This is a genomic window from Stieleria sedimenti, from assembly GCF_025060895.1.
In the GTDB taxonomy this organism is placed as follows: domain Bacteria; phylum Planctomycetota; class Planctomycetia; order Pirellulales; family Pirellulaceae; genus Stieleria; species Stieleria sedimenti.
Genome location: NZ_JANZKV010000131.1, coordinates 1 through 57,671 on the forward strand (window position 1 = coordinate 1; position 57,671 = coordinate 57,671).

Consider the following 57,671-nt stretch of genomic DNA (forward strand, 5'->3'; position numbering starts at 1 on the left):
GGTATTGGGCTTTAGCCGTCCACGGTCGCTGCTTCGCAGCGACCGGGAATCGCCTGAAGGCTATACACCAACGGTGCCTGACATCTCTCCCGCTCGCTACCGAGGGACCGCGTGCTCTCGCACCACTTCCCGCAGTAGCCGTTCGTAGCGATCGACCATGGTGTCCCAATCGAACTGATCAACGATTCCCATTCCCGCCCTTCCGAGTGCTTCACGCCGGCGGATGTCAGTGATGAGCGTCTCGATCCCGCCGCGCAGTCCTTCGACGGACGATTCCACCAACCAGCCGTCACGGTCGTGGTCGATGATGACTCGCGGACCGCTTTCGCAATCGACACTCAACGAAGGAACGCCCAGCGACATCGCTTCGAGCAGAGCCGACGGGAATCCTTCGTACCGGCTGGGCAAACAAAACAGCGTTGCCTGGGAGAGCGGTTCGGCGAGCGGACGCACCCAGCCGGGCAATTCGAAGCGATCGTTGATTCCCAGTGAACTGGCCTGGGCCAGTAACGCGTCACGTTGTGTTCCTTCGCCGTAGATCATCAACCGCCATTGGGGATCATCAGACGTGGCCTGGGCAAACGCGACCAACAGGCGGTCAAATCCCTTTTCCGGTTCCAGTCTGCCGACCCCGGCAATCCGTTTTCGCGCACAGGCCTGCTCGCGGTTAGAGGTCACCGAAGGCCGGTCGACCGCGGAAGGAATCACGGCAACCGATCGAGAAAACGGACGCAGGTAGCTTGCCGAGGTCTCAGTCAACGCAACGACGGTTGCCGCTTGACGGTATTGGTGTCGACGAACCGCATTCCAAAACGGTCCGAGTGATTGACGTGCCGGATCGCTGCGTTCGCAAACCACCACCGGTGGTCCCGACGGATCGGTTGCCATCAAGACGTCGAGATTGGTGCGGTCACAAAACGACAACACGACGTCGGGGCGAAGTCGTTCCATGGCGTCGGCGATGGCGCGATGCCGCGTGCGAACCTGACGGAACTTTGCAAACAATCCCTTGGCGTCGGCAGACAGAGCGATCGGCACGCGTTGCACGCTCGGTGCGATCACGTGACGATCAGATCTTCCATCGTCAAACGTGATCAAGCTGACCCGATGCCCGCGTTCGGTCAAACGCGACGCCAGGCCTGCCATCACCCGTTCGGCACCACCGCCATTGAGCGAGTGGATACAACAGGCGATCGACAGGCCTACCCGGTTCGCGTCATCGGCCGCCCTCTCTTCGGCCAACATGTCTAAAGATCGACTTGTCCGCGTGGTGCCGGCAAGATCTCTTGAGCGGTTTCCGGTTGTGGGTCCGGCGGCGGCGTAGTCTCTGCCGCCCCGGTCGGTTCGACCACCTCGTCTGCGACCGGCGTGTCTCCTTCCAGTTCGATCCACATTCCCAGCAGTTGCAAGGTGCGTTGGAATCCGTTGATTCGAGTCATCACTACCAGGTCGGGATTCTTCGTCACGCCCTGAAAGCGAGAATACAATTCGTTCATCGAAGCGGAGAGCTGACCGGATTCGGTCGCGGCGATGATGCGTTCGGGTTGCAGATACTCCAACCACACGTCGCCGTCATCGGGACGCGCCGCCAGGGTGCGGTAAAGCGTTTCGGCAGCCTGACGCAATGCGGGTAGCGAAAATTCGATCGGTGACGTCAGATCAGGGATGCCACCTCCGCTGCCCGGTCGATAACTGCCAGACGAACCGTATTCGGGCACGGGCGAACGGTAGTCTGGCACGGACGAGCGGGGCTCGCTGTCACCGCGTCGATACGGTGATCGATAGCCAGAGTCATAGCGAGAATCGTATCGTGAATCATAGCGGGGGCGATACGATTCGTAACGACCGTCATAACCGGCAGAGGGCGGCGGAACGATCGAGCCGGGGCCGATGTTGAGCGAGAAGAACGGGGTCTGCACGCGGACACGACTCGGCGGCCCGACGAGAACCGGGGCCGGCGGCCAAGCACCCCAAGCGTCTCCGTAGTAGGGCGTGGGCAAAATCGGCGGACCGACCAACACCGGTCCGCGAGCGCGAAAGCCACGAAAGAACTGTGCGTTTACCTCGTCGCTGGCCACCAGAACGGACAACAGCCCAGCGACCGCGACTCCGGTCGGAAGCATGCGGCGGAGGGTAGGGCGAATCGCAGTCGAAGTTCGTTGAACGATACCAGTCATCTCGGTGATCCCAGTCGAGGAAACGGTCTCATCGACGTTGATTCATTCGTTGCACTCGCAACCCATCATCGCCGATCTACTCAGTCTACCTCCGAAATTGTGCCCCAAAACCCTCATTTGGCCTGTCGAAAGCTGTTAATATGTCGTTCGGACGTCTATCGGCGTCCGTCCTCCCCCTGCCAATCATTCCCTCCCGAGACCGACAAGGCTTGTTTGCCATGAGCAATCCGAATCCCCACCCGAAGACAACTCACGCCGGTACACGCCGCAGCTTTTTGAAAAAAACGGGGTCGGCCGTCGCCGGCGGCAGTTTTTTGGCGGGCAGCAGTTTTCTGATCACCGGCACCAAAGCCAGCGGCGCAATCGAAGGGGCCAACGACCGCGTCCGGATTGCCGTCGCAGGCCTCAATGGCCGCGGCCAAGCTCACATCGGTGGTTGGTTGGGCGCGCCCAACGTCGAACTGGCCTACGTCGCCGATCCGTGGGAAAAGGCGCTCGCCAAAGGGATCAGCGGTGTCCAGAAACGCGTCAAGGGCAAGATGACGACCCAGGGAATCGACGACATTCGGCGGGCATTGGATGACCCGACCGTCGATGCGATTTCGATTGCCACCCCCAACCATTGGCACTCGCTGATGACGATCTGGGGTGCCCAAGCCGGCAAACACGTGTACGTCGAAAAACCGATGAGCCACGATATCGCCGAAGGTCGGGTCGCCGTCGAAGCCCAGAAAAAATATGGCGTCGTGATCCAGCACGGCACCCAACGACGAAGCAACGCCGGCGTCGCGGGGCTGCACGAAGCGTTGAAGTCCGGCAAGCTGCCGCGGTTGAAAATCGCCTACGGCTACTGCTGCAAACCGCGCAGCGGCATCGGTCACGAGCCGATCAGCACTCCGCCGGCGGAACTGAATTGGGAACACTGGAAAGGCCCCGCGGTGATCGACCACTATCACGCCAACTATGTCCCCTACGACTGGCACTGGTTCTGGGAAACCGGCAACGGAGACTTGAACAACCAGGGCACGCACCAACTGGACGTCGCGCGTTGGGCGATCGATGACGACCAGACCCACCCCACGCGAACAATGGCGATCGGAAGCCGTTTTCAGTGGGATGATCAGGGTCAAACCCCGAACACGATGTTCGCTATGGCCGAGTACCCGAACGGTCAAATGGTGTTCTTCAATGTCCGAAACGTCAACTACAAAGGCTACAAGCATCAGGTCTTCAATGAGTACTATCTGGAAGACGGCAGCGTGATCACCGGCGAAGGAAATTACCAGATCCTGCGTCCGGGCGCCTCCAAGGCCGAACCGTTGAAGCTCGAACCTGGCGACGTCACTCCGGGTGGAAATTGGAATGCCTTCATCGCCGCCGTCCGCGCCGGCAACCCGTCGATGGCGAACGGCAACGTGATGGATGCCCACTACGGATGCGTGCTCGGACACATCATGAACAACTCCTACCGCTTGGGAACGGAGGTCCCGTTCAGCGAAACGGCCAGTGATTTTGGCGGCAATCAAGACGCGATCGAACACTTCGGCCGCTTGCACACGGTGATGTCCGACGGCGTTGGGATTTCCGGCAGCGACGCGAACTACCAGCTCGGACCGATGCTGAGCTTTAACGCCCAGACCGAACGCTTCGAAGGCGACCGGGCCGACGAAGCCAACGCGTTGGTCAAGGACGCCAACAACCCGGGCTACGAAATCCCCTCCGTCGACGCGGTGTAATCCTGCGTTCGGTTGGCGACGGCGTAGGGCATGCTGTGCATGCCATCTGTCACGCACAGCGTGACCTACAGGTGTCACGCACAGCGTGACCTACAGGTGTCACGCACAGCGTGACCTACCGCACTGTCACGCACAGCGTGACCTACCGCGCCTCACGTCCCGCGGCGGTTTCCGAACCAGCGGATTTGCATGCGATCGCAATATCGGTAGCCGGCCGATTCAGCCAGCGGGCGGAGCCAACGCTCGGCGGCGTCCATCTGGGCGTTCGTCACGCCTTGCGGCATGATGAAGACGTCATCGTTGTCGACATCCAACGCACGGGAAACGTCTTGAACCTCGTCGAATTGCGCCTCGTCGCCGACGACGAATTTCAGTTGAAAGCCGATCGCGGCGTCGATCAAGTTCCGCATCGTGTCCAGTGGCATGCGGCGCTGCTCGTGCAGCTGACTCCAGCGCGGATGTTGCTGCGGGTCGGGCGTGCTGTCGGCCAGTTTGGGGCTGAGCGAAAGCAGGTCACAGGGGATCGGTTTGTCGATCGTCCCGGCGGTTTCGATCGTCAAGTGAAACCCGGCCTCCATCAGCGAGTGGGACAATTCCGTCGCCGCGGCGGGCAACAGGGGCTCGCCGCCGGTCAGCACGACGTGCTCGGCACCGCTTTGCCGAGCGGCATCGACCAGCGATTCGATCGTCTGGCGGTCGCCCGACGGGTCCCAGGACGCGTAGGGGGTGTCACAAAACCAGCATCGCAGATTGCAGCCGCTGGTGCGGATGAAAAAGCTCTCCGTCCCGGTCAGTCGGCCTTCGCCTTGCCGGCTGAAGAAGGTTTCACTGACCAGCAATTGGACGTGACCCGGTCCCCTGGTGGATTCGGCCGGTGCGTGCGAAAATTGAAATTTACCCAAGGGAGAAAACAGCGTTGAGTGATTCAGAGAACTTTAGCGACATCCTGGAAGTGTTCGACAATCCCAACACGTCGCGCAACTTTACCATCGTGCATCATTGCCCCGAGTTCACTTCGGTGTGCCCCAAGACCGGTCAGCCGGACTACGGGAAGATCATTTTCACCTACGTTCCAGACAAATGGTGTGTGGAACTGAAGAGCTTGAAAATGTATCTACAGCGATTTCGGAACGAAGGCATGTTCTACGAGGCCGTGACGAACCGCATCATGGATGACTTCCTCGCCGTTGTACAGCCAAAAAGTGCGACGGTGGAGAGCCAGTGGACGCCCCGCGGGGGCCTCCACAGCAACATCATTGTCCAGTATCCCATGCCCCAGGCCTAGGATCGTGCCGACGCATGAGCATGATCCGACGCCGGCCCTCGGCCAATGCCACTTAGTTTGACGCCAAACGCGGTGTTTTGTTAGCGGTAGGGCGCGAGTCCTCCGGTCTTTCACGCCGAAACCGGACCGCTCGCACCGTTCCGTTAACACCTTCAGACCCAAAGTAAGTGGCATTGGGCGCTGGCCCCTCGACTATTTCCTTCCAACCCCAGCTTGCAATTCGATGACTGACAGAATCCCCGTCCTTTTGAGTGGTTTTGCGGACGAAGCCGCCAACGAAAAACTTGCCGTCCAGCAATATTCGGCGTTCGCCGCGTTGGGGTTGCGATACTACTCCATTCGGTTCGTCGACGCCGGCGAAGGCATCAAGAACGTGATGTTGTTGGGCGATGCCGAGATCAATCATCTGGTCAAGATGCAGTCCGATTACGGACTGAAGGTCAGCAGCATTGGCTCTCCGATCGGCAAGGTCAAACTGTTGGACGTTGACGACGGGACCGCCAACAAATTCATCCCGTTCGAAAAATACCTGGCCGAAGACGTCCAAACGGCCTGCGATCGCGCTGAAGCCTTCGGTGCCAAACTGATCCGCGGGTTTGCGTTCTATCACCCCAAAGGCACTGCGCCAGAGGATCATCTCGATCAAGTTGCCGATCAATTGGGGCAAATCGCCGAAGCCTGCGACAAACGCGGGCTGACGTTCGGATTGGAAGTCGAAGCCAACTTGGTCGGGCAAACCGGGACGCTGCTGCAAGCCATCGCGGCGAAAGTCAACCATCCCGCGATGCTGACAATCTTTGACGGTGCCAACATCGTCACGCAGGGTTTCACCGCCGATGAGACCTTCGCCCAGTACGTGGCGATGAAGGACAGCATGGGGTGGATGCACATCAAAGACTATCACGATCCTTCGCCCACCGGCCGCATCGACCACGTGGACGAGGCCAGCTTGGACAACTTCGTGCCCGCCGACCGTGGCGATTGTGGTCACGAAGCGATCTTACGCGACTTCAAAGAATTTTTGCCCGAGCTGCACCAGCGGGCGACCCGGCGCGGCGCCGACGGCGTGTTCCTGGATCTGGAACCGCACGTTAAAGGCGGCGGTCAGTTCGGCGGATTCAGCGGCCCTGACGGGTTCGGCGTCGCTTTGCGTGGCCTCTGCCGGGTGCTCGATTACGTCGAGATCCCGTACGAGCTGCGCGGGTTTGCTGACATCAAGGGGTGATCGCGGACGACAGCAGCTCAATCGGGTTGGTGAATCGGATTCCAGTCGCGGGCGGGTGCGGCATGCGGCAACGTCGCCACCCGCGGTACGGCGCTGCGCGATTTTGACGGGGGCGATCGCATGCCGGTTCCGAGGTACGGGTTGGAGCGGATCGGCGGTGCCAGGACCTCCGGCGCCTCCATCGCCTCCGGCGTCGGTGCCTCGACCTCCGGCGTGTCCGCCGGACGCGGCGATCCCAGCTGGACCGAAGGCAGTTGCACTGGCAACTCCGCCTCCGGCCGTTCCGTTTCTGGCGCCACCAGATCGCGTGTGTTGGAATCGTCCAATCCCAGGTCGTCGCTGCCCCGAAAATAGGCCGACGGAGGTAGCTGTTGTTCGATCGCTTGATCGTTCAACAGATCGGGTTCACCGCCGAGAGGATCAGCGCCAAACAAATCATCGGCGTCCGCGGGATCGGAGTCGGCCGAGGCGAACGGACGCTGGTTCGGACTCGAATAGTGGTCCGGACCGGAAAAATCAAGCAGTGGTTCTTGCACCTTCGGCGCGTTGACGGTGGCCGGCAGCGATTGATCACTCGCCGAGGCGGCCTCGCGCGGCTCGACGACATGCGGCTCAGACGTTTTTAACTGTTCGTCATCGCTCGGCACGTCCTGTTCAACGATCCAGTCCTGGGGCAGCTTCATCGCCCCATCGGACTCCGCCGACGGCGCGCTTGGGCCAGCCGGGACGGTACCGGCGGCCGCGTTTTCGGTGCCGGTCCATTCGTGTGAGTCCAGGGCGGTATCGCAGCCTGCTTCGTCGCACGATGTCGAGGAATGGCTGTCCATCCGTTGGTGAGTTGGGTGTGGCGTTGGGCCGGGATTGCCGAACGGCAAAACAGACGCGTCGCAGCCCTCGTTGTCGCAGGGCGCGACGCCGCTTGGGTAGACGACGGGACCCGAAACGGCCGGCAGACTCGGCAGACCGGTCAGCAGATGGGGTAGCCCGCTGTGAACTTGGGACAGCCCGGTGCCCGGCGGATAGATCTGGCCGCAGCCGTCGCGACAAATGGCAGGACCGAATTGATCCGGATAGCCATGCGGCGGCAGATCGGCTCCGGGCCGAAATCCGCTGTCGCGACAGACGTGGTATCCATCGCCCCAGCCGACGCCCAGTAGTCGTCCTAACCGCTGCATCGTTGCGGGATGATCGGCGTGGGCGTCGGGCAGCGCGTGGTTGGCCGCGGTCACACTTAGCGCGGCCAGCGTCAGAGCAGCGACGGTTGCCAGGCGCTTTCGCCTCGTCGCTCGACGCGGACGGGGCGGATCGAGAGGCGTGGGTCGCTGTTGATTTGTTTTGCCTGGCATGAGCCGACTCGTCATCCGTGACAGGGTCGCGAAGTGAAAATCGGGCGACGAAGCTACGCCGATCCCGTTTTCGGAAATGCAGTTCACAGGATGATTAATCGGCAAATTCCTCCCGATTCCTGGTCGTCGAGCGAGCGGGAGCGGCCAAATTGCGGTGGACCGGATCCGTCTGACTCGGTTGTCGGGACTGCGTTGAGTTTTCCGGCGACAAAGTTTCCGATGGCCCTTATCCCTCACGCGGAATTGTGCCCGTTTCGGCGCGGTGCAGCCCAACGCGAGCTAGCGTTGGAAAGCTCGTCCCCCAAACCAAACCTCCGTACGCTTGTCGCACCTTCCGCGAACCGGAAACTCACCTATGTCACAACGCAGCCGATTTCTGATCGATCCCCCGGTCCAATGGTCCATTATCCGCCGCATGTCGATGCATTGGTCGCTGACCATTTTGGCGTTGCTGGCGATTGGGATTGGCGTGCAAATGATCTACGCGCCGGGCAACCAGACGTTCTGGCAAGCGATCGCGCGGTCTTTCGGCGCCCAAGCACCGTTGTTGTGCGTCATGCTGATGTTGTATCCGGTGTACGTTTGGGACATCATCAAACTCAGCCATCGGTTCGCCGGCCCGATGTTGCGTCTGCGTGGCATTTTGAATGAATTGGCCGACGGCGGACGGGCGATGAAGCTGCGATTCCGGCCCGGCGACTTTTGGCAAGAAACGGCGACGGATTTCAACCGATTCTACGACGAACACATTCGCTTGAAAAATCGTTGCGAAGAACTCGAAAACGAATTGAAGTTGCTGACAGAGGCTGCGGAAAAGCGGGAGTCGGCCGAATTGTCGGCTTGATCGAGCGATTCTTGCTCAGCTCATCTACGCATCGATTCGCCGGCACGGCATAATGAAGGGGTCTAACCTCAACCCCGCACGAGCCTACGCCGATGATACGATCGTCTTCCAAGCACCTTACGCTGCTCGCCTTGCTGTGCCTGAGCGGCTCGGTTTTGTTCGCTCCTTCGCCCGCGTTTTCTCAACAGGCGAGCGAGGAATCCCCGCAGACGGGTGAGTCCGCTTCGCCGGACGCCGAGACGCCGGACGCCGAGACGCCGCCAGCCGTGGCCGGCGACGAGACGGAGCCCGCGGCCGCTGCCGGCGACGGAATCGACGCCGGACAGGATGAATTGGACGAGGCCGCGATCTTGCGGTTCGATGCCAAAAGCGCTCGCGAGCTGGAAGCGGTCGAACGATTACTACAAACGGCGATCAAGAAAGGGCTGTCCGGCGAAAACGCGTCTTTTGCCAAAAAAATGTTGGGCTCGGTGCTGTTGCAAAAAAGCCAGCAGCTGATCGCCGCGATGGGGCAGACCGCCGGCAATCGCAACCGCGCCATCCAGTTGCGTGACGAGGCCCTGCGGACTCTCGAAGACGCACTCAAAAATGACCCCGAACTGGTCGAAGCCCATCTCCTGGTCGCTCGACTGAACATGCTGCCCGGCGGCGACAAGGACGCCATCACCGCAGCGACCTCCAGCGCGATCGATCTGTTGGCCGACAATCCCGTCGAACGCAGCGCCGCGTATTTGCTGCGTGCGTTGACGTGGGGACCTGGAAACGAGGACAAGCGTCTGGCCGACCTGGATGCCGCCATCAAGGACGACCCCAAGAACCGCGAGGCGTTGCAGGCCCGCGCGGCGGTTCGATTACAAAACCAAGACGTTGCGGGGGCGATCGAGGACATGGAACGGGTGCTCGCCGAAGACCCGACCAACCTGCAGGTCGCTCAAACCGTCGTGCAAAAGCTTGCCGATCTCGACCGCGTCGACGACGCCCTGAAACTGCTCAGCAAGGCACTCGAAGCCAAACCCAGCGAAGGGCTGTACCGGATGCGGGCGATCCTGTACCGGATGCAGCTGAAAGAAGAGGAGGCGCTGGCGGACCTGAACAAGGCACTCGCGATGCAACCCCAAGATCCGATTTCGTTGCTGCAACGCGCCGAGATCTCGGTCGCACGCAACAACCTGCAAGCCGCCAAAGATGACCTGCGGGCCGCCGAACGGATCGCGCCCGGTGTCGCCGCGGCCGAACAGGCGATCTTTGTCCGCTGCCTGATCGCGATCGAAGAAGGCCGCATGGCCGACGCCATCAACGAAATGAAAACGTTGATCGATCGAGATCCGACCAACGACGGCCGCAAGCTGCAACTGGCCAACCTGTACCTGCAAGACGACCGTCCGCGTCAGGCGATCGAAGTGCTTTCAGCCATCTTGGATCGCGATCCGACCAATGTTTCGGTCCTCCGCTCGCGAGCCGACGCCTATCTGTCGGTCGGCGATCACGACAAGGCGATCGAAGATTACGAACGGGCCATCAAAGTCGCCGGTGACGATTCAACCAACTACGACCTGTCGGGGATTTTGAATAACCTCGCCTGGGTCCTGGCCACCAGTCCCCAGGACAGCGTCCGCGACGGTGCCCGGTCGGTCGAATTGGGAGAACGCGCGGTCGAACTGACCGACGGAAAAGAACCCCACATCCTGAGCACGCTCGCGGCGGGCTATGCCGAGATGGGGAACTTTGAAAAGGCGATCCAGTGGAGCAGCAAGGCGGTCGAAGTCGGCAAGGAACAAGAGCACGAACAGCTCCAACAACTCGAAGAGGAACTGGAGCAGTACCGTGCCGGAAAACCCTGGCGCGAGAAACAAGAAACCGAAGAAAACGCCGTCCCGATCTTGTCTCCCGAAGATTTGATCGACACCTGAGTCGACGCGTGACATCCAGGGGGCGTGGCTGAGCCAGCCTCATGGTCATGCATGACCCCGGAGGGCGTCAAAGCCAGTAGCCGGAGGTGAGCGCAGCGACACCTCCGGACGTGCGGTCCCCCGACGTGACGCGACCCCGAAGGGTGTCGAAGCAAATCATGCCCGAGCCCTCGGACCCGGCCTGCTACCCCGAGTGAACCGGCATCTCGATCAACCCTTTCAACAACGCGGACTGCCGCAGCGCCGGCGAATCGATTCGCTGCGACCCCGCCGGGGTCGGTGGGAATCCGCGACGGGTTCCCCGGAGGTGGCGCTTCGCTGACCTCCGGCTACTCGCTGCAATCCCTTCGGGATAGTGGATTCGCTGGCGCTCTCCATTGACACGCAACGAGGTGTTTCTTGTTAACGGCAGGACGCGAGCCTCTCCGGTTTTTGAACGCTAAAACCGGACGGCTCGCGCCGTTCCGCTAACACCGTCAGCTACATCTGGACGGCTCGCGCCGGTCGGCTAATACCGTAAGCCGAATGCCGGCGGCATGACCCCGAAGGGCGTCAAAGCCAGTAGCCGGAGGTGAGCGCAGCGACACCTCCGGACGTCCGGTCCCCCGACGCGACGCGACCCCGAAGGGTGTCGAAGCAAATCATGCCCGAGCCCTCGGACCCGGCCTGCTACCCCGAGTGAACCGGCATCTCGATCAACCCTTTCAACAACGCGGACTGCCGCAGCGCCGGCGAATCGATTCGCTGCGACCCCGCCGGGGTCGGTGGGAATCCGCGACGGTTTCCCGGAAGTGTCGCTACGCTGACCTCCGGCTACTCGCTGCAATCCCATTCGGGATGCAATACCCGGCGGTGTCCGGCATGCACAGCATGCCCTACCCCAAGCATTTGCTGATCTGTCGGACGGCTTGACGCAGGCGGTGTTCGTTTTCGACCAGCGACATCCGCAGATATCCTTCACCGGCGGTGCCGAATCCGCTGCCGGGGCTGACGGCGACGTTGCCTTCTTCGAGCAACTTCATCGCGAAATCCATCGTGCTCATGGCACTCCGCCACGGCTCGGGCACCTCCGCCCAGACGAACATGCCGGCCTTGGGCGGCTCGACGTTCCAGCCCAGCCGACGTAAACCGTTGACCAGCACGTCGCGGCGCCCTTGGTAGATTTCGGATTGCTTTTCGACGTTCGCTTCGGTTTCTCGCAGCGCGACGATCGCGGCGATCTGGATCGCCTGGAACATCCCATAGTCGTAATAGCCCTTGATGGTTCCCAAGCCGCGAACCATGTCCGCGTTGCCGGCACAGAATCCCACCCGCCAGCCGGCCATGTTGTAACCCTTGCTCATCGTCGTGAATTCCACACCGACGTCCTTGGCACCGGCCGCGGCCAGGAAACTCGGCGGGACATAACCGTCGAAGGCGACGTCGGCGTAGGCGAAATCGTGGATGACCATGAACCCGTACTTTTTCGCCAGCCGCACGACTTCGACAAAAAAGTCGGGCTCGATCACCGCCGAACTGGGATTGTGCGGGTAATTGACGATCAGGACCTTGGGCGACGGCATCATGTTCTCGCACGTGTAGGCCACGTTCCGCAAGAATTTGTCCGGGTCTGCCACGTCGAGTGCGACGACGTTGCCAGAGGCCAAGATGACGCCGTACATGTGGACCGGAAAATAGGGCGACGGGATCATCGCGGTGTCACCCGGGCCCATCAGGGCCAGGCACATGTGCGAGAAACCCTCTTTGCTGCCCAGGCAGGAGATGATTTCGTGATCGGGGTCCAGACGCACCCCATATTTGCGATAGTATTTTCCCGCGACTTCCCGCCGCAAGTTGGCGATTCCGTTGGATTTACTGTAGCCGTGGTTGCCGGGGTCCGAGGACGCGTCGTGAAGCTTTTGGATCACGATCGGGTCGGGCGGGTCGGACGGATTTCCCATCCCCAGGTCGATCACGTCGTCGCCGGCACGCCGTTTTTGGTACAGCGAGTTGTTGATGCGGCCAAACATGTAGGGGGGCAAGCGATCGACGCGCGAGGCGAATTTGACCTCGAACGGGGCGGGGACTGGATCGGTCGTCGGCGCATCAATCGCGGGTGCGTCGATATTGGGAGAATCATCGAGACTGGAATCATCGAGACTGGCTGTGTCACTCATTGGGGCCAAACCGTTCTTGCACCGGGGAAGAATTGACGATCGTCCTATTGTCGATCAGAAACCCGTTTCCTCCCAGGGGTTCGCCCAGATTGTTGACAAGATCGCGGCAAACCGTGTCCAAACCATGCCGTTTCGGCGTTCTTGTCGTTTTCGTGGGGCACCGTCCTGGCAGCCAACGCTGTGAAGCATTTTTCCCAAGTGTTTCTAGAGGTTTTAGCGGCAGGGCGCGAGCCCTCCGGTTCTTCATCTCTGCCAACACACCGGAGGGCTCGCGGGCTGTCGATTTAAGCCCGCACGCGTTAGCAAGGGGCCACGCGGCGCCCCTCGCTCACGCATCGGGCTGTCATCATGGCATTGATTTTGGAACATCGATTAAATCGACAGCCCGCTCGCGCCCTGCCGCAAAAAGATGCTTCACAGCTTGGAGACTTTCGCATTCTCAACGAATTTTCGCTCAACGTGGCGGCAGAGGACCACGCTGAACAAACCGGTCGCATTTGGTTACTATACTGATCAACTGCCCTCGTCTCGTCTTCCGTGTCCCCCATCCCGATCGCCCCTGATTCATGACTGTCGCACTGTTTGTCCCCTGCTACATCGACCAGTTGTATCCAGACGTGGCGATCGCGACGCTTGAAGTGTTGGAACGATTGGGCGTCGATGTGGCGTACCCCGACGGCCAAACCTGTTGCGGACAGCCGATGGCAAACACGGGCTGCGAGACCGACACGGCGCCCGTGGCTCGGCGGTTGGTCGATCTGTTCGCTGATTTCGATGCTGTGGTCTGTCCGTCCGGATCGTGTGTGTCGATGGTCCGCAATCACTACGCCGCCTATTTCGATGCCGAGGACGCGAAATTTCAGCACGTCACGTCGAAAACGTATGAATTGTGCGAGTACCTGCACGACGTCGTCGGCGTCACCCACCTGGACGTCAAATTCCCGCACCGGGTCTCGCTGCACCAAAGTTGTCACGGGTTGCGCGAGTTGAGGCTCGGCCAATCGAGTGAATCGATGACGCCGCGCGAGAACAAAGTCCGCAAGTTGTTGAACCTGGTCGACGGCATCGAGTGGGTCGAACCGGATCGTCCTGACGATTGCTGTGGTTTCGGCGGCACGTTCGCGGTCAACGAAGCGGATGTGTCGGCCGAAATGGGCCGCGCCCGGATCGCCGACCACTGCGACAAGGGCAGCGAAGTGCTGGCGTCGGCGGACATGAGTTGTCTGATGCATCTGCAAGGCCTGATCCGCCGAGAAAAAAATCCGATTCAAGTCATGCACGTCGCCCAAATCCTGTCCGGACGACCGCTCGGCGCGGCGTGAGTCGGTGAGCCGTTTGACGACTGACCAACGACGACGCGAAACCTTTTCCAAAAAAAACACTTCAGCCACCCGCTACCATGCTCCCGATCGTCCAGCATCCGGCCGCTGCCAAGGAATTCGTCAACGACCCCAATCGGTCCCGCTGGCATGACCAGGCCCTGTGGTTCGTTCGCAGCAAACGCGACAAGCAAGCCGCCTCGTTGCCCGAATGGGAATACTTGCGTGAGACCGCATCGGGAATCAAAACCCACACGATCGCCAATCTGTCGCATTACCTGCAAGAATTCGAACGCAACGCGACCGCCCGCGGCGCGGTCGTCCATTGGGCACGCGATGCGGAACATCACAACGAGATCGTGCTCCGCATCCTTCATGACCACAAGACAAAGCGGATCGTCAAAAGCAAATCGATGTTGACCGAAGAGTGCGGTTTGAACCACTTTTTGGAAGACAACGGCATCGATGTCGTCGACACGGACTTGGGAGAACGGATTGTCCAACTGCGTGGCGAAACCCCCAGCCACATCGTGTTGCCGGCCATTCACATCAAAAAAGAAGAGGTCGGCGATACCTTTCATGAACACCTGGGGACCGACGAAGGGGCATCGGATCCGAAGTACTTGGCCGAAGCGGCACGCGGGCACTTGCGCGACAAGTTTCTCGCCGGCGAAATCGGCATCACCGGCGTCAACTTTGCCATCGCCGAAACCGGTGGACTGGTCGTCTGCACCAACGAAGGCAACGCGGACCTGGGAACGTCGCTGCCGCGGGTTCACATCGCCTGCATGGGCATCGAAAAATTGTTGCCGCGGCAACGTGACCTCGGCGTGTTCACCCGTCTGCTCGCTCGCTCGGCCACCGGCCAACCGATCACCAGCTACACGTCGCACTTCAACGGCCCCCGCGACGAAAACAGCGAACTGCACATCGTGCTGGTCGACAACGGTCGCAGCCGATTGCGTGAAAGCGAAACGTTTCGCGCCGCCATGCATTGCATCCGCTGCGGCGCGTGCATGAACACCTGCCCTGTCTATCGACGCAGCGGCGGGCACAGTTATCGCGCCACCGTGCCCGGCCCGATCGGAAGCGTGCTGTCGCCGACCCGCGACCAGAATTCGTACAAGAGTCTTCCGTACGCTTGCAGCTTGTGCGGATCGTGCAGCGATGTCTGCCCGGTCAAAATTCCGCTGCACCACCAATTGCTGGCGTGGCGCGGGGAACTGGTCGGCAAAAAGTTGTTGCCGGTCTCCAAACGGCTCTCGATGCGCTGTGCCTCGTATCTGTTTCGCTTCCCCGCACTGTTTCGGCTGGTCGGCCAAGTCGGGCGGTTCGCGCTGCGTGTGTTGCCGCGTTGGGCCACCCACAATCGCTTGAACGTCTGGACGATCGCACGCGAACTTCCCGAGCCTCCCAAAGAAAGTTTTCACCAATGGCATCGACGCCATCGGAACCACTGAGAGCCATCGGAACCACTGAGAATCGAGATGATGAAACCGACACTCGCCGACACCGACGCGCGGCAGGGGATCCTGGATCGCATCAACACCAAGCATGTCGACATCCCGCCGTTGCCGGACGTCGATGTGGATCGCGTGATCCAATTCGACCAACCGATCGAAAAATTTGTCGAGATGTTGGCGATGGTCGGCGGCCAGGCACACCAGGTCGAATCGCAAGGCGAGGTCCGGGCGCTGCTGGAGGAGATTGATGTGTTCCGCACCGCGACCCGCATCGTTTCATCGGCACCCGAATCCATTGCCGGGACGATCGACGCAACGCAAATCGAAGATCCCCATCACCTGTCAACCGTCGATTGGACGATCGCCCGCGGTGAATTCATGGTCGCCGAAAACGGATCGATTTGGATCGACGGAGACACCCTGCCGCACCGCGTGTTGCTGTTCATCGCCCAGTACCTTGCGATTGTTGTGCCGAGATCACAAATCGTCTCCAACATGCACCAGGCTTACGAGCGGATCGACAACTTTTCGGCCCGGTTCGGTGTCTTCGTCTCCGGCCCCAGCAAGACCGCCGACATCGAGCAGTCGTTGGTGCTGGGGGCGCACGGCTGCCGAAAACTACAGGTCTTTATTGTCGACGATCTTTAAGCTTCCGTTGCACGTTCGCCGCAAGCCATTGGACACCCGGACATCCGTGATATGAACGCTCTGACGCGAACCGTGATGATGCTCGCCTTGGTCTGCTGCGCTGCTGCAGTACGGGCGGACGAGCTGCCGGGGAAACAGACCGATTTCCATTCCTATGCCCGGTATGACTTTCAACACAACGACCGAAAGTGCATCATCGTGGTTCCGAAAACGCCCGCACCAGGCAATCCGTGGATCTGGCGGGCGCGTTTTTTCGGGCACGAGCCGCAGCTCGATGTCGCGTTGTTAAAACGGGGTTTTCATGTCGCGTACGTCGATGTGGCGGGTTTGTTCGGCGCGCCCCAGGCCGTGCAGATCTGGGATGACTTCTACGCCCACGTGACGGAGACCTATCAATTCCATCCCCAGCCGGTGTTGGAAGGGATGAGCCGCGGCGGATTGATCATTTTCAACTGGGCGAAAGCGAATCCCGACAAGGTTCGATGCATCTATGGTGATGCACCGGTGTGCGACATCAAGAGCTGGCCGGGCGGCAAAGGCAAGGGGGCGGGAAGCCCGGGCGAGTGGAAACGTTGTTTGAACGCCTACGGTTTGACTGAAGCTGAGGCGTTGGACCCGCAATCGACGAAGTCGCATTGCAATCCTATCGATGGACTGGGACCATTGGCGGCGGCTGGTGTTCCGATTCTGTGCGTCGTCGGCGATGCCGACGTGGTCGTGCCGGTGGATGAAAACATCGCCCTCCTGGAACAACGGTATCGCGACGAGGGGGGACCGATCGAAGTCATCCACAAACCCGGAGTCGGGCATCACCCGCACAGCCTGAAAGACCCGACGGCAATCGTCGAGTTTATTTTCCGCGACCGAGCGAACAGCGAAGAAGATCATGCAAATTGAATTCGTCTATTTTGATCTCGGCAACGTGTTGGTTTCGTTTGACCCTGAGATCGCCTGTCGCAATTTTTCCGAGTTGGCCGGGATCTCCACCGACAGGGCCCGCGAAGTCATTTATGACAGTGGACTGCAAACGCAATACGAGAGCGGCCAGATCACCAGCCGATCGTTCACGCAAACGCTGCGGCAAGTGTTGGATTTGGACGCCAAGCGGTTGCCACAAGATCTGGTCTTGGACGCGGTCAGCGACATGTTTATGCCGATCGATTCGATGGTCCAGGTGGTGGAGTCAGCCCGACGCAGTGCCGGTCGCGTGGGCGTGCTGTCCAACACCTGCCCGGCCCATTGGCGTTGGGTGCGAAAACAACCCTGGCCGGTGTCACAGATCGACTATGACGTCAAGATCCTCAGCTGCGAAGTGATGTCGATGAAACCGGACGTGAAGATTTACGAGGCCGCCGAAAAAGCCGCGCGGGTGCGTCCCGAGCGGATTTTGTTCATCGATGACAAGCCGGAGAACGTCCAGGCGGCGGCAGAACGCGGCTGGCACGCCCACCAATGCTTGGGAGGCGAGCAAGCCAAATCCGTGATCGAGCAACATTTGGGCGTCAAGTAGCGCCAACCGCTCCCCGAGTCTCGAAGTGGGGTAAGCATCCTGCTTGCCGCCCCGGCCGGCACCGCCGGCGGACTCCGGAGGCGGAGCCCGGGAACGAGTCTCGAAGTGGGGTAAGCATCCTGCTTGTCACCCCGGCCGGCTCCGCCGGCGCGTCCCGTTTTCCTGGTGGACAAGTGTTGATTCTCCGCAGTTTTGGGATGACAATGCAGGGGGGCTCCCATTCGGGGTAGTGGCGCATCGCTGTTGAGTTCAGGCGGCATCCGCCGCCACCCCTCAACATCATTGCCGAGTACACCATGTTCCAGTGGCGCAAGACCGCAGGCGTTCGGTCCCAGAAAAGCCGGAAAAAGAAGCAGCAACCTCGCCGAAGCCACCTCGAAACGCTCGAAGCGAGACGGCTTCTCGCCCGCGAAGTCTCGGGCACGCTGGCCGGAGACGACACCTGGTCGGGGACGATCCACGTCACCGGTGATGTCACGGTCCCGACCGGATCCAAACTGACGATCCAGCCCGACACGGTCGTCAAGTTTGAAACGGGACGATGGCTGACCGGAAACGGGGCGATTGAAGCCGTCGGAATGCCGGGACAACCGATCGTCTTCACCAGTGCCCTGGACGACACCGTCGGCGAAGACCTGACACCGGGGGTCGAAGGTGTGCCCTTTCCCGGTCACTGGGAATCGCTTTACCTGAGTGGTCCGAACACGCAGTTCAATCACGTCGATGTCCGTTACGCCGGCGACGTGAACGGCGATGGGGCGTTCGGTGGTCAAACCGGTTCGATCGAGACGTCCTTTGACTCCGCGGAGCCGTCCGAGCAAACGCAGCTCTCCAACGTCGTGATCAGCCACGGCTACTCCAACGGCGTCAACGTGTACGCCGGCAGCCCGAGTTTGAGCAACGTGACTGTCAACGATTCGCTCGGCGTGCCGTTCTACTTCGACATCGACGCCGATCCTGATGTTGCGGCAATCGGCGGAACCGGCAACGCGGGCGGAGATCGCATCGCGGTTCAAGCCGGAACATTGACCGAGAACCGTTCATGGGATTATGGTGAGCTACCCGTCGCGATCATTGGTGGAGATTATATTGTCGGGCAAGACGGTGACAGTCAGCCCGTCACACTCTCGGTAGCGCCCGGGACCGTTGTCAAGGTGCCGCAGGCTCGGTACCTTCACGCGTCTCAGGGGAAGATCCACGCCGTCGGAACGCCGGCCGAGCCGATCGTCTTTACCGCCGCAACGGATGACTCGATCGCGGGAGATTCCAACGGTGACGACGATGCAACCACGGCTTTTCCCGGCTATTGGGAAGCGATCTATCTGGATAGTCCCGGCAGTGTCTTTGAAAACGTCGAAGTCCGCTACGCGGGTGACACCGATGGCAACGGCGCGTTTACCGGACAGACGGGTTCGTTCGAACTCCGTTACGACAGCCATGATCCGAATCTGCAGAACCGGCTCACCAATGTCCGCATCTCGCGCGGTTATTCCAACGGCGTGAACGTCCGCGCCGGTGCCCCGGACTTGGACACCGTGCACGTCGAAGATTCGCTCGGTTATCCGTTCTACTTTGATCTCGATTCCAATCCATCGACCCACCAGTTGACCGGTCGGGACAACGCGGCCGGCGACCGGATCGTGCTGCAAGGTGGAACGCTGACCGAAGATCGCATCTGGGACTACGGTGACCTGCCGCTGCACATTGCGTCCAGCGATTTCGTGGTCGGACAAGATGCCTCCAACAATCCGGTCACGTTGACGATTGCCGCCGGCACGGTGATCAAAATGTCCAACGCACGATACCTGCAGTCTCGGCAAGGCACGATTGTCGCCAACGGGACCCCCTCGGATCCGATCGTCATCACGGCCATCTCGGACGACTCGATCGGAGGCGACTCAGAAGGTGACGGTGACGCGACGGCCCCCTACCCCGGTTTCTGGGAATCGGTTTATTTGGACGGCCCGAAGAACGTCTTTGAAAATGTCGAAGTCCGCTACGCCGGCGACACCGATGGAAATGGACTGTTCACCGGCCAAGTTGCGGGTTTTGAATTGCGCTATTCCGGTGACGAACCGACGGAGCAAACACGTCTCACGAATGTTCGCATCTCCGACGGTTATTCCAACGGAATCAATGTCAGTGCCGGCGATCCGATCCTTCAGAACATTCACACCGAAGACAACTTGGGTGTTCCGTTTTACTTTGAACTCGATACGGATCCGGAAACGACAGGATTGAGCGGTCGCGGTAATCTGGGCGGCGACCGGATTGTGATCCAGGGCGGAACGTTGACGGAGGATCGAACCTGGGACTATGGCGACCTGCCGATCCACTTGACCGCGGGGAGTTTCATTGTCGGCGCAGACAGCGAGAGCAAGCCCGTCACGTTGACGATCGCCGCGGGAACGGTGATCAAGATGCCGAATGCGGCCTATTTCGAATCGCGTCAGGGCACGATCAACGCGGTCGGAACCGCTGAGGATCCGATCGTCTTTACCGCGTCCACCGATGATACCGTCGGCGGAGACTCCAACGGCGATCGAACCGCAAGCACTCCGTTCCCCGGGTATTGGGAGTCGCTTTACCTGTACGGACCGTCCAACGTCTTGGAACAGGTCCAGGTTCGTTACGCCGGCGACACCGATGGCAATGGAGCCTTTACCGGACAGGTCGGTTCGATCGAACTGTATCACAGCGGCAGTGAACCGGAGACCCAGAACCGTCTGTCAAACGTCAAGGTTTCCCACGGTTACTCCAACGGCATCAACGTTCGCGCGGCGACGCCGACGCTGGAGAACGTCCATGTGTTCAACAACGTCGGTGCTGCCTATTACTTCGAACTCGACGCCGCTCCCCAGGTCACCAATCTGACCGGCCGGGACAATCTCGGCGGCGATCGGATCGCGATTCAGGCGGGAACGCTGAACGAGAGTCGGGTTTGGGATTATGGCGACCTGCCCATTCACCTGATCAGTGGCAATCTGGTTTTGGGGGCCGACGCCGACTCCAATCCGGCAAACCTTGATATCGCGGCGGGTACGGTCATCAAGATCGATCAGGCAAACTACGTCTGGGCCCGCGACGGAGCATTGCGCGCCTCGGGTACGCCGACCGAACCGATTTACTTCACCGCAGCCAGCGACGACACCGTCGGCGGCGACGTGACCGGCGACGGAGATGCCAGCAGTCCCTACCCGGGTTTCTGGGAATCGATCTACATCGGCGCTGCGGGAAGTGTCCTTTCTAATGTGGTCGTGCGCTATGCCGGTGACACCGACGGCAATGGCGCGTTCACCGGCGATAGACAAGCGATCGAGCTTAGCACCGACATGACGCTGACGAACGTGGACGTCGAATCGTCTTACGGCGGTGGATTGCGAATCGAGGGCGGAGCGACCGTGACGTACACCGGGGGACGATTGGATTCGACGACCGAATCGACCAATGCCGCCCGTTCGGCGATCGCCGTGGTCAACGGCACGCTCACCGCCACCGACTTGGATCTGATTGCAAACGATGGCCCGGGCGATATTGGTGTCTATGTCCTCAACGGCCAATCCGCCAGCGTTTCGGGCAGCAATTTCATCGGCAACACGATCGCCGTATGGCATGACGGGACCGATCCCGGCAAAGCCAATTTTCAAAACAACTGGTGGGCCAGTTCAGGTGGACCGCATGACCCATCGGCGCTTGACGGGATGGTCAACGATCACCCGGCCGGTCAGCCGGTGACGGACTACATTGACTACAGCAATTTCCTGACTTCGCCGACCAATCGAGCCATCGGACCACGGGGAGTTGCGCTGAAGAAACTGGCGCCGACGACCGAAGCGATCCATCATCGCTACGAAGCCACCGACAACGCGCTCGACGCGAGCGGCACGCGCAACGGAACCCCCGTGGGTGACGCAACCTACGGCCCGGGGCGGACGGGTGGTTCCTCTTTCTTGCTCGACGGCGCCGGCGACTATTTCAATCTCGGCGCCTGGGCTCCGGCGGGCGATTGGACGATCGCTGCCTGGGTCAATCCGAACTCCGTTCCCGCGACCGGGTGGGTGGGACTGGCTGGCAGCCAGTCGTCCCGCCGCGACTGGTCGATTTCGATTTATGACGGCAATTACGTAGCGGTGTTCGAATTCGGTCAACGGGTCGACAGCGGCATCGCGGCATCGATTGGTGTGTGGACGCACGTTGCCGCAACGCTTCGGGATGGAATCGTGCACGTTTACATCGACGGCGTCTTACGAAATAGCGTCGCGGCCCCAGACTATGTGCCATCGACCTCCGGTGCACGTCTTGGAAGCACAACGTTTGATAACGCCGGCTTCTTCGATGGACGGATCGACGAGGTCTCGATTGTCGAGCGAAGTGTCAGCGATGACGAGATTGTTTCCTTGCGCGACTCGGGAACACTCGATCCGTTCAACCCCCAAGACCGATTCCTGGTGACGTTCGATCGGCCGATCGACATGGCCAGCTTTGGACCGGATGACATCGGCATCTCGGGACCGTCGACGGTCTCCGCCGTCCGGGTCGAAAGTGTGACTCGGTATTCGGCGGTCGTCACGCTTTCGGGCCGCCTCAGTAACGCAGGAACTTACGTCGTTTCTGTTGGGCCGGATGTGGCGGGATCCGCCGGCACGCTGATGGACCAGGACGCCGATGGCGTGCCGGGCGAACCGAATGACGATGTCTTCCAGACGTCGATCTTAATCGACACGTTCGGCCCGCGGATCGTGGGGCAGTCTCCCTCGGGATCGACCGGCACGGTGCTCTCTTCGATCGACATCACCTTCAACGAGCCGGTCGATCCGGATTCGCTTTCGGTCGACGACGTGCAGTTGTTTGATCCAGCAACAACAGCTGCGTTGGACGCCTATGATCCCGACGCGATCATCGATGGGTTTAGCGTGTCGGTGATCGAATCCACCAACGCGTTCAGTGGTTTGAGCGGAGCATTGGCGGTGGTCAACGACCCGTCTCGTCATTTGGCCAAGCGGTTCGTCAACGATCCTGTGGTCAATTATGGCAACTACGGCGGCAGCTATGGTGCCGATCAAACGCTGCCGCTTTCGGGATCCGACACCGACTATATCGTGTTAGATGCCGGCGCGACCATCACCATCCCGACCGCCGGGAAATGGACGTTTGCGGTCGCCAGTGACGACGGATACCGTCTGGATATCGATGGCCGGATCGGCGAGTTTGCGAGTGCGAGAGTGATCGCGACGGACTTGCACGTCTTCGATTTCCCCACTGCCGGCGACTACCCGCTGCGCATGGTCATGTACAACCAGGGCGGGGGGCTGGGCTTCGAACTGTCCGCGGCCGAGGGTGAAGTTGCAACTTTTGATGCCGCCACGTTTGCGCTCGTCGGATCGAGTGGCGGACTGGCCGTCAGAACCAATCCGGTTCAGCCTCTCAGTGACATTCAGATTCTGTCCGTCCAGCCGATCGACGCATCCAACACGACGTTCCGAATCAGCTTTCCCCCGCAGCCCTCCGACGGTGAATACCAGTTGGTGGTCGATCCAAATGCGACCGATCTTCAAGGCAATCGACAGGATCAAGACAACGACGGCATCGGGGGCGAGTCGGTCCAGGATCGATACGTCAGCCGGATCACCGTCGCGCGTGATCCGCTGCGTGTCGTTAGCCAATCGCCCTCCACCACGATCAATGGCGCGTTTGAATCGTTCACGGTCACATTCAACATCCCGATCGATCCCAACAGCTTCGCCACGACCGATGCCCGCGTGATCGGACCCGGCGGCGAAGTCACCGTCACGTCGATCGACCAAGTCGATGCGACGACTTATCGGGTGAACGTCCAGCGAACCACCGAAGACGGTGATTACCAACTCTTCATCGGACCCGATATCACCGATCCGGCCGGAAATCGGATGGACGGCGACGGCGACGCGGTTCCGGGTGAACTGGAAGACCGTTACGTGGGTGCCTTGCAGGTTGCCGGCGGCGGACCCTATGTCACCAGTTTTTCACCGACCGGCACGCTCGGACCGGGCAGTGACACCGCCGAGATCACGTTCAGTGAACCCGTTCGGCTAAACAGTTTTACGACCGCCGACGTCGTCTTCGGCGGTCCCGGCGGATTGATCCCGATCACGTCCATCCAACCGACCGGACCACGTTCTTACTCGCTGGCGTTTCCCCAGCAGTCCGCCGGAGGAACCTATACCTTCGCCATCGGTCCCAATATCGACGACTTCGGCGGTTTGGCGATGGACCAGGACCGTGACGGCATCGCCGGCGAAGCGGTTCAGGACGTGTTCAACGCATCGTTCACGATCGACGCCGCCGGACCGACCATCACCGCATACACGCCCGACTTTGTCACCAAGCCCTACGCGTTCATCGACTTCACCTTCGACGAAGCGATCACACCGGGCAGCTTCACGCCCCAGGACGTGCATTTTTCCGGACCCGGCGGGGCGATTCCGGTCAGCCAAGTGATCACGATGGATGTCAACAAGGTCCGTGTCTCGTTCGGCACCCAAAGTGCGCAGGGCACGTATTCGTTCCAGGTCGGTCCCCAAATCACCGACTTGGCCGGCAATCCGATGGACCAGGATGGTGACGGGAATTTTGGCGAACCGATCGAGGACCTGTTCAGCGGAACGGTCACGTTCGCCTCGCCCGATCTGGAAATCACGTCGGCGACCATCCCGAGTGAAGTTCAAAACGGCGACACGGTGACGATTCAGTGGACCGTCGACAACAACGGCGGCGCCGCTGCGGCGAAACCATGGACCGATCGTGTCGTCTTGTCCGCCGACAATGTTTACGGCGGAAGCGACGACCGATTTCTCGGCAGCGTCACTCAGGACGTCGATTTGGCCCAGGGCGAAAACTACACCGCATCCATCCAAGCATCGATTCCGTTTGGCATTGCCGGAAACTACTACGTCTTCATTCGTACCGACCACAGCAATCAGGTCTTCGAAGAAGACGAGATGAACAACACGCGGTCGAATGCCATCACAATCGCCGAAGCCGATCCGCCAGCGGACCTGATCGTTGATGCGATCTCAATTCCGGCCGGCGCGTTCATCGGTGACACCCTGAACGTGACCTGGCGGGTCCGCAACGACGGCACGGCGACGACCCTGGTCGACAGCTGGACTGATCGCCTTTATTTGAGCAGCGACAACGTCCGCGGCAGTGACACCCTGTTGGGGAGTTACACCCACACGGGAAGCCTGGCTTCGAATGCGTCCTACACGATGTCGGCCAGTCCCGTGATTCCCGCCCACGTCGCGATCGGCAATTACTACGTGCTGGTCGAAACCGATGCGACCCATCGAGTCGACGAGCCGACGGCGGAAGGCAACAACATCTCGGCTAGCAATACCCAAGTCGACGTGGCACTGACACCGCTTCCCGATCTCGTCTCCTTCGGTGTGGCCATCGACGCAGGAGTCACGCCCACCAGCGGCGAAAATCTAAGCGTGAACTGGACGACGCGAAACGATGGCGACGCGACGGCGGCGACACCGTGGATCGACCGCCTCTATCTGTCGGACGACCCGACGCTGTCCAGCGACGATGTCGCCTTGGGCCAGAAATCGGTTGCAAGCAGTCTGCTCGTCGGGGCCGAGATTCAAAACAACTTGACGGTGAGATTGCCCGACGGTGTCTCTGGTACAAACTATTTGATCGTCGTTCCCGATGCCGACAACACGGTCAACGAGGGCGATGGAGAAGCGACGGGGACGGCGACGCTGGAATTGGACGTCAGCGGTTTTCCCTACGCGGATCTGACGGTCCGCGAAGTGATCGCGCCGGAGTTGTTGATCGGCGACCCCGTCGATTTGACCGTATCGTGGACCGTCGAAAACGTCGGTGCCGGACCGGGGCGACAATCCAGTTGGACCGATCGCGTCGTCTTGTCCAACGACGGAATTTTGGGTGACGCCGATGATATTGTGCTCGGCGATTTTCAGCATTTTGGCGCCGTTCCGGACGGTCAGTCCTACACGCGCACCGAGATCATTCCCCTGGCTGCGCGGACCAATGGTCGGTTCACCGTGTTCGTTCAAACGGACGTCGGCGAGGTCGTGTACGAACTCGACGGCCACGCCGGCAACGTCGGTTCGCCGACAAACAACGTCGATGTCACCACCGCACCCTACAGCGACTTGTTCGTCGAATCGGTGTCCGTGACCGCTGGCCAATCGGCGACCGCGGGATTACCACTGGAAGTCAATTGGACGGTCGGCAACCGAGGAATCGCGACGACCAATCGCGACACGTGGACCGACTACATCTACGTCAGCAAAAATGAAAACGGCAGCGGCTTGCGATTGATCGGAAGCAGCACCCACGGCGGGGCGCTCTCGGTTGATGGATCGTACACGCGAACCGAATCGTTTGATCTGCCCCGCGATTTGGATGGACAGTACTACGTCTTTGTCCGCACCGGCGGCCCCTACGAATTCTTGTATTCGGGCAATGATGCAAGCGGAGGCAATCAGGGGCGCAGCGACGCGGTCGACGTGCTGTTCGTACCGCCGACCGCCAATCTGGTCGTGCAAGACGGCTCGATCACCGTTCCGAATTCACCTGCGGGATTTCAAGACGGAACCCAGATCGAAATCGGTTGGACCGTCCTGAATGATTCGGTCGACGCCAACGGCATCACCGAGAATGGTTGGACCGACCGCGTCTATTTGCAGTCGACCGACGGATCACAGACCTTCGAACTGGGCCGGTTTTCCGTCGCGGATCCCTTGGAGCCGGGTAAGTCCGTCGCCCGAACCGAACTCGTGCGACTGCCCCGCGCGACCGGGCAGTTCCGACTGTTCGTCCAGACCGATGTGACGGGCAGGGTGCTCGAAGCCAACGAATTTGACAACACGTCGTTCTCCGATCCGTTTCAATTGAACTTCCAACCGCGTCCCGATCTGCGGGTCGACGTGACCAGCGAGTATCCCGCGGGCGTCACCGCCGGTACCTCCATCGACGTCGCGTTCACCGTTCGCAACGCCGGCACCGCAGACACACCATCGGCCGGCAGCCGCTGGGTCGATCGCGTCTGGCTGTCGTCTTCCTCCAGCAGCACATCGGGGGCGATTCTGCTGGGGGAATTGCAGAACGGTTCGGCGCTCGGGTTTGTCGGGACGACAACGGGCCAAGCGACCGAGTACAGCAGTTCGGCAACGTTCTCCATCCCCCGCGCCCTTTCGGGCAACTGGTTTGTGCTGGTCGAGACCGATGCCAGGAACGCAGTCGATGAATTTCCCAACGACGGAAATAATCGCGACGCGCAAGCCATTGCGATCGATGCCAATCCCGTTCCGCCCCCGGATTTGGTTGCCGATTTTATTGCCGGTCCCGGGGATGTGTTCGATGATTCGTCGTTCACGGTGCGCTACAAGGTCACCAATCGCGGTGCGGGCGTGACCGATCCGGGGGCCTGGACCGATCAACTGTGGCTGACGCTGGGACTGGACGGACCCAATGCGGCACGCGGCGACCGGTTCATCGGAACCTATCGTCATGGCGGTGTGCTGCAGGTCGGGGAGTCGTATGAGGCGGAGGCCACGGTGCGAATTCCCAAGGGTTTGACCGGACAGTATTTCTTGACGGTCTACGCTGACGGCTACCGAAGCGTCTATGAGGCGTCGTTCGCCGAAAACACCAACCCGGACGCGCCCAACGATCTGGACGGAAACAACTACGCCAGCACGCCGATCAATATTTTGTTGACGCCGCCTTCGGACTTGCGTGTTCGCGAGTTGAACGTCGCCACGGGCCAGCCGATCGTGGGCGGCCAAAAGGTGTCGCTGAATTGGATCGTCGACAATATCGGGACGGTCGCGACCGATCGCGAGTCGTGGGCAGATGCCGTCTATTTGTCCGAAGACGATGTCTTCGATTCCGGCGATCAACTGGTGTTTGCGGTTCCGCATGACGGACGCTTGCAACCGGGCGATGATTACACGCACGACGTCGAATTCACGCTGCCGCCGTCGGCCAAGGGAAGCCACTTTTTCGTCCAGACGAATGTGGATCCACGAATCGCGCTGACCGAAGAAGCAAAGTTTCTGGAGGAAGTCGCGGCGGTCCTGAAGCGAATCGAAGCGGCGACGGGAAAGCCGATCGGGGAAACCGAAATCGGGGATCTGAAACAATTCTCACGCAGCGAGTTGCTGGCGATTCTTGCCGGTCCGACCAATACCTTGGTTCAAGTCTACGAAGGCCCCTTTACCGACAACAACGTCGGCTCGGCCGAAGCGACCGTGGTCGATGCGATCGCGGACCTGGTCGTTGAGAACGTCGCCGCATCACCGACCAGTAAGTCCGGCGAACCGATTACCGTCTCCTGGACCGTTCGCAATGCCGGCGACTTTGCGACCAACGAGGTCACTCAATCGATCAAACAATACGTGTATCTGTCCAAAGACCCGGTGTTCGATGCAAGTCGCGCGATCTTGGTCGGATCACCGACGAAAGTCCTGAATGCCCCGATCGCGGTGGATGGTTCGTACAACGCCAGTATGGTCGTGTCGTCGCCGCCGGGCAGCAGCGGCAACTGGTACGCCCACGTGTTTGCCAACGTTGGACTGTACCGTGGAACGCCCGTCCTGACCGCGTTCGGAAAAAGCAACTTCCCGGATTGGCCCAGGCATTTCGTCGACAAGACCTGGGAAGCGGGACGCAAATCGGACAACTTCGCTTCATCGCAGATCATCGCGATCGAGTATGCCGAGCCCAATTTGGTGATCTCCAATTTGTCGGCCGTTCCGACGAGCCCCAATAGCGGTTCACTGATGGACGTCTCGTTCACGGTCACCAACGAGGGGACGCGTGCGACTCGCGTCGATCGGTGGACGGACCGTGTGTTCCTGTCAACCGATACCTCGACCGACGCCTATGACATCGAGCTGGGAGCCCTGCGCCGAGACGAAGTACTCGGCATCGGCGACAGCTACGAAGTGGCGTTGCAGGTTCGCCTGCCGAACAATATCGGCGGCGAATTTCACGTGATCGCCCAAACCGACGCCACGTTCACGGATCGAAGCGCCGCGCTCTATTCATTGCCGTATCCGATCGCCGAAGGCTGGCCACGGTTGCGTGGCGTGAGCAGCAACGTTCTGGAATTCAACGATGAAGGCGACAACCAAGCCACGGTGCAGTTGGACGTGCAATTTGTTCCGGCGCCGGATCTGGTCGTCGATTCGGTCGACTTTGTCAGCTCCTCCAATCCGCCGTCCAACGTGATCGAAGTCGGAAACGGTTTCACGTTTTCCTACACCTACACCAACGATGGGGGCGTGATTCCCGATTCACAGGTCCCCTTTGTCGATCGCGTCTATCTATCGCGCGACCGACTGCTCGATGTGTCGAGCGACCACTATGTCAAACAAATTCGTCGTTTCGAAGCATTGGCGCCGGGGCAGACCGGCACGATCACCGAAACCGCTTGGCTGCCACGTGGGATCACCGGCGACTACTTCATCATTGTTGCGACCGACTTTCCCAACGCGTACCGCCCCGACGGGGAAGTGATCGAAACCAACGAAAACAACAACATCACCGTCGCGGCAACGCCGATTTTGATCGTCCAGCCGCCCCCGTCGGATTTGCAGGTGATCGACATTTCGGCTCCCACGTCGGGCAGCGTGGGCGACGTGTTGTCGGTTTCGTGGACCGTCGAAAATCGCGGCGACGAGAAAGCCCAAGCTCGGATCGCGGATGCCGTTTATCTGTCCGCCGATAGCCAATGGGACATCGGGGATCGCTTCCTGGGGCGTGTCGAACCCAGCTCTGTTCGCACGCTACAGCCCGGCGATTCCTATTCCGCGTCGCTCGACTTCGAAGTCCCCGTGGTATTGCCCGATGGATATCGCGTCATTGTCCGCACGGACATTTTTGATGATGTCATCGAAGGCGAAAACAATCGCAACAACGCTTCCTCATCGGCCGACGAAGTCAACATCACCGTGCCGCTGTTGCGATTGGACATTCCGCTGGAAGACCAATTGGCGGTCGGTGTCAGTCGGTTGTTCCAGCTGGACGTTTCGCCCGGCCAGACGATTCGAGTCGACTTGGACAGCGTGAACGGTATCGGTCGGCACGAGCTGTACGCCGCCCACGAACGGCTGCCCTCGCCCTTCGACTTCGATGCCGCCTACGAAGGCTACCTGTCGGCCGATCAGTCGATGATCATCCCTGAAACACTCGGCGGGCGTTACTTCGTGCTCGCCCGCGGCGGAGTTCGGATCGATGTCGAAGAAAACGACCCGCGAGCCCGATCGGAATACCCGGTCACGATGAATGCGACCCGGATTCCGTTCGGCATCACCGACGTAACACCAGATTCGGGTGGGGATGATCGCTACGTGACGATGACGATTCGCGGAGCCGAATTTCCTGAGCAGGCGGCGGTGCGATTGGTCCGCCCGACGCTGGCCGAGTTCGCGCCGGTCTCGGTTTCGCGGATCGACGCCACCAAGATCGTCGCCGTGTTTGATCTTCGCGATGCACCGCACGGATTGTACGACATTCAAGTCTTACATCCCGATGGGCGACTCGCCGTCGATCCGTATCGATTTCAAGTTGAGTCGGCTGATGCGCTGGAAGTCAACGTCGGCGTCGGTGGTCCCAGCCAGATCGACCTCGGCGCGACCGGCGGTTATGGATTTGCCGTCCAAAATCTGGCCAACGTCGACACGCCCTATACCTTACTGGAATACGCGTTCCCGAACGCTGCCAACCGTCGCCCCGATCTGATCCCCGGGCCGGCGATCGAGTTTTCGAGCGGTTTGCGGGGTGATGCGTCGACCGTTGCACCGCTGTTTGATTCAATCAGCACCTTCGACTTTTCGAGTGTCGTTCCGGAACTGAATCTATCCGGCGTGCTGACAGCGCGGGGCGTCGCGATCGACTTGCCCAATCAAGGGGTGACCGAAGTCGGTTCGGCGGTGACGATCTATCCGGGCTTGCGAGAAATCTTGGAGACCGACCCGAATTTCCTCAAAGAACTCAGTCCGTTCGAATTGGACGATCTTGGCTTCGACTTCTATGTCGCGGCCGCGGCGACGCCGATGACGGCGGCCGAGTACTTGGACTATCAAGAAAACGAAGCCGCGAAGTTGCGTGATGCGATCTTGGCGGCAGACATTGAGGATCCGGATTCATTCTTGGGCAGGGCGCAATCGGCGCTCGTTGCGATCGCTCGCGATGCGGAGTCGTTTGCCGGCCTGTACCTGCAAGCCTTGGTCGACACCGGACTTCTGCGCGAGGAAGACACGCCGCCGATCGCGGACGGCAAAGCCGAAAACATCAACTCCTTCTTCACTGTCATCGGCGGACTGCTGGGTGGAGAAACAGGGAAGGGAATCGTCGACGACGCCGCGGTGTCGCTGGCTTCGGCGAGTGACAATCTGACTGCCTTCATCGAATTGATCCGAGGCTACTACGGCCACACGCCCGACGTGACTGGGGGTGGCAGTGTCGCCGATTTCGAAGATTTTGATCGGGCACTTTCCAGTCCGACGTCCTTCGTCACGTTTACACTTCGCGCCGGTCCCCCGCCGTTGTTTGAAGCCGGCGAGATCGCCGATGAAATCGCGTTTAACCTCGACGATCTCGGCAATCAACTCGGCGATTCCACGTCGTTGACCGGCCCGACCGGCTTCGGCGACGAGAACTTTGTGCCCGTTGCGACGCCGTTGCCGTACACCGTCCGCACGACCTATGACACCGAGGCGGTCGACGCGGCGAGAGAAATCCGCATTCTGGTTCCGCTCGACGACACACTCGACGAACGCAGTTTCCAAGTCGCGGACATCCAACTGGGGAGTCGCTCGATCTCGCTTCCGGCGGCACGCCCCAATTTCGTCGGCGAATTTGATCTCACCGAGACCGACGGCTACGTGTTGCAAGTTACCGCCGGCGTGGATGCGAACACCCGTGTCGCCTCGTACTTGTTGCGGGCGATCGACGGCCGCGACGGATTGCCCCCGGTGGATCCCGCCATCGGTCTGCTGCAGCCGGGTGAGCAGGTCACCGTCGGTTTCTGGGCGGCTGCCAATAACGTGGTGGCGGCGGGCGATGTCGATCCGCTGGCAACCGGCGACGAGATCCAAATGACGGCTCGGTCAATCATCGATGGCGGGGCGGAGGTCGACAGTCGAGTTTCACTGGCAACGTTGGATGCCTTCGCGCCGACCAGTACCGTCACGACGGCCGCAATCGGCGGAAATCAATTCGAAGTCTCTTGGACCGCCACCGACGACGCCGGCGGAAGTGGCGTCGCGGCGTATTCGTTGTTGGTCTCCCGAGACGGTGGTACACGGTACCGTAGCGTGTTGTATCGGACCGATCAGACGTCGTATCTCTATCAGGCCGAACCCGGCGAGCAACCGTTGTTCCTCGTCCGCGCGATCGACAACGCCGGCAACGTCGAATCTGTCGATCAAGGCGTGCGGGTGCCACGATTGGTGCCGGAAATCAACCTCGGCAGCGCCCCGTCGGTCAGTGTGATCCAGCCCGTGGTGATCCCCAAAGCGGAGGCCCGCCCCGAAACCGTCGCTGATCGCGTGTTCGCGGAAGCCGCCTTTGGAATTCCCTCACGGACCAGCGGCACGCAGCCCAGCAAATTCACTCGCGTGATTCGCCCGTTGGCGGCAGAACGTTTTGTGACGATTCCCGGCGAAAGCGGTGCGGGGATCGGGGCGTTGGCAATGGCGGTCGGACCCGAGGGGTCGATTTATCTATCCGGTGGTGTTGGCCGGAACGAGTTGTACAAAGTGGGACAGGCTTCCAGCCTGTCATCCAACGCGCTCGACAGGCTGGAAGCCTATCCCGCGACCACGCCGATTTATGAATTGGCGTTCGATGCGTCGGGGCAACTGTGGGCGTCGACCGGTGGCGAGGGGCTGTTGCAACTAGATCCCAATACCGGCGCGGTGTTGGAGCAGATCGGGGCGGGCATCGCGCTGGGGATCGCCGCGATTCCAGGCCAGACCGCCCTGTATGTTTCCACGACCGGAGGGATCAGCCGATTCGACACGGCGACACGCAAGCTGACGCCATTCAGCGACATCCGCGTCGATTCGCTGGCGGTCGCAGCCGACGGGACATTGTATGGAACGGCCTGGCCTGAGGGGGGCGAGGTGTTGCGGTTTGATTTCCGCGGCCGCGCCGAACGCATCGCCACGGTCAGCGGCCGCGCCGAGTCGATCGCATTCGGTCCGGAGGGATCGATCCTGGAGGGTGCGCTGCTGGTCGGTCATGAAACCGAAGGCAGCGTCACCGTTCTCGACCCGCTGTCGCTGCGGCAAACTAAGATCGCAACCGGCGGCCGTGGACGTGTCGAAGGAATCCAACCCATCAGCGACGGTCGGTTCCTGGTCACGCGGGGCGACCAAGTCGACGTCTTTTTCACCGTCGCGGCGCCGCGCGTGATCCAAACGCGGATTGCCGACGGCATGAACCGCGCCGAATTGGTGTTTGATGTCGCCCTGGCCAACAACGTTTCCAGTCCCGTCGGCGGCAACAATCCTGCCAACTATGCGCTCAAGAACAAAGAGACGGGCGAGAGTGTCAATATCGGCGCGGTCCGTTACGACAAAGCCACACGGTCGTCACAGTTGCTGTTTGAAACACTCGCGCCGGCTGAATATGAGCTGACGGTGTCGTCGACGGTGGAGAGCGAGCAGGGCATCCCGATCGGGGGCAGCGGCTTCACAACAACCTTCCGCGTTTTCGAAGACGTCTCGATTTCGACCCGACTTTCGTATTCCAACACCCGCATCCACCGCGCCGATGGCACGTTGTTGTTTGACGTGATGGTTTCGAATTCGGCCGACTTCGATATCGCCGGTCCGATCAACGTGGTCTTTGACAATCTGGGCGACAACTCTGTCGTCTTCTTTGACAATGCCAATCAACCCGCCGGCGCCAACGGCTATCAAGTCATGGCGGACGGAACCGTGCTCGGGGCCCATTCGAATTCCCAGTGGCACACCGTCACGATCGCCAACCCGAATTTGTTGGATCTGAATTTCAACCCGCGAATTCTCGCCACGTTGCCGCCGAACCAGCTGCCCGTCTTCGCTTCGGTACCCGCCTTGGCGGCGACTGCGGAGACGCAATACGAATACGCCGCCGAAGCGGACGACCCGGACGGTGCAACGATCACCTACGTCTTGGCCGGCGGACCGAAAGGTGCCACCGTTGATCCGAACACCGGGGTTGTCGATTGGAATCCGGGCCGCGACGCAGCGCCGAAAGCCGAGTTCGAATTGCGAGCCTACGACGCGCGGGGGGCTTACAAACGCCAAACCTGGATCGTGGACGTGACGGGCGCCAACCGTCCGCCCGTCATCGCACCGATCGAAGACGTCTTTGCCACCGAAGGCGACTTGATCGAAGTCCCCGTCAGTGGATTTGATCCCGACGGCGACGACCTGTTCTACTTCGCCGACAACTTACCGCCGGGCGCCGTGTTCGATCCGTTCGGCCAGGCCCTGCGATGGCGGCCCGCGGGCGATCAGGCAGGTGTCTATGACGACGTGACCTTGATCACCAGCGACGGATTCGTCGAAACCAGTGTGTCGTTCCAAGTCGTGATCGCCAACAACAACGTCGCGCCGACAGTGGCACCGGTTGCGTCGCGGACGATCAATGAAGGCGACGAAATCACGTTCACCGTGTTCGCTGACGATGCCGATGGGGACGAACTGCGCTACCTCTCGCCCAACTTGCCGCCCGGGGCGTTCTTGGATCCCAATACCGGGATCTTCGAATGGACGCCGGGGTTTGATCAACACGGCGTTTATGAGCTGAACCTGTATGTGGATGATGGTACCGTCCTGGCCCAAACGCAAACGGTGCTGACGGTCAACAATCTGAATGGACAAGTTCGATTCCCGGCGATTGATCCCTTTGAAATTTTTGAAGGTCAATCGTTCCAGTTGCGCGTCGCGGCGTTCGACCCCGAATTCCCCGTTGCTCCCGTGACACCGTCGGCCAATACGCAAGACTTCTTCGTCGATTACCAGAGTTTCATCCCCGATCTCGATTACGTCGTGACGGGATTGCCCGCCGGGGCGAACTATGACGACACCACGCAGCTATTGACCTGGACACCGGGCTTTAATGATTCCGGTCAATACGACATCACGTTCCAGGCCAGCGACGATGGCGATGGAACGGGTGTGCCGACGACCGATACGGTCACGCTGTCATTGACCGTTGCCGACGCGAACTTCCCGCCGCAACTCGTCGAAGTGGCTGCGCGGTCCGTAGCCGTTGGTCAAACGCTGGACATTCCGATTTCCGCCAGTGATTTCGAAGGCGCGCCGCTGGCATTGGGAGTCACGTTCAGTGGTGCCACGCAGTTGCCGGACTTTGCAACCTTCACCGACAACGGAGACGGAACCGGATTACTGTCGCTCGCGCCGCAGCCCGGCGATCGCGATGACATTCTGGTCGCGGTGACGGCCGCGGAGACCACGGGCCCGCTGCCGCTGAAATCGACGGTCGAGTTCACGTTGCAAATCACCAGCCCGAACGAACCACCAAAATTCGCGCCGTTCTTTGATTCGGTCGCGTTGGTAGATACCGCGTTCACCATTGACTTGTTGATCAGCGATGCCGATCAAGATGCTTTGACGGTTTCCGCGACCGGTTTGCCGGCGGGAGCGTCCTTGATCGATACCGGTGTGTACGGGCGGCACAAATTCAGCTGGACACCGACCGCCGCCGACAGCGGACCGCACACGATCTCGTTTACGGTCACCGACAGCGGTAACGGCGATGACGCGCTGAAGCTGTCGGACACCCGAACGATCACGCTGAATGTGCGTGACAACAACGTCCGTCCGAACCTGGACCCGATCGGACAACAGACGATCGCCGAAGGCCAGACCCTACAGCTGACCGCGGCAGCCACCGATCCGGACAATGACCCTGTGTTCTTCAAGGCGGGCTTGGTCGTCGGTGGCGTCGTCGGACAGTTGCCCGGCGGTGCGACGTTTGACGGCCAAACCGGGCAATTCCGCTGGACGCCCAATCAATCCCAGGCGGGAACCTATCGGATTCGCATCACCGCCAGCGACGGTGCCGGATCGCGCAGCGAAGACGTTCTGGTGACGGTGACCAACACCAATCAGCCACCGACGCTGAGCACCTTGCCGCGACTGTTCACCCGTGAAGGCGATCAGTTGCTGTTCACACTCTCGGCGGGCGATCCCGATGGCGAGACGCTGATCTACAGCTTTGACGGCGTGGCACCGAACGGATTCAATTTCGATCCCGCCGGCCGAACAGTGATTTGGGATGTCGACTTCGATTCCGCCGGCAACTACACGTTCCCGTTTAGCGTGACGGATCCCTCGGGCGCGACGGACTCCGTCGATGTCTCCGTCACCGTGTCGGGAACGAATCGTGATCCCGTGATCACCGCGCCCCAATTGCGGAACGCGCAGATCGGCAGCTTGTTGGAAGTCCCGATCAGCGCGACCGATCCCGATGGGGACGCGATCACACTGACCGCGAGTGATTTACCCGCCGGTGCGACGCTGGACGCGGATGACGTGATCCGCTGGACCGCGGCCAGCTTCCAAGCCGGCACGTTTACGGTGCGATTGACGGCGGACGATGGAGAGACAACCACGGTCCGACCGCTGACCATTGTCGCCTCGTTGGAGCCGGCCGGTCCCAAGGTGCAAGTCATCACAACACCCAGTTTTCCGGCCACGCCGGGACAACCGATCACGATCGAACCGATCGCCGATAGCGACGTCGAAGTTTCCAGCACCACGTTGTCCATCGATGGCACGCCGGTAGCGCTCAACGCCCTCGGACGCGGAACCTTCATCGCGAACGCTCCAGGACGATTCACGGCGACGGCGGTGGTGACCGATGCCGAAGGCCGCACCACGACGATCACCAAGCCCATCTTCGTGCGTGATCCGAGTGACTTCGCCGCTCCGGTGATCGAGGTGTTGCAACTGGCGCCTCCCGTGTTCACCGAACCGCGGGATCTGATCGTCAACATCTCCGACACGGGACTGGCCGAGTACCGGATCGAACTGGTGCCGCGAGGCGGCGGGGCGGCGCGGCTGATCGGTTCGGGCACAACCAGCATCACGGAAAACGTCGAAGTCGATCCCGCAAAATTTGCCAACGGTTTTTACACCTTGCGAGTCACGGCGAGTGATTTCGGCGGATTGACGTCGACGTTCAACCATGACATCGAAATCAACTCCAACGATAAATCGGGGGCACTGTTTGAAACGGCGACGGATTTGTCGGTGACGCTCGGGGGAATCAGCGTTCCGATCACGCGGATTCATGATTCGTTGACGATTTCTGCGGCGGATTCCACCTTCGGCACCCGTTGGACACTGCCACTGCTGGATCCACAATTGTCGCTGGACCTGGGGCCTGATTCCGGCGACGCGTTTGCGGCGATGACCGACGACGCGAGAATCTACATCACACTGCCCGACGGACAACGCGTCGGATTCAGTTTCGCGCCGGCGGAGACCTCCTCAGGCAGCATCACCACCTTCGCACCCGCGTGGCAAGCCGACGCGGGAGTCAATTGGTCACTCGAAAGCTTCAACGCCAACCTGCGCACAGCGGGTTCGGGCTACTACGTCGTCGGCAGCGGTCTTCCCTACAGCCCAACGCTCGTCCCCGCCGGCGACACCGTCTTCACCCTCACCTCCCCCACCGGCACTCAGTTTGCCTATTCTTCCAAAAAGGTGTCGGACACCTTTTTGCTGGGGCGGATCACGGCGGCCGATGGGAGCACATCGCTGCGGGTGACCGACAGCGGGATTGTCGCGCCGAGCGGGGAGCGATTGACGTTCGTTCGTGATGGCGAGGGGCGGATCAGCGAACTGGTGGGGCCGACGGGCGACCATCTTGTTTACCGCTACGATGACGACGGTCGATTGGCGTCTGCGATCGACGCGTCGACGGGTGACCGGACGTTCTACGGCTATGACAAAGGGGCGAGATTGACCACGATCAGCCCCGATTCGGCAGTCGGTCAGTCGATCACGTACGACGTCGACGGCGCGGTCGCGTCGATCGCGACGATTCAGCCGCACCTCGGCGGCACGCGGCAAATGCTGTCCGCCCCGATCACGGGTACACTGGGAAGTGATGCGGACAGCTATGCGTTCACGATCACCGCAGGCGAATTGCGCAGCAGTCCCAGCGGCGGAATCACGATCGGAGTGGATGTCGATGGTGCGGCCGGCCAAATGGTTGGGCTGACCGCCGGCACGAGTGTTGTCGACGGCACGCGGACGATCAACACGTTCACATTCAACGAACCGGGAACGTACCGGTTGAACGTGACGGGCACGGCCAACCAAAGCTACACGGTCGAACTCTATCTGGTTGGTGATCTCAACGGCGACAACCAGGTCGACAGCGATGACAGCACGGCGTTTGCATTCGCGTTGGGAAGCACTTCGGCGGAGCCAAACTACGACGCCGCAGCCGATAGCGATCGTGACGGCGACGTGGATGCCGTCGACCGCAGCGGTTTGGAATCCATGTTCGGCTTCGTCGCCAACCGCGCGCCTGTGGTGACATCGGCGACGCTTGAAGTCCGCGGCGGGGCTCCGTTCATTCTTGATACGCAAACCGTCGTCCAAGACTCGGAAGCGGATCGGACGTTCCTCATGGAGTCACCTCGGGACGGAGCGGTTCGAATGATCGGCGGAGGGCTGGTGGAAATTGCAGGAACGGCGACAACGGTCAACCTGGTCGGTGATGACGGACTTCTTCAGGGTTCGCCGATTAGTTTTCCGCTTCAGGTCGTTTCGGTCGACTACGTCCGGTTGGAACTGTCGCGGCGAGATCCGGTGCTTACCGGTGGTCAGTCCGCGCGTCTGAACGTGATCGGGATCCTTGAGGACGGTTCGAAGGAGTTGGTTCCGTTCAGTGAGATCACGTATGCGACGTATGATCCTTCGATTGCCTCGATTACGGATCGTGGCTTAGTGATCGCCGGAGGTCACGGGACAACCACGTTGACCGCGACGGTGGGGGGCCTGACGGCCGCGACGGCGGTCGAAGTCGGTGCGAAGGAAGAACGTATTCTTTCCGTCTTTCCTGAGACCTACACGCTCGGCGTCGGCCAAACGCGGCAGTATCAGATTCGAGAGATTCAAGCGGGCGGAGCCGTCGATCTGGCGGCTGAGGATGACTCCGTGTACGTCGTCTCTGACCCGACGGTCGCATCGATCGATGCAGCCGGCTTGCTGACGGCGCTCGCCGAAGGGGTTACGGAAGTCACCGTGCAGTCGCGTGGGCGAAGTTTCGTGACGACGATCACGGTCGCGTCTCCGCAAACCGGCGTTGTCACGGTGAACAGCGACGGGGCTTTGATTCAGGGCGATGGAATCGAGATCGGAGTTCCACAGGGTGCCTTCCTGGATGACGTCCAAATCGAAGTCAATTCGGTCGACTTGTCCGCGTTTCCGTACCAACCGCCGACAGGGTGGACGGGCGTGATGGGGGTCGATATCAATACGCAGGGAATCGATGCCGAACATGCCTTGAGTGTGGCGATTCCGGCCCCCAACGGTTCGGTTGCCGGCGAGCCGCTCTACCTGTTCCAACCGGCCGACTTTGAGTTCGCCGACGGCCGGGTTGATTCCGCGTGGCTGTTGATCGATTCGATGGTCATTGGCGATGACGGGATGGCCCGTACGACGTCGTTGCCCAACATCGGTGCCGCAAACCGACGCTGGGCGGGCGGGGGAGTCACGCCCAAGCCGACGCTGGGCGGTGCCATGATGGTTGCATCGCCGGGGTCCATCGTCGGCTTGGTTGCTGCGATCAGTGACCTCGCGCTTCGCGAGAAGACCTACAACAACTTCGCATCGAAGCCGCCCGGTTATCAAAGCATCACTCAAATGGATGGGACCGGCGACTTGGGCGGGTCCGATAGCTTTTATGTGTTCCCTGGCGTTGACTTCGATTTTCTGGTGCCGGCGATTCCCGACTTCCCGTACCGGCTCGGCTTCCATGCGGCGCAGGAAGACGGACTGTTCACCATCGGCGAAACGCAGGTCGAGGTGGCGGCGGGTGAGACGGCAGGGGTGGTGGTGCCGCTGAAGCCACGCGTGATCGTGTCGGGACCCAAACCGCCCAGCATCATCGAAGCGAAGGTGACGTTCGGCAGTGGTGACGTTGTTACCGGTCCCCGTTTGGAGTTGAAAGTCCAAGATCTATTCGTCCCCAACCCCTTTTCACAAGCCTCTGATCTCGGCAACGAATTGGACGACGTATTCGTGACCATCGAAATCGGCGGTCGAGATACGTTCGACACCGAAGGGAATCCCTTGGCGATCGGCGGAAAGGATGTGCAGATCGAGGGAGAGCGGTTGTTCATGGAAGGGGAGAATCTGATCGTCGAGATTCCGCCACACGCCATGCTGGGCGGATCGACCGTCACGATCTCACGTCCGATGGATTTGCCGTTGGATGGCAAATTCGGGAGCCAGGTGTTTACCAGCAATCCCGTGAAACCGATCGGAGACGGTCGCTACGGGTTTTCGTTGTCGGCCGCCGACGACACCGTCACGGTCTTTGATTTGGCCAACATCGCCGAGGACGAACAGGGAAATCCTGTCAAGCGGCAGCCCGAAGTCGTCGCCGAGATTTTCTTGGGTTCGTTGAACCCGGAGCGTAGTGGTGATCGACCCGAATCGCCTCGAAAGAGCGTGACGACACCCGATGGAACTCGGCTGTATGTCTCGCTTCAACGCGGCGGTCGCGTCGCGGTGATCGATGCGGTGGCGTTGCAAGAGATCGACTTGGTTCCCGACGACGAGAACGATCCGACTACGCTCGGCGTACAAGCCATTGAATTGCCCGAGGGAGCTCACCCGTTTGACGTGGTGACGGATCCGACCGGCCAGTATCTCTACGTCAGCGATTACCAACGGAGTAGCGTCTACGTCATCGACATTGATCCGTTCTCGCCCTATTTCCATCAGTTGCGAGGGACGCTGGCGATCGGCACCGGTGTGATCGACGGAGCCACCTACGGCAGACTCGGGTTGCGAGGTCTGGCGGTCAGTTCGGATGGGCAGCGGCTGCATATTGCCGCTCCGGCGCAAGACTTGTTCCGCACCGCCGCCGGGCTGAAAGGGGCCGTTTTGACGGTCGACCTGACGCCGCTGCGCGAACAAGCTCGACCGACGGAGACGGAATCATCCGAGCAGGAGGACGAGGAGGAACGAGAGGGACCGCCGCCGCTTCCGCTCGTGTTCGATACCAACCAACCGGAGGCCGTGGTCGCGGTCGGTCCGGGGCCATTCGAAATCACCACGACCAGTGATCCAGATGTCATTCTGGTCGCCGACCGGATCGCCGACAACTTGGCCGTCGGCGTCCTGCGCCGAGAGGTGTCTCAAGACGGGATCGCCGAAGTCGTGCCGGAGTTCATCTCGGTCGCCGACTTCGGTATCATTCCACGGTTGAGTGAGGGACGCGACACACAGGCCTTCGCAGTCAGCAACGCCCAGAGCGTTGCCTTCGTTCCCGAGAACGCTTTCCAAGATCTGCTGAAGAACGAGGAGGAAGGCATCTCGGGCGAGCATCCGGCCTACGCCTTGGTGCTCGGCTACAACGCCCAGAAAATCGGTGATCCCAAGAAAGATCCGGCTCTGGCGCCATTCTTCACCTACAACCCGCTGGCAGAATTTCCAGCTGGGCCGGGCTCGGAGGAGACGGTGCTACGGACCATCACCGTACCGGTCGGCGCCGGCGGAAGCATCGGAATCATTCGCAACCCGCTCGGCAACCGCAACGATATCCTGGACAAACCTCGGATCGTTGCGGCGACCAGCCCGATTCAATTTGGATTCCCCGACGACTTGGCCGTTTCGTTCGCCACCGGTGTGGTGATCGCTCCCTACCAGGCGATCGATTCAGTGTTCGCCTATGACCTGGCCAACATGATCGGGTTGATCGAACAGCAGGTCGACAAGGACCCACCGCTGCGCAGTTGGAGCCAAATCGGGGAAGACCCGGCGGCTTCGACTGACGAATTGAATCGCATTTTGCGCGGTCCCTTGTCGACCGTCCCCATCGATGCGATCTATCCCCACGTGGCGATCGCGGCGGACTATCGTTACTTCGATACCGAAGATGACACGGGCACCCGTTTCATCGGCTACGGTGTCCCGCCGGTCAGCATCTTTGACGACGACCCGAATACCTACGCGCCGCTCACGGTCGATCGGTTGCCACGGGGAGTCGCGGCGCAACCGAAGATCGAGGGGCAACTCATCCAACTGACGCCGACGCCGTTCGGCCACACGCCGAGCTTGCAGGCGTTTCCCGGAGAAGGCCTGGCCGTCGAGACGGGGAATTTCTCCGAGGCCGAAGTCCACACCGGCGCGCTTCGCGAAGGGCATATTCTGGCATCTTACCATTCGCAGGGAGAGGATCGTGCGCTCAACTTGCGGTATGACTCATTGCGTGCCGAGCCGAGAACGTTGCAGTATTTCCAGGTCGGTAACCTGGACGCAATCGACACCGCCGAAGGTGATTTGTTGAGCGTTCGGATGGTAGCCGTCGGCGGTGAAATTCGCGTGGAGCCCAAAGGGGTTGATGCAGACGGTCCGCTCCGCGGTTCCGGGTTGCAAGGCAACGAAGCGATCTTCGGAATCCCCGTCGCATTTCCCGACACCGGGTACGGGGCCGGAATTCCCATCGACTTCACCGATGCACCGACAGGCCTTTACACGCTGCAAATCGAAGCGGGAATCCTTAAACAAACGGGTTCGAGCTATCAACTCGGAACGGCGATCACACAGACTGAACCTTTGGTTGTCGTCAACGGAATCGACAGTCCGTTTGGTGCCGGATGGGGCTTGGAAGGCTGGCTTCGCATCTATCCGGGCGACGGCGGTGTCGCGCTGGTCGACGGCGGCGGCACCGAGCAGGTCTTCTTGCGACCCGAAGAATTCGGTCAGCCCTTCACACCCTTGGTTCCCGATCACTCCCAGTTATTCCAGGACGAAGACGGGATGTACACGCGTCGTCTGTTGGACGGCACCGTGCAGGTGTTTGACAAGGAAGGCCGGTTGTCCGTGCTGCGGGATCGAAACGGCAATGAAACGGTGTATCTGTATGACGGCGACAATCTGACGAAGATCGTTGATCCCGTCGGACTGGAGACGAAGTTCGAATACGTCGGCGATCGTGTCTCGCGAATCATCGATCCGGCCCTACGGGTCACCAAGTTGTTCTACAACGAAAATCGGCTCACGGAGATCGTGGATCCCGATGGGACCAAACGTACGTTTGAGTATGAGCCGCGAGTCGCCTATGAGGACTTCGAAGAACGTCCTTTCGAGAACCTGATCACGGCTCAAACACACAAACGCGGAAACGGTGATCCTGACGGGCCGGGTGAGACCGCCAGCGGATTCCGTGAAACGTATCAATACGACGCATTCGGTCGTGTGCGGAGCGGGACGCGTGTCGACCAGAGGGAATTCACCCTCGAGCCCGCTCAAATCGTCGGCGCAGAATTGCCCAATGTGTTCTCCGAGGTTGATTCGGCGCCCCTGTTGACCGTTCTCGCTGAACAAGAAAACGTCGACTCGACCGAAGACATTATCGGTGCCTGGTGTGGGGCTTCGGCCGAAAGCGACCCCAATGAAATGGTCACGCGCTACACCGCTGTCGCGAACTACACCGATTTTGATGGAGACCTCCATGAATACCAAATGGATGGATTCGGATCTCTTGTCCAAGAGACGAGCGACGATGAAGAGCGTTTTCAATTCGCCCGCCGCCCGGGCAACGGCGTCGTCATCGCACAAATCGCGCCGGGCGGATTGGTGACCTGTTTCGAGCGGGACATCTTCGACAACGTGACCAAGATCACGGAGTTCCCCGAAGGTCTGCAAGGGCCAAAAGCGATTCAGGAATTCCGATACGATCACACGAAAGCAAACCAGCTGGAATACCGCAAGGATGCGGTAGGAAGAACCTGGGACTATGTGTTGGACGACAACGGAAACGCGGAACAGGTGACGGTAAGCGATCCCTCTCCGCCGGTCGGAAGTCCCGCGAGTGCGACGACCAAGACGGAGTACTACGCTGACTCCGGTTTGGTCAAGAAGCAGACCGACGGTAAAGGCAATGCCATCAATTTCACGTACGACGGTTTCGGACGACTGAAGACTATCGTCTACGACGACGGGACAGCGCGTTACGAGTACGACGGCAACGCCGGCAACATCAGTCAGCTCACCGACTCTGCCGGCGACGTACTGCAGTTCACCTATGATGATTTGAACCGCATGCTGACGACCAGTTACGACGACGCGGACGGCGCAACGCACACAGAGACGCGACGCTACGACGCCGAAGGAAACCTGCGTTCGGTCAGCGACTTCAACAACAGACTCACGACCTACGCATACGATAACCTTGACCGTCCGATCGAGAAGATCGAAGACGCCAACGCTCTGGCCTACGAAACCGTTTTCGCTTACGACACATCCGCATCCATCCCGTATGCGATCGAAACCGGCGTGGGATACGAATATCGCCTCGTCAAAAATCCTCGTGGGCATTGGACGGCTGAGGTGTTTGACGAGGATGGCAATCTGGTCTTTGAATACGACGAATTGGGCCGGAAGGTCGAACACAAGTACAACGACGACAACCATCGGATTCAAACGAAATTGCCCAGTGGAGCGGTCATGGTGTTCGCTCCAGACCGCCTGGGCCGAAATCGGTCCGTGTCGGGGCCGACGAACGAGAAAACCGAGTTCAAGTACGATCTCGTCGGACGCATCACGCGCGAAGAAATTCACAACAATACGTCCGGCAATCAAGTCACATTGTTCGATTACAACCTGTTCGATCAGGTGGCGTTGCAGGTCGATCCGGAGGAAGTCCGTCATGTCCGTAAGTACGACGCGGCCGGGAATCTCACCGAGGAGATCACCGCCGAAGGGACCTCAATGGCTTATGTCATCACCTATGACTACGACAGCCGCAATCGCGTGAAAGAGATGGTCGACGGTGGTGTTGCAACGACCAAATACGAGTACTTCGGTGATAGCACGCTCAAGAAGGTGACCAACGACCGTCTCGGCGAAACGACGTTCGTCTATGACGCGCGTGACCAGGTGATCGAGGTCAATGACGCTGAGAATTTGGTGACCCACTACTTGTATGACGGCAATTCGAATCTGGTCGGCATCGTCGATGCCCGCGGCAGCGGAAGGTCCGATACCGAGTACCTTACGAAATTCGAATACGACGGCGTCAATCGCCAGACGAAGATTACGACTCCCTTGGGACACGTGACAAAGCAGGGCTATGACGGCGGAGGGAATCTGGTGACCGTCGTCGGTCCCCGTGCGGCAACTGTCGGCGAAGAGGCGGCGACGACAACATTCGTCTTTGACGCAGCCGGCAACCTCACTGAAATCTCCGAACCAGAGGACCGCGTCACGAAGTTTACGTACAAGGTCAACACGAACTTCATCGAAACCGAAGAGATCTACGACGGGCAGCAATTGCTGCGTCGGACGCGATACGTGCCCGATCATTCGGGGCGAATCCTACAGTCCATCGACGGAATCGGTCAGACGACCGTTTACACCTACGATCAAGTCGGCAACATCGTCCGCATCCGAGACGACCGCGGAGCCGACCACGCCACGAAGTTCGTGTACGACAAGTTGAACCGAGAAACCTCTCGAACGCTGGCTTCCGGTCTGCCGGAAAGGGCGACGTGGACGACAAAGTACAACGCACTCGGACTTGTTGACGAGACGGTCGATGCGGTCGGACTCAAGGTGGAGTACGACTATGACTCGTTGCTGAACCTGGAAAAGAGGACCACCGGTGGCGAGCTGGAAGAGAAATTTGTCTACGACACGCTCGGATTCCTAAAGTCCTACACGGATCCCCGCGGGGATTTTTACCAGACCAAATACTTGCCGGATCAGGCCGGTCGCGTCGAAAAAATCGAAGGTGTATCTGGGACGCCGATCGATCCGAAACCGTACACCGTGATGATGGACTACGACAACGTCGGCAACTTGCTCTCGGTGTCGGATCGGCGAAGCACGTCCATTGAGACGACCTACACCTACGATGCGGATTCGCGGCGTGTGACCGAAACCGATCCCGAAGACCACACGTACAACTTCGCCTTTGACGAGGCGGATAATCTGATTGCCATCACCGATCCACGAGGGGAAGCGGGCGACGTCGACTTCACAACCCTCTTCAGCTACGACCTGCTCAATCGCCGGACGGGGGTCAAGCAACCCGGCGTGGGTAGCGCCTGCACGGTCTACGACGCCGTCGGGCAAGTGGTGATGGAAGTTGGCCCCGGGGCAGGATTGAGCGATTGCAGCAACGCCGACAATGCGTCTTCGCACACGACGGTCTACCAATACAACGACGTCGGTTACCTGGAAAGGGTCACCGACGCCGAAGGCGGCGTACAACAGTGGAGCAATTTCGACGCCGTCGGCAATGCTCGGACCTACGTCGATGTCCGCGGTTTCATGCACACTCGTATCTACGACGGGCTCGAGCAGATCAAACAGGAAACCCACCAAAGCGGTCCTGACGGCCAAGAGACGGTGACCGAGACCTACCGCTACGATGCGATGGGGAAACTTCACGAGTACACCGACCCGCGTGGATCTGACTACAAAACGACCTTCCAATACGATAGCCTGCAGCGTCTCGAGACGATCAGCCAGGCGGTTGTTGTCGGCGGCGGTACGTTGTCCGAAGTCCGCGACTATGACGAAGTCGGGAATTTGATCTCGATCCAAGACCCGCGTGGGGAGTACTACACGACGCGGTTCAGCTATGACGCGGATGGACGAGTGGTGAAGGTCGAATCGCCAACGGGGACGCAGGAGCTACCGGGTGAAGTGGCCGTGACGACGCGCCAGTACGACGTCGCTGGGAACCTGACGGCCGAGTTTGATGGACGCGGCGTGTCCTATGCGACCCGTTACGAGTATGACGATGTGGGCAGACTCAAAAAACTCATTCGCCCGACCGGGTCACCGAGCACGCCGGGGCCGGACGCGACCACCGAGTTTGACTATGACAAAGCCGGCAACGTCGAACGGATCGTTCACCCGAGGTCCGACGATTCAGGAACGTCATACGAATCGACGTTCTTGTACAACGGACGAAACGAGCTTGTCTACTCGATCGATGCAAATCAATACCGCGACAACTTTGATTACGACGACGCCGGGAACCTGAAGTCGTTGGAGCAGGTCAGCGGAGGGCAAACGGCGACCCGGACGACGACGTTCGAATATGACGAGCTGAATCGTCTGCGTTTCGAGCGACTCGGCCAAAGGGAAACCGAATACACCTACGACCCGCTGGGCAATCTGCTCACGGTCGCCGGCCCCTTTACCGATTCCGACGGAAATCCGCTGACGAGCACCTACACCTACGATGCGCGGAACTTCGTCTCCAGTTTCACCGATGCCGAAAACCAAAAGACGAAGTTCGTCAACGACGCGGTCGGCAACGTCATCACGGAAGTCGATCCGCGGGGGGACTATTACACAACAACGAGGACCTATGACGGCATCGGTCGGATGATCGCCACGTCGCAACCGACCGGTAGCGAGGACTCTCCCTCGAGTCCCGTCGTGACAGAATTTGAGTACGATGGAGTCGGCAACCTGACCAAGTTGATTGATCCGCGCGGCGAGTCCTTTGCGACCGAGTACACCTTCGGCGCACGTGGATTGCTGCTTGAGCGTGACATGGCCGGCGGTCTCGAAAATGCGATTGAACGCGTCGTCGAAAGCATGGAGTACGACACGGCCGGGAATCTGGTGAAGTTAATCGATGCCCGCGGGGAGGCGTCCGCGACCACCTACGACTACGACTTCCAAAACAATCTGTCGTCCATCACCTATGCGGCGGCAGAGAACAAGCCGGGAGCGCTCGTCGAACGATTCGAATATGACGCGTCGGGGAATCCGACCAAGCATTTCACGCTCTCCTCCCCCAACAAGGCGGCGACGTTCCAATACGATGCCAACGGGCGATTGATCGAAAGTGTTGATGCCGCCGATCAGGTAACCACATTCGTTTATGATCGGTTCGGGAATACGGTTTCGCAAACCGACCGGTTGGGCACGACGACCTTCGAGTACGACGAACTCGATCGGATGACGAAACAAGTCGACGCGTTGCTGTACGAGACGAATTACGGCTATTCCGAAAGTGATACCATGATCGTCGTCAGTGACGCCGATGGCACTCTGCGCCAGACGGAACTGGATGGCGTCGGACGCGTCGTCCGGAACGTCGATGCCGCCGGGACCGCTGCGACATACCGGTATGACGAAGTCGGCAACGTGATCGAAGCGATCGATCGACGCAACGCGATCACTCGAACGGATTATGATGCGAGGAATATGCCGTTGAAGGTCGTGGAGGCGACGGGTTCGGACGTGGAACGGACTCGAACGTTCGCCTATGACGTGCTCGGGCGATTGAAACTGGAAACCGATCCACGGGGCGAGTTCTTCCGCAAGGAATACAGCTACGACAACCTGGGGCGGTTGGTGGAGCTGAAATTGCCCAGCGGAACGCCGGATCATCCCGGTCCGTCCACTCCCGGCGAAGACGGACTGGTTCATCAATGGAGCTACACACCGAGCGGCCAACTTGATTTCGAAATTCCGGCACGCGGCGATGTGTTTCGCATCGACTATGACTACGACTCGTTCGATCATCTGATTTCGCAAACGTCTCAGGTCGGCACGGTTGCTGATCAGCAAACGGTCACCGAAACGTTTGTCTTTGACACGTCCGGGCGACTGCGTTCGCAAACCGACCTTTCCGGTTTTGAAAAGAAGTTCGAATACGATGTCGTCGATCGCTTGAGTTCGGTGACGTATGTCGCCGGCGGATCAGGTACGGATCGGACGTACAATTGGGACTACGAGGATACGGCGGAAGGTTACCGAGCGATTCAAAAGGGGCCCGGCGAGATCGTGGTCGGGCAAGTCGATTATGACGCCCTCGGACGTGTCAGCCGAGAATATCAATTGGGCTCGCAGCCGCGCCAACTCACCTACAAACCGCGAGGGCAGGTCGCGACGGAAATGATGGGCGACCTGACCACCACGTTCAACTACGACACCCGTGGGAATCTCGCCAGCGCCGAGGATTCCGATGGGAATGTGACGCAATACGTCTTCGACGCGGAGGGGAATCTGACGTCACGAACCGACCCGGGGCTGGCCACGCCGCACACCTGGGCGTACGACAACCTCGGACGCGTTTTCTTGGAAACGACGCCGGACGGTTCCGCGACACAATTTGAACATGGCGCTTCTGATTTTGTGCTCTCGGTGAAAGACGCGGCGGGCAACGTGACGACGTACGATCGCGATATCGCCGGACGTGTCTGGGCGGAAACGACGGAATTCGGCGAGCGGACGTTCTTCCGTGATCAGGCCGGCAACATCCTGACGCAGACCGACCGGCTCGGTCGTGTGATCGAACGTGACTTCAATGGGCTCGATCGCGTCGTCCAAGAGCGATGGTTAGACGAAACCAACAGCCTGGTCGATACCCTTGAATATTCCTTCACCCCCGACGGCCTGCTTGCGTCGGCAGACGATGGCAACTCGCTCGTCACCCGCGACTATTCGCAAGACGCGTTTCGACGTGTGGTTCGGGAAACGGTTGACTACGTCCCCGGTGTTCCCGAAACCACGCTGTCGGTCGGCTACGACACGCTCGGCAGACGCGATCAGAGTCGCGTGGATCTCGGTTTCAACAATGCGTTTGTGAGCACGTATCAATATCTCGATCCTCTCGGTCGGTTGAGCCAAATTTCGCAGACGGGGCCGGACGTGACGTCCAAGTCCGTCAGCTACTCCTATGCCGACGGTTTGGATTTGCCTGAAGTGATCACGCGTACGGCCGGTGGCGGTTCCTCGGTGAACGTGGTGTCGCAGTTCACCTACGACGCCCGCGGTTTGATCGACACGCTCGCACACAGCGGTTCGGAATCGATCAACAATTATGACTTTGATTTTGACGCGGCGGGGCGATTGGAGCGTCGCGAAGGCAGGTTTGATACCGCGGCGTTCACTTACGATGACGCCGGTCAACTGCTCACGGTGACCCATACCCAGGCCGAATTGGCGGCCGAATCCTACGACTATGCGAGCAACGGAAATCGCCAGTCGGCATCCAACGTGTCGGGCCCCTTCGTTTACGAGGGACAGAACCGGCTGGCCTCCGACGGCACACGGACCTACAGCTACGATCCCGAAGGGAACTTGATCGAAGTCATCGTGATCGCCAGCAACGAACGGACGACGTTCGACTATGACCACCGAAATCGATTGGTGAGCGTCGTTCAACGTGATGTCACCGGCGAAATCGTTCGTACCGTAGAGTTCCAGTACGACGCGTTGGACCGCCGGATCGGCGTGACCACCGATGACACGCCAACCGGTGGCGAGGTGCGGGAACAGACGTTCGTTTATGACGGACAAGACGTCGTGTTGGAGTGGCTGGACATCGACTCCGCCGGCGCGGCACTGGACGCCGTGAACCTGCACGGTGTGGGCACCGACGAAATCCTTGCCAGCGACTATGGCGGCGGCACGATGTACTGGATGCTGCCGGACAACAACGGCACGATTCGTGACGTGGCGAGCCGGGACGGCCAACTCGCCAACCACGTCACACTCGATTCATTCGGCAACGTGATTGCGGAAACGGACGATTCGATCCCTGTCCGATTCCTGCTGGCCGGTCGTGAATACGATGAGCAGATCGGTCTGTACTACATGCGTGCCCGCTACTACGACCCGGCATCAGGGCGGTTTTTGAGCACCGATCCGCTTGGCCCTCTCGAAGGAGACATCGCGACCTACCGGTACGCGTTTAACAGCCCGACGACGTTTTCGGATCCGACGGGGTTGAGTCCGGGTTCACAACCGTATCCGTGGGCGAGGCCGTTTTACATCGGCGGCGGCGGTGAGAACGCTTCGGGAGCCGAATTCTTCTTTAACGTCGTGCTCAATTTGCCGGGCGCTTTGATCAACGTCGGCACCGACATCGTTCGCGAGTTGGCAGGACTTATCGTCGATCCGATTCTGGTGCTCGCCCAAACGGGATATCGGGCCGCTGCAGGACGTCCCTATACCGATGCCTACGTCGGAATCGGGCGTATGATTCCGTCGTTGGCGAGCGGCAATTTCGAACCGCTTAAACCGCTTGCCTTCATCGCCGCCAGCGGAGTCGCCGGTGCCACACGCGGCGCCGTGACCGGATCCGCGGCCGGCGGGGTGGGGGCGCTTCCCGGAGCCGTCGCCGGGTTCCTCACCGGCGCTTTGTACGGAGGCGTCGTGTTGGGGCTGGGGATGGGCGGCTACGAAACGATTCAGGGGATTCAGGAGGGCGATGCAAGGCGAGTCGCCAACGGGGTGGTGACCGGATTCGTCTCGCTGATCGGGGTGCGGTCGATTCCGAAGCTCGAGCCGATCGTCGCCAATCGGGTGGCCGCCTTCCAAAAAAATCTTGCTCGACCGGGCAGCAAGCCGAAGCGGAACACGCCGGTTGAAACAGCAGAGGTCGCTAAGAAAACGAATAAGTCCGCGTTCTCCGAGCCAGGTGCCGGGCAGTTTGAGGGCGTCCAGATGTCCGGGATTGGAGACTTGACCACCGCGGAGTTGACCAGTGCCATCAAGGTTGCCAAGGAGTTTGATGAACCTCTGCTGTTCACCGGCAGTGTTGTCGAAGGACGGCGTCGAAATTTCAGTGCCTTGACCGCCGAGGGGAATCGCTTTCCGCTGAAGGACAAAGCCCCAAAGGGAACACCGAAGGCGCAAACGCGTAGCGATTTGGACATTGCCGCAAACGGCAAACCGGCCGGGTTGCGTGAAGCGTTGGTCCGGGAGTTTGATGATTTCGATGGATTCCTGATCAACCGATCGAGCAAAGCGAGTTCGGCCGCAGCTGACGAGACGGCAAGCTTTCTCCGCGTCAATCCCGACGGAAGTCTGGAGATTTTCCCGCCAGCGAGGGCGAAGACGGCTGGCGGTTCGACAACGTCCACCATCAAGTTGTCGCCCGAGGCAGCCAAACGCGTCACGGTTCATTCGACGCGCGACGGACTCGCTTCGGTGAAGTCGCTGCAGTCGGGGACTGCCAACGCACGTGCGACCGCGAAAGTCCAGAATCCTGGACCGACGAAAAATCCGCCGCCGGCAAAACAACCACCGGGACTGGGCGATACGGTGGCGAGAAATCCGAACGCGAGTCCGCCCAATGCGGTCGCCAAATCCAATCCCTCTCCGCCGCCCGCTCGAAGCACGGCCAGCCCGACCGCAACCCAGAACACGCCCCAGGTGAACAACCCGGTCGCATCGGCTCAAGCCAACCCGTTCAGGTCGGTCGGCAAGAGTGAACTGGCGCAGTTGGACGAGGCGTTGAGCGTCATGCGGCAGAAGCAAGCTGCAAACGCACCTCCCTTGCAGTCACGTTCCGGTGCGCCTGGATTCGGCGAATTCGATGACCTGCTGCGAAATGCCGAGCAGCAGGTCCTCAATCGAAGCAGTTTTGCCGACTCGTTTTCGTCAACACGTCGGCTACCGTTTGAAGACCGCGCCTTCCTCAACGCACTCAACAAAGAGGTTCCGCGGTTCAAATTCCAGTCGCTTCCGCAGCTCGCCCAGATCAACGAGCAAATCGCCGGACTGAGTCGAAACTTTTTCCGTACCGAAGCGAGGATCAATCGGACGAGGGCACGCGCCCTCGATTTCTTTGGCGAGGAAGTACTCCGTCAGGCTGACGATTTTGCATCAAAGGGAGGTTTTCCCGTGGGGCTGGCCGAACCGTTTTCGGACGCCGCCATCGTCGTCGGTCAACGGCTTTTAGACCTCAATCGGCGAACCGCCTCGTTGGCGAAGCAAAGCGCCGACTTAATCTTAAAGCGACAAACCGCGGTGGTCGATTTCGTCAAGAATTCGGTCGGGCGCAACTTCTTTGAAATCCGGGACATCACGCTGCGCCGGCAACTCGGTGTCGACGACGCCCTCCTGGGGGCGGCCGAACAAGCGGATCTGTCGCGCGTCTTGGCGGTCTTGGATGACTTGCTTCCCGGTCATAAACTTTTTCTCGAGTCAGGCCAGACGTACGGCCCGATTCTGCCGGAGGGATGGGAAAGCCCATCTGCTTCGTCGGCAACGACTGCTGCAATCAACGATGCCCCCATCTCCGTTGATGACGCCGCCATGCCGGAGCTGGAGGCGATCGCGCGATATGCCGCAGACGCCTTCTCCGAAGTGGTCCTTCCCGGGCGTCTGGACCAAGTGATCGATGGCATCGAATTCCGTTGGGACGATTTGCCCAAAGGACAACTCGGATTCGGGACCTGGCAAATCGACGGAGATGATCGACGATTCATCATTACCGTCGATACGGATGCCGACGGCCGAGGTTGGTTCGTCGACGAGACGCCGTGGGAAGATTCCGAGTTCGACGAAGACGGCCGCATGTTCGATTCTGAATCACCCTACGATCTTGTCACCGTTCTCGCACACGAACTCGGACACGCGCTCGGTTTCGGAAGCGTCTACACTGAATTTGTCCGATACGTCGAGGAGGATTCCGGCAATCGGTACTTTATCAGCAACGACGATGCTTATCTGTTGGATACCACCGGCAATGAGCTGGATCCGACAGTTCACGGTCAGGCACTCATGTCCGCATCGCTTGAGCCCGGCCGGAGGAAACATCTTGCACCCGCCGACCTGGCCATCTTCCAAACGCTTTATCGCGATTCAGACGGTTCGCGGGTGGCGGGCGATTCGGCTCTGCACCTTCACACCGCGCAGCATGCCGGGGATCACAGCGGATTCGTCTTGATGGCGTCGCAGATCGTGGAAGACCTGCAGTCGGTTCCCGCAGTCGGATTCACGAACGAAGACTTTGCCGTTGGAGATGCCTCGGCGGACGAATTCGTGTGGCAAACGATCGGCGATTTAACCGTGGGGCAGGCAATGGCAACCCTCAGCGAAGACGTGGGGATGATCACGGATCTGTCGCAGACGTTTGTCGTTCCCAATGGGGTCAACACGATTTCGTTTACGTTGACCGGCATTTCGATGGATGTCGGTGGGGTGGCCGATGGCAATGCGTTGCATCCGCCGGAGGTGTTTGAGGTGGCGTTGTTGGATTCGCTGGGCGCGACGAGCTGGATGGGGGCGATGCCGAAGCTGCCCGGAGGTGACGCGCTGCTTTCGATCCAGGCCGATGGGACGGTGTATTTTGCCGACGGCGTGACCGTGGCGGGTGTTTATCGCAGCGGCCGGATCGGTGATTTGACCCAGCCGATCGATGTCGTGATCAGTCTGCCCGCCGAAGCAAGCGGCGAAGTTGCGACGTTGATGTTCGATCTGGTCGGGTTCGGGGAAGACAATAGCCAGGTCCAGGTCAGCAACATCCTGTTGGAAGCCAGCAACGGCTGGCAGAATCCGATCGACAAGTTTGACGTCGATGACAAAGGCTCCGTCTCGGCGCTCGACGCGCTGATCGTGCTGAATGAACTGGCCCGGGCCTCGGTGTATCACCGTTCGACGTACAAGCTGTTTGAAATCACCGACACCGTCGGGCCGCCCCCATTCTACGACGTCAACGGCGACGGGTTCATCACGCCCAGGGACGCGCTCCGCGTGATCAACGAGGTCGCCCGCCAGCAAGCCGCCGAGCCGGAAGCGTTTGACGAGGCGCTGGGGGAATGGTTGGACGAGGTTTAGACACGTAGGTCACGCTGTGCGTGACAAGTGGCATGCACAGCATGCCCTACCAGGTGGCATGCACAGCATGCCCTACATGCTGGGAACAAGGCTGATGACAGGCTGGAAGCCTATCCCACTTCGCAGAATCATCCGGCTTGGGTATGGTGAGAAATCACACCTCCCCTCTCTTGGACCTGTTGCCCCCATGGCTGAACTGAACCTTGCGATCCGCGTCGATTCGCTTGGATTGCCCCTGAAACGTGCCCTCGATGTCGCGGCCCAAATGGGCATCCGATCGGTGGAACTGAATGCCCGCAGCGAGATTCATCCCGAATCGCTCTCCGAAACCGGTCTACGGCATCTGAGAAAACTGCTGGACGAACGCAACTTGTCGGTCGCCAGTTTGCGGTTCCAAACACGGCGCGGATACGACAACCCCCAGGACCTTCAACGCCGAATCGAAGCGACCAAGGCGGCGATGGCGCTGGCGTACAAATTGAAGTCGCGAACGGTGATTAATTCGATCGGATTCATCCCCGACGATGAGACGGATCCCCGCTATGAATCGCTGCAGGCGGTGCTCAGCGATCTGGGGCGGTATGGCGCCAAGGTGGGCGCCTGTTTGGCCGCGGAGACCGGCGCGGAGTCCGGCAAGACCCTCGCCGACCTGCTCGACAAGGACGAAGACGGATTTGTCTCCGTCGCGCTCAATCCGGGCCTATTGATCGTCAACCGGCACAGTGTCACCGAGGCGGTCAAGGCGCTGAAGGATCGAATCCAAGTCGTGTGCGCCACCGACGGCGTGCTCGATCTGGCCGCCGGACGGGGGCTGCACGTGCCGATCGGCGAGGGCACCGCGGACTTCCCGCAGATCTTTGCCACACTGGAAGACGTCGGGTTTCGCGGGCCGTGCATCGTCGGGCGAGATGATTCCTCGCTCGCGGAACTGCAGCAAGGCGTGGAGTACTTGGGGAATCTGGGGATGTAGCCTCGGGACGGGGTAGGAAGATTTTGGAGGTAGGAAGATTTTGGAGGTAGGAAGATTTTGGAGGTAGGAAGATTTTGGGACCGCGACATGTTTGTGCGGACCAAATCAATGACAGTCACCACGCGCGAGTGGTTGTGTTACGACGCAAATCGCTCGCGGGCATGTCACCTTCGTACGCGATCATTTTCCTACCTCCAAAATCTTCCTACCATTTCGCCAGGTTGCGCGGATGCCTGCCTGCGAGGAAACCGCAGCGTCAGTAGAGATCCACCTTCATGAATGCTCCCGAAGACGTGACGATCACGCCCGTCGTGGTGCCTGCTTTGATTTTCAATTTCTCCGACTGCCCTGATCCGCTGGCCGGTTTGATTTCGATGGTGTAATTCCCTGGTGCGACTTCCCAGTTGATCCCGGTCTTGGGATCTCTGGCACCCGCGCCTGCGGCGATGGTGTAGTCCCGGCGGTTGATCGTCAGCACGGCGGGGCCGGTGGTTTCATTGGCGATGAACAATCTCGCCTTACCTGGTGCAGGCCATAAACCGGCTGCCTTTGCGGCTTGGGCATCGCGGGACACCAACGTGATCGCCGTTTCCTTACCTTTGCCGACCAGCTGCACCGACAATCCGCCAGTGGGCCCGGTAAACGTCAGACGAGCGCTCTGGAGATCGATCTTGGTTTCCGCCACCGTTTCGTCCCATTTGCCCCATTGTCCCGAAGCGAGCTGACGGCGATAAAAATCAACCACGGCGTCCAGTTCTGCGGCGACGGTCGTTTGAATCACCTTGCGAAACGGGCTGCCTTCGGCTTGGATGCCCTCATGGCCTTGCGGTACGGGTAACGCGTCATAGCTGTCCGCGGGTAGACCACCGACCGGTTTTCGGCTGACGGAGGCTTTTTGCCCTAGGACGTTGACGTCGACGCTGACTTCGAAACTGTACTCGGTATCCAAGAACTCGCCGGGCTTGGTCATTTTCGCTGTTCCCCGGGCGCGTCCGTCTTCGATCACGATGGCGTCGTCCAGATCGTTGTTGCTGCCGACGCTATTGTTGTCGGCCCAGATCGACACGGAGCTGACGTTGTCGTCGGCATCGACCAGCAATTTGACTTGCGGCGTGAATTCAAAGTAATCGTCCGCGGCGGGTCTGCCCAAGGCCGCGGTCAACTTGGTCATGTTGAGCGGTTTTTCCGAGAACACGATCGCGGTCATCGGATCGTCAAAGAACATCATGGGATACGCGACGACGTTTGACAGGTTGTAAGTCCTGTTGCCCATCACCAGCTTGCCGGAATTGGCAAGCTTGGGCGCATCGGTGAGTCGTTTGACGGGCGTCGAATCACGCGTCAACACGGGCACGTCGAAGCTGATTTCGGCGGTGTAGACCTTGTCGAAAAAGTCGCCGGGTTCCCTGAGCGCGACGGTGCCTCGTGCGCGGCCGTCTTCCACCAGCGCGGTGCCGACGAGTTCGTCGCCGGAACCGTGTCCGGGCGTTCCGCCGGCTTGCAGACTCAACTGCCGCGGTTGGTCGTCTTCATTCAACACGACGATCAAGTGCGGCTGCGGCCAAGAGGGACCGCCCTGGTCGTCTTCGTCGTTGCCGGTCTTGCGGAGTCGCGCGAGAAGCGAGTCTTGTTTGACGGCCTTTGGAGTTGCCACAATCTTTGTCTTCCACTCGTCATATTGAAAGACTTCATAGGCGATCACGTGCGGCAGTTCATAGGTCGTGCCATCCATCACGATCGTGCCCTTGTTGGGAAGTTTGGGCATTTGGCCGATGCCCTGTGTCGCTTTTTCTTTGCGTGGGGGCAGCGGCACCGATGATTCGACCATGTCGTCCTGTGTTGCCGTTTCGGCCGCGATTTTTGTTGCCGCCTGTTTCGCCTGTTCGGCTTCCTGTTTCATCCGCGCGATTTCTTCCTTCATTCCATCCCACTGCATGCCCTCGGTTCGAAATTCGACTTCACAGCCGTCATCTTCGGCGGTCAGGTTGACCTTCAGCGATGACTTTTTCTGTGAGAAGTTCATGCTGACGTAGTGGTCAAAATCCATCGTCGTCTTGTCCTTGGTCCAGTTGCGTTTTTCAAGTTCCTCAATGAGGTACTTTTGAACGGTTTTCAGGTCGGACGAGGTCTTGAATTCGACGGTTTCGAAAAAGTCGCTGTATTCGAGGTCCGTGGCGTTGTCAGGGATCGGCAACTCTCTGGGCGTCGGTTGGTCGTCTTCTTCCCACATCATTCCGGTGGGGGTTAAACGC

General features: G+C 60.0%; 19 protein-coding genes (1 of these 19 running past the window's edge). 13 read left to right on the forward strand and 6 right to left on the reverse strand.

The window, feature by feature from the left end; genetic code table 11:
• Positions 1-96: 96 nt before the first annotated feature.
• Positions 97-1,245, reverse strand: coding sequence for a glycosyltransferase (locus NZK35_RS16915; protein ID WP_259633713.1), 1,149 nt, complete (start codon positions 1,243-1,245; stop codon positions 97-99).
• Positions 1,246-1,247: 2 nt separating this feature from the next.
• Complete coding sequence (locus NZK35_RS16920; protein ID WP_259633714.1) at positions 1,248-2,177, reverse strand: hypothetical protein; 930 nt, start codon at positions 2,175-2,177, stop codon at positions 1,248-1,250.
• A gap of 218 nt (positions 2,178-2,395) precedes the next feature.
• Between NZK35_RS16920 and NZK35_RS16925 the strand changes: the two genes are divergently transcribed.
• Positions 2,396-3,913, forward strand: coding sequence for a Gfo/Idh/MocA family protein (locus NZK35_RS16925; RefSeq protein WP_259633715.1), 1,518 nt, complete (start codon positions 2,396-2,398; stop codon positions 3,911-3,913).
• Positions 3,914-4,065: 152 nt separating this feature from the next.
• On the opposite strand, the gene NZK35_RS16930 is transcribed toward NZK35_RS16925, so the two are convergent.
• Positions 4,066-4,815, reverse strand: coding sequence for a 7-carboxy-7-deazaguanine synthase QueE (locus NZK35_RS16930; RefSeq protein WP_259633716.1), 750 nt, complete (start codon positions 4,813-4,815; stop codon positions 4,066-4,068).
• A gap of 14 nt (positions 4,816-4,829) precedes the next feature.
• Here NZK35_RS16930 and queF point away from each other — a divergent pair, with 14 nt between their 5' ends.
• Positions 4,830-5,198, forward strand: a complete 369-nt coding sequence (queF, locus tag NZK35_RS16935; protein ID WP_259633717.1) for a preQ(1) synthase — start codon at positions 4,830-4,832, stop codon at positions 5,196-5,198.
• Between the two features lie 223 nt (positions 5,199-5,421).
• Positions 5,422-6,423: a sugar phosphate isomerase/epimerase family protein gene (locus NZK35_RS16940; protein ID WP_259633718.1), complete on the forward strand. Its 1,002-nt coding sequence runs from the start codon at positions 5,422-5,424 to the stop codon at positions 6,421-6,423.
• 17 nt (positions 6,424-6,440) lie between these two features.
• On the opposite strand, the gene NZK35_RS16945 is transcribed toward NZK35_RS16940, so the two are convergent.
• A complete protein-coding gene (locus tag NZK35_RS16945) occupies positions 6,441-7,769 on the reverse strand; it encodes a hypothetical protein (protein ID WP_259633719.1) in 1,329 nt (442 codons plus the stop codon).
• A 355-nt stretch (positions 7,770-8,124) separates the two neighbouring features.
• Here NZK35_RS16945 and NZK35_RS16950 point away from each other — a divergent pair, with 355 nt between their 5' ends.
• Positions 8,125-8,613, forward strand: a complete 489-nt coding sequence (locus NZK35_RS16950) for a hypothetical protein (RefSeq protein ID WP_259633720.1) — start codon at positions 8,125-8,127, stop codon at positions 8,611-8,613.
• A 92-nt stretch (positions 8,614-8,705) separates the two neighbouring features.
• Complete coding sequence (locus NZK35_RS16955; RefSeq protein ID WP_259633721.1) at positions 8,706-10,523, forward strand: tetratricopeptide repeat protein; 1,818 nt, start codon at positions 8,706-8,708, stop codon at positions 10,521-10,523.
• Between the two features lie 875 nt (positions 10,524-11,398).
• Here NZK35_RS16955 and NZK35_RS16960 read toward each other — a convergent pair.
• On the reverse strand, positions 11,399-12,679 hold the full coding sequence (locus tag NZK35_RS16960; RefSeq protein ID WP_259633722.1) for an aminotransferase class I/II-fold pyridoxal phosphate-dependent enzyme: 1,281 nt from the start codon (positions 12,677-12,679) through the stop codon (positions 11,399-11,401).
• 348 nt (positions 12,680-13,027) lie between these two features.
• Between NZK35_RS16960 and NZK35_RS16965 the strand changes: the two genes are divergently transcribed.
• From NZK35_RS16965 to NZK35_RS17000, 8 genes are all read left to right on the forward strand, one after another.
• Positions 13,028-13,192, forward strand: coding sequence for a hypothetical protein (locus NZK35_RS16965; RefSeq protein WP_259633723.1), 165 nt, complete (start codon positions 13,028-13,030; stop codon positions 13,190-13,192).
• A 53-nt stretch (positions 13,193-13,245) separates the two neighbouring features.
• Positions 13,246-14,001: a (Fe-S)-binding protein gene (locus NZK35_RS16970; protein WP_259633724.1), complete on the forward strand. Its 756-nt coding sequence runs from the start codon at positions 13,246-13,248 to the stop codon at positions 13,999-14,001.
• A gap of 77 nt (positions 14,002-14,078) precedes the next feature.
• Entirely contained in the window at positions 14,079-15,458 is a 1,380-nt protein-coding gene (locus tag NZK35_RS16975; RefSeq protein ID WP_259633725.1) for a lactate utilization protein B, read from the forward strand.
• Positions 15,459-15,485: 27 nt separating this feature from the next.
• Positions 15,486-16,109, forward strand: coding sequence for a LutC/YkgG family protein (locus NZK35_RS16980; protein ID WP_259633726.1), 624 nt, complete (start codon positions 15,486-15,488; stop codon positions 16,107-16,109).
• A gap of 51 nt (positions 16,110-16,160) precedes the next feature.
• On the forward strand, positions 16,161-17,006 hold the full coding sequence (locus tag NZK35_RS16985; RefSeq protein ID WP_259633727.1) for an alpha/beta hydrolase family protein: 846 nt from the start codon (positions 16,161-16,163) through the stop codon (positions 17,004-17,006).
• Positions 16,996-17,619 (forward strand): HAD family hydrolase, encoded by a 624-nt coding sequence (locus tag NZK35_RS16990; RefSeq protein WP_259633728.1) that lies wholly within the window; start codon positions 16,996-16,998, stop codon positions 17,617-17,619. Before NZK35_RS16985 ends, NZK35_RS16990 begins: the two co-directional genes overlap by 11 nt.
• Positions 17,620-17,915: 296 nt before the next feature.
• Positions 17,916-54,449 (forward strand): CARDB domain-containing protein, encoded by a 36,534-nt coding sequence (locus NZK35_RS16995; protein WP_259633729.1) that lies wholly within the window; start codon positions 17,916-17,918, stop codon positions 54,447-54,449.
• Positions 54,450-54,636: 187 nt separating this feature from the next.
• Positions 54,637-55,419, forward strand: a complete 783-nt coding sequence (locus tag NZK35_RS17000) for a sugar phosphate isomerase/epimerase family protein (RefSeq protein WP_259633730.1) — start codon at positions 54,637-54,639, stop codon at positions 55,417-55,419.
• 256 nt (positions 55,420-55,675) lie between these two features.
• Here NZK35_RS17000 and NZK35_RS17005 read toward each other — a convergent pair whose 3' ends face one another.
• Positions 55,676-57,671, reverse strand: the 3' portion of a protein-coding gene (locus NZK35_RS17005) for a hypothetical protein (protein WP_259633731.1). Its footprint extends 338 nt past the window's final position; only the last 1,996 of its 2,334 coding nucleotides appear in the window; the start codon falls outside the window, past its right edge — the gene reads right to left on this strand; it ends in the stop codon at positions 55,676-55,678.

Excerpts from the sequence above, each read along its gene's own strand:
- NZK35_RS16915 (WP_259633713.1), bottom strand. The coding sequence starts at position 1,245 with ATGTTGGCCGAAGAGAGGGCGGCCGATGACGCGAACCGGGTAGGCCTG.
- NZK35_RS16920 (WP_259633714.1), bottom strand. The coding sequence starts at position 2,177 with ATGACTGGTATCGTTCAACGAACTTCGACTGCGATTCGCCCTACCCTC.
- NZK35_RS16925 (WP_259633715.1), top strand. The coding sequence starts at position 2,396 with ATGAGCAATCCGAATCCCCACCCGAAGACAACTCACGCCGGTACACGC.
- NZK35_RS16940 (WP_259633718.1), top strand. The coding sequence starts at position 5,422 with ATGACTGACAGAATCCCCGTCCTTTTGAGTGGTTTTGCGGACGAAGCC.
- NZK35_RS16945 (WP_259633719.1), bottom strand. The coding sequence starts at position 7,769 with ATGCCAGGCAAAACAAATCAACAGCGACCCACGCCTCTCGATCCGCCC.
- NZK35_RS16950 (WP_259633720.1), top strand. The coding sequence starts at position 8,125 with ATGTCACAACGCAGCCGATTTCTGATCGATCCCCCGGTCCAATGGTCC.
- NZK35_RS16955 (WP_259633721.1), top strand. The coding sequence starts at position 8,706 with ATGATACGATCGTCTTCCAAGCACCTTACGCTGCTCGCCTTGCTGTGC.
- NZK35_RS16960 (WP_259633722.1), bottom strand. The coding sequence starts at position 12,679 with ATGAGTGACACAGCCAGTCTCGATGATTCCAGTCTCGATGATTCTCCC.
- NZK35_RS16965 (WP_259633723.1), top strand. The coding sequence starts at position 13,028 with ATGGCATTGATTTTGGAACATCGATTAAATCGACAGCCCGCTCGCGCC.
- NZK35_RS16970 (WP_259633724.1), top strand. The coding sequence starts at position 13,246 with ATGACTGTCGCACTGTTTGTCCCCTGCTACATCGACCAGTTGTATCCA.
- NZK35_RS16975 (WP_259633725.1), top strand. The coding sequence starts at position 14,079 with ATGCTCCCGATCGTCCAGCATCCGGCCGCTGCCAAGGAATTCGTCAAC.
- NZK35_RS16980 (WP_259633726.1), top strand. The coding sequence starts at position 15,486 with ATGATGAAACCGACACTCGCCGACACCGACGCGCGGCAGGGGATCCTG.
- NZK35_RS16985 (WP_259633727.1), top strand. The coding sequence starts at position 16,161 with ATGAACGCTCTGACGCGAACCGTGATGATGCTCGCCTTGGTCTGCTGC.
- NZK35_RS16990 (WP_259633728.1), top strand. The coding sequence starts at position 16,996 with ATGCAAATTGAATTCGTCTATTTTGATCTCGGCAACGTGTTGGTTTCG.
- NZK35_RS16995 (WP_259633729.1), top strand. The coding sequence starts at position 17,916 with ATGTTCCAGTGGCGCAAGACCGCAGGCGTTCGGTCCCAGAAAAGCCGG.
- NZK35_RS17000 (WP_259633730.1), top strand. The coding sequence starts at position 54,637 with ATGGCTGAACTGAACCTTGCGATCCGCGTCGATTCGCTTGGATTGCCC.